Raw genomic sequence first — 57,671 nt, 5'->3', positions numbered from 1 at the left:
AGACCTGGACCGCCCCCAGCTACTCCGACGGCCGCCTCTACCTGCGCAACCACCATGAGCTGGTCGCCCTCGACCTGCGTCGCCTCGTGGCCGTCGATCCCTCTACTCCCAAGCCCCGCGCCCTGGCGATCGAAAAGCGGCCCCGGTCCGAGGAGCCTGCCGAGCTCGATCTCCCGGCCCTTCTCGACCGCCTGGTGGAGGCCTTGGGCGGCGCCGAGCGACTGCGCATCGTGAAGTCCTTGAGCCTCGCCGGACGCTATGCCTTCAACAGCGAGATCGGAAGCTTCGAGATCGTGCACCAGCGGCCGGATATTCTGCGCCGCATGGTGACCCTCGGCGGTGAAACGACTCTCGAGACCTACGATGGCGAGATCGCCCGAACCGGAGGGGCGCCGCTGGGGGCCGAGCGCGCCGCCCTGCTAGCGGCCGATGCGGTCTTTCTTCCGGCACCGGCGGCAGCACACCTCGCTGGCTGGCCGATCGCGTCTCGCGGGCGAGTGGAAGCTGCCGAGGGCGAGCTCATCGAGGTCGAGGTCACCCTGCCCGGCGGTACTCGCGAGCGCTGGCGCCTCGATCCGGAAACCGCCCTGCCGCGCCAGCGCTCGTCACATACCTGGGCCTACGACCGTGCCTGGGACCTGGTGACCCGCTACTCCGACTACCGCCGGGTTGCGGGGCTGCGGCTTCCCCATCGCATCGAAGAGGAGTTTTCTTCTCTCTATCGGCTGTTCGAGGTGGAGACCGTCACCGTCATCAACAAGAAGGCGCCGCAATGAACGCCGTCGGCGAAATCCTCGCTTCCACCGTCGTGGTGTCGGACCTCGAGCATTCCGCTCGGGTCTACGGCGAGTGGCTGGGTCTCGAAGTCGGTGAGATCGGGACCATCGAGAGCGATCTGGCCGTCGCCTGGAGGGCGCCGGCAACAGCGGGCCGGCGCTGCGTCGACCTGTGGCCCTCGAGCGGTCGTCCGGTGCCGATTCGCCTGGTCGAGGTCCCCGAGTCGGCCGCCCAGTACCGCACCCTGCGCAGCTACGGCTGGGCCGCCCTCGAGATCACGGTGCAAGACGCCGACGCCCTCGCCGCCCATCTCGCCGACAGCCCCTTCCGAGTCTTGGGGCCGCCCAAAGAGCTCGCCTTGACCGACCGTTTCTACCCCTTCCAGGTGGCCGGTCCCGATGGCGAAGTGCTCTACCTCAACGAAGTGCGCGGCGATCTCGAAGACTTCGATCTACCGCGCGCCGCCTCACCCGTCGATCATCTCTTCATCGCTGTCCTGGCGAGCCCGAACCTCGAAGAGTCCCTCGCCTTCTACCGCCGCCTCGGCTTCGCCACCGGCGACGCGGTTCCCATCGCCTACACGATGATCAATCAGGCCTTCGGCTTCCCGGCCGATCGCACCCATGAGCTGGCGATGGTTCATCACGGTCGGCGCGTCAATGTCGAGGTCGATCAGTACCCGGCCGAAACCGAGCCGCGGCCCACCCCCCAAGGCCTCCTTCCCGGCGGCATCGCCTGTATCTCCCTCGCTGTCGAGTCTCTCGGTTCCCTGCCCGTCGTCCCTGCAGGCCCCATTCTTCAACGTCCTGAACCGCCGTTTGGCGGGCGCCGTTCGCTGGTTTTGCAAGGAGCCGCGGGTGAAATGGTCGAGCTGGTGGAGGTCCGGGGCGGCAGAGAAGCCGTTGGTGCAACGGCGCGGCACGAAGCCGAAACGCCCGCATGATCCTCTGTCAGCCTACGCGTCGGCCCGTTCCGGGCGGAGGCACAACTCGCCTTCGGCTCAAACAGATGCCTCCGCTGATCCTCCACGAGCCGAGTCTCGGACTGAAGAGATCTTTGCCTGCAGGCTCAGGCTTCGTGCCGCGCCGTCACACCAACGGTCGGACCGCTTCCTTTGCCCTCAACGGAGCTCGAGCATGTTTCTCTAACCTCAAAATGCTCATCTTCGGGGCCGATCTCAGAAACGTGTTCAAGAGCGCGGTTCGGATTCCCCAACTGCTGGATATGTGGGGAAACGGTAGCGGTGGTTTCGGGGTCTCGCGGCGCATCCTGGGCTTCGCGGACAGGGGCCCTGAGAGTCCGAGCCTCAGGCCTGCGGAGGCATCCGTCGTTCTCTACCTCCGGAAGCCGATCCAGGAAAGGGATGGACGGTAGCCGTGGCTTCGGGGTCTCGCGGTGTCGCCTGGGCTTCGCGGGCAAGGGCCCTGAGAGTCCGAGCCTCAGGCCTGTGGAGGAAAAGCGGAGGCATCTGTTTGAGCGAAGCGAGTTATGCCTCCGCCCGGAACAGGCCGACCGGGAGTCCGAGACTGGTTCACGCGGAGCCTCCGCGAAGCCGCGAGACCCCGAAGCCACGGCGGATGAATCGCTCTCGGCACCTCAGCGAATCCACGAGCCTTCCAACCTCTCCCAGCCGCAGGATCCATAGATGATCCTGCATGTTAAGTTCTCGACCGCAGACCGGGCCAACCTCAACCGGCTTTGGAGGATCTCCCGCATGCTTCGAGAACGCACCGCCTTGCCCTTCCTCACCCTAGTCCTACTGCTGGCGCCCGCGGCCCAAGCCGCCGACGTCACCGAATTCGTCCTCATCGACGCCACCAACGACCAGGCCATCGCCGCCTTCGACCCTCTCGAAGACGGTGCCACCCTCGACCTGATTCTGCTACCCACCGACCAGCTCAACATCGAAGCCCGGGTCGACGGCGCGGTCGGCAGCGTGGTGTTCTCCCTCACCGGGGTCGCGGGCGAGAACCGCACCGAGAACGTCGCCCCCTATGCCCTCTTCGGCGATTCGGGCGGCGATTTCAACGCCTGGACCGCGATCCCCGGGGATTTTCGCCTGACGGCGCAGAGCTTCTCGCAGAGCAATGGCGCCGGAACCGCGGGAGTCGAGCGGGTGATCGACTTCTCGATCATCGATGGTCCGTTGCCTCCGGACGGTGACGGCTCCGTCGAGGTCTTCGGCGGCGAGGCGGGCGCACCGACCGCCATGCGCCGCTGGCACCGCGTCACCCTCTCCCTCGCCGGCCCCGGCGCCAGCGAAACCTCGAGCCCGAACCCGTTCCTCGACTACCGCCTGCAGGTCGAGCTCACCGCACCGGACGGCCGCCTGTTCAACGTACCCGGCTACTTCGCGGGCGATGGCGTCGGCGGCGCTGTCGGCAACCGCTGGCTGGCCCACCTGGCGCCGGACATGGTCGGAACCTGGCTCTATGAGGTCTCGCTGCGACAGGGGGCGGAAGTGGCGGTCGATCTCGCCGACACCGCCGGCGCGGCGGTGATGCCCTACGACGGCACCTCCGGTAGCTTCACGGTCAGCGAGTCGACCGCCGTCGCGCCGGACCTCAAGGCTCCGAATCGCGGCCTGATCAAGAATCGCGGTCACCACTACCTGACCGATTCCCAGGGCAGGGTGTGGCTCAAAGGCGGCCCCAACATTCCCGAGAACCTGCTCGGCTACACCGGCTTCGACAACACGCCCAGCGCCGGTCACGACTTCGATGCCCACCTCGGCGACTGGCGGCCCGGAGATCCGGACTGGAACGGCGGCGCCGGTCGTGCCCTGATCGGTGCCCTCAACTACATCGCCGACCGCGGCGCCAACGTCGTCTACTTCCTGCCGATGAATCTCTTCGGCGACGCCAACGACACCTTTCCCACCATCTCCGGAGCCGCCAAGACACGCTACGACCTGTCGAAGCTGGCGCAGTGGGAGATCGCCTTCGGCCATGCTCAGAGCCGCGGCATCTTCCTCCACTTCGTGCTCGCCGAGACCGAGAGCGGCAACGAGAACTACCACGACGGCGGCGACTTGGGTCCGGAGCGTAAGCTCTACTACCGCATGCTGAACGCCCGCTTCGGTCACCACAACGGCCTGGAGTGGAACCTTGGTGAGGAAAACGACTACGGCACCGCCAAGCGCGAGGAGTTCGCCGCCTACCTCAAGGCCATCGACCCTTACGATCATCCGGTGACCACCCACACCCACGGCAACCAGTACGAAGGTTTCTACGCGCCGCTGCTGGGCAACGGCGACTTCGACCTGACCTCCTTCCAGGGCAACACCTCGCGGCGCGCCATGTTCGATCTCGCCGCCGACTGGCGTCAGCGCTCGGCCGCCGCCGGGGCGCCCTGGATGGTGAGCTTCGACGAGCCGCAGAAGATCGAGAACGACGTCACCGACCAGGCCGCCGGCTACCCGCATGGCCGTCGCGACAAGCTCTGGCCGCTTTTTCTCGGCGGTGGCGGCGGCTTCGAGTGGTACGTGCAGCAGGACGGCGGCGGGCACAGCTTCGATCAGGCGATCGACGACTTCGCGGCCCTCGACGCGGCGCTCACCTGGACCGGCCACCTGCTGGCTTTCCTGGGTGATCTGCCCTTGCTGCAGATGACCCCGGACCGCTCGCTGGTGTCGTCGAGCGCTTCCGGCGAGGCCTATGCCCTCGCCCTCGAAGGCGAGGTCTACGCCCTCTACCACGATCGCGCCGGCGGTCCCCTGTCCCTCGATCTCACCGCGGTCTCGGCCTCCGACACCTTCACCGTGCGCTGGTTCGATCCACGCCTCGGCGGCGCCCTTCAGATCGGCTCCGTCGCCGAGGTGACCGGTGGCGCGGTGGTCGACCTGGGCAGCGCGCCACACACCGCGGCGAATGACTGGGCCTGCCTGGTGACTCGCAGCGACGATCTGCCCTTCGCCGATGGCTTCGAGTCCGGCGACACCACCGCTTGGGACGCCACCGTCGGAGGCGGCCCATGAGACGACATCCGGCGCCTAGCAGGCTGCATAAAATGTCGTCGGCAGCCTGCTCCCGGGCCCGAGAGGGCCCGGCGGCGGCTCAGCCGCCGCGACGGAAGAGGAGGCCCAAGAACCCCGCTTCTTGGGCCGGAGAGGGGCGCTCAGCCCGGGACGCGCAGTCAGGGGCGCGCAGCCCCTCTCGAAACAAATGACTAGCAGCGCTGGAAAAGTTCAGGTTCGAGGACTTCCGGCCCGCGTGGGACCCCGAGCCCAGCGGGCGAGGCGGCGCCGAGGGCGCCGAGGACGGGGGTGAAGGCGCGCGACATGCGCGAAGCCGGGCCGCGTAGGCCTGAGGGGGGCGCCTTTTAGCCCCCCTGGCCGGGCGCCCCTGAAATAAACAGCAGGTGCTGAATAAGCCGCCACGCGGCTTTTTCAGCAACCTGCTCGCAGGCGCGAGGACCGACCATTACCGATTTCGACCTGCTGATCGTTGGTGCCGGCACCGCCGGCATGCCCTGCGCCCTGGCGGCGGCTGGCGCCGGTGGCCGGGTGCTGCTGGTGGAAAAAACCGACGTCGTCGGCGGAACGCTGCACCTCTCGGCCGGTCATCTGGCGGCGGCGGGGACTCAGCGTCAGCGTCAGCACGGCATCGAAGACCACCCCGATCTTCACTTCGCCGAGGTGATGCGGATCAGCCGCGGCCGGGCCCGCCGCGATCTGGTGCGGCGTGCCGTCGACCTCGCGCCAGAAACCCTCGACTGGCTCGACGACCACGGCTTCGACTTCGCCGACGACTGCCCGCGCATCGTCCACGGCCACGAGCCCTACGACGTCGCCCGCACCGTCTACGGAAACGACGAGGCGCGCTCCATCCTGGCGGTGTTGGCGCCGCTGCTCGAGCTCGAGGAGCGGCGTGGTGGTGTCGAGGTGCGGTTGGCGACGGAGGTCGAAGAGCTGCTCACCGATGCGGCGGGGGCGGTGGTGGGCGCTCGCCTGCGTGGGCCCGGTGGCGCTGCGGAGGTGCGCGCCGCGGCCACCGTGCTCACCTGCGGCGGCTTCGGCGCCTCGCCGCAGCGCTTCGCCGAGCTCCACCGGCGACCCCTGGTCTCGGCAGCGCGGCTCTCGTCGACTGGCGACGCCTTGGTCCTCACCGCCGGGCTCGACGCCGCCGTCACCGGTGAGGATTGCTACATCCCGACCTTCGGCGGCCTGCCCGCGATCGACGATCCGGGCCGCGTGCAGTGGCACGACCGGCCGCGGCTGGTGGCCTCCGAGCGGCCGCCGTGGGAAATCTATGTCGGCCGTTCCGGCGAGCGCTTCGTGGCCGAAGACGAACCCTCGATCCACGCCAAGGAATCGGCCCTGGCGGCGCTGCCGGACCTCACCTTCTTCCAGGTCTTCGACGAGATCGGTATCGCAAGCTCGCCGGAGATCGTCGCCGGCTGGACCGCCGGGGATCTGCGCCGGGCGGCCGCCGAGCGCCCCGGCGTCTTTGTCGGCGATACGTGGCAAGCGCTCGCCGCCCGGGCCGGCATCGACGCCGCCGGCCTGGTGGCCGCCGTCGAGTCCTACAACCGCGCCGTCGCGACTGGCGACGACCCGACCTTCGGCCGCCGGCACCTGCCGGCCGCTCTCATAAAGCCGCCCTTCTACGCGCTGCAAAACCACGGCATCACCTTGATCACCTTCGCCGGCCTCGACGTCGACGAGGGTCTCGCCGTTCGGCGCGCCGGCGGCGGTGTCATCCCGGGTCTCTATGCCGCCGGCGAAGCCCTCGGGGCGGCCGCCACCTGCGGCAAGGCCTTCTGTGGTGGCATGATGTTGACGCCGGCCCTGAGCTTCGGCCGCTGGCTCGGCGAGCGCCTGGTTCGCCGCCCCTGACCTGTTCCGAGCGTCGGGTCGCAAGTGCCTGCCTGCGAAGGGCATCGGCAGTAGATGATCTAATGTTATAACTATGCTACATTTGTGGGATCGGGGACTGATTTGATGACCGAAGAAACACAGCCGAAGGGGCCCCTCGCGGGGTTGCGAGTGATCGACGCGGCGACGCTGTTCGCCGGTCCCCTCGCCGCCACCCTGCTCGCCGACTTCGGGGCCGACGTCATCAAGCTCGAGCATCCCAAAGGTGATCCGGTGCGCCTCCACGGTCACCGCAAGGACGGCGTCAACCTGTGGTGGAAGATGATCGGTCGCAACAAGCGCACCGCGACCCTCAATCTCAGCCAGGCGCGCGGCCAGGAGTTGATGCGCCGGTTGGTGACCAGCGCCGACGTCTTGATCGAGAACTTTCGGCCCGGCACCCTCGAGCGCTGGGGCCTGGCGCCGGAGACGCTGCACCAGCTCAATCCGCGGCTGGTGATCGTGCGGGTCACCGGCTTCGGCCAGATCGGGCCTTACCGCAACCGGCCCGGATTCGGCACTCTGGCGGAGGCGATGAGCGGCTTCGCCGCGATCACCGGCGAGCCGGACGGCCCGCCGACCCTGCCGCCCTTTGGCCTCGCCGATGGCATCACTGCACTGGCCACCGCCTCGGCCACCATGTTCGCTCTCCACGGCCGCGGTCCCGAGGGGGGCGGCCAGGTGATCGACATGGCGATCATCGAGCCCATCTTGACCATCCTCGGTCCTCAGCCCACCTGGTTCGATCAGCTCGGCGTGGTGCAGGAGCGGCGCGGCAATCGCTCGGTCAACAACGCGCCGCGCAACACCTACCGCACCGCCGACGGCCACTGGGTGGCGATCTCGACCTCGGCTCAGAACGTCGCCGAGCGGGTGATGCGCCTGGTGGGACATCCGGAGGTCATCGCCGAGCCCTGGTTCGCTTCCGGTGCCGAGCGGGCGAAGCACGCCGAGGCGCTCGATGCGATGGTCGGTGGCTGGATCGCCGAGCGGCCGCGGGACGAGGTGGTGCGCGCCTTCGAAGAGGCGCAGGCGGCGGTGGCGCCGATCTACGACATCCGCGACATCTACCAGGATCCCCAGTTCCAGGCCCTCGACACCATCACCACCGTCGAGGACGACGAGCTCGGCCCGCTGCGCATGCAAAACGTGCTGGCGCGCTTCTCGGCGACGCCGGGGAGCATCCGCTGGGCCGGCCGCGCCATCGGGGCCGACAACGCCGAGGTCTACGGCGAGCTCGGATTGGGGGCGGAGGAGCTCGCCGACCTCGCTGCCGGGGGTGTGCTGTGAGCGCCGCCGGTGCCGGATTGTCGGCGCGCTCCTACCTGTTCGCGCCGGGCAATGACGAGCGCTTGCTCGGCAAGGTCTTCGATGCCGGTGCCGACGCCGTCGTGCTCGATCTCGAAGACGCTGTGCCGGTGGCCCAGAAAGCGCGCGCGCGCGACTTGGTGGTGGCGGCTCTCGCCACTCGCGACACGACCGCCGGACCGCAGGTGTGGGTGCGCATCAACGGACTCGACAGCGAGCTGTGGCGCCACGATGTCGCGGCCCTTGCGGAGCTGCCCTTGACCGGATTGCGAGTCCCCAAGGCCGAAGATCCGCAGGCGGTGGCCGGGCTGGCGGCGACTCTCGGCGAAAGCTCGGCTGTGCGCCTGACCCTCACCATCGAAAGCGCCCGCGGTGTGCTGGCGGCCGGCGAGCTGGCGGCGGTGGAGCGGGTCGACCGCTTCGCCTTCGGGGCGGCGGACTATGTCGCCGACGTGGGCGCCGACGGCGCCGATCCGCGCGCCACCCTGTGGGCCCGCTCGCGGCTCGTCGCCGTCTCCGCGGCTCACCGCCTGCTGCCGCCGATCGCGCCGGCCTACACCGCCCTCGCCGACGAGGCCGGCCTCGAGGCCACCACCCGCGAGGCCAAGGCACTGGGCTTCTTCGGTCGCTCCTGCCTCCACCCGCGCCAGCTCGCCACGGTGCACCGGGTGTTCACACCGACGGCGGAGGAGATCGCCGCCGCGCGCCAGGTGGTGGCGGCCCTCGAGGCGGCCCGGGCCGCCGGTCGCGCCGTGGCGGTGGACGCGAGCGGCCGCTTCCTCGATCCGGCGGTGGTGCGTCGCGCCGAGCGGGTTTTGGCTCTCGCCGAGGCCTTCGCCGCGGAGCCGATTCCGCAGGGGTTGGTGCGATGAAGCTCTGGCAACGGCTGGCGGCGGCGCGGGTGATCGACCTCGCCCAACCCCTCGAGGCGACCATGCCGGTGTCGCCCAACCATCCCGGCTTCAAGCTCGCCTTGATGCGGCGCCACGGTGACGCGGTGCGCGCCGACGGCGGCTCCGCCGCCAACGAGATGATGCTCTTGGGCGGCCACAGCGGCACCCACATCGACGCTCTCTGTCACGTCTCCCACGACGGCCGCCTCTACGGCGATGAAGATGCCCAGGCGGCGCAGCAGGGCGGCCGCTTCCGGGTCCACGGCGTCGAGACCATCGCGCCCTGCTTCTGCCGTGGCGTCATGCTCGATCTGGCCGGCCTCCTCGGTGTGCCGGTGGTCAGCCCCAGCGCGCCGATCACCGCCGATCACCTCGCCGCCGCGGCCGAACGACAGGGGGTCGAGGTACGCGCCGGCGATGCGGTGCTGCTGCACACCGGCTGGACCGCCCACTGGGGGGACGCCAAGACCTTTCTCGGTGCCGAGGGCGGGGCGCCGGGTCCCGATCCATCGGCGGCCCGCTGGCTGGTGGAGCGCCGGATTCGTCTCAGCGGTGCCGAGACGGTGGCCTACGAGCACATCCCGCCGGGGCGCGGCCACGCTCTCTTGCCGGTGCACCGCATCTTTCTGGTCGAGGCCGGCATCCACATCCTCGAGATGATGAATCTCGCCGAGCTCGCCGCCGACGGCATCAGCGAGTTCACCTTCGTGCTGACGCCCCTCAAGGTGGTCGGTGCCACCGGCGTTCCGGTGCGTCCCCTGGCCCTGGTCGAGGAGGCCTCGTGAGCAGCCCGACTCTCGCTCAGCAGCTTGCCGAGATGGTCGCCGGTGTCTCCGCCGAAGCGCTGCCGGCGGCGGTCGAAAGCAGCCTGCGGGAGCGCATTCTCGACACCGTCGGGCTGTGCCTGGCGGCGCGGCCGCTGCCCACCAGTCCGATGGCCCACGCCGTCGCTCAGCAGTGGGGTGGCTCTCCGGAGGCCCGCCTGATCGGCTGGCCGGAGCGCCTGCCGCCGGCGGCCGCCGCCTTCGTTAACGGCGTTCTGGCCCATTCCCTCGATTTCGATGACACCCACCTGCCCTCGGTGCTCCATCCGAGCGCCGCTCTGGTGCCGGCGGGGCTGGCCGTCGGCGAGGCGGTGGGGGCGACTTTGCCGGAGCTTCTGGCGGCCCTCGCCGGTGGCTACGAGGTCGACATCCGCACCGGCATGGCGGCCTACGATCGCGAGCTCGGCAACTCGGTGTTCTTCGAGCGCGGCTGGCACGCCACCTCGATCTGCGGTGCCCTTGGGGCCGCCGCCGTCGCGGCGCGCCTCTTCGGCCTCGGCGCCGACGGCATCGCCCACGCCCTCGGCATTGCCTGCTCGATGGGGGCCGGCATCATCGAGGCCAATCGCGCCGGCGGTTCCGTCAAGCGTTTGCACTGCGGCTGGGCGGCCCATGCCGGGGTGGTGGCGGCGCAGTGTGCCCGCGCCGGCGTCACCGGTCCGCCGACCGCCCTCGAAGGGCGCTTTGGCTTCTACCAGGCCTACTGCGGCGGCGCCCTGGTCGCCGACGAGATCACCGCCGGTCTGGGCCGCGACTGGTCGATTCCGGGGATCTTCTACAAGCCCTATCCGGCGAATCACTTCACCCACGCCGGCATCGACGCCGCTCGCTCCCTGCGCGGCGAGATCGACCCGGCGGCGATCGAGCGCATCGATCTCGGAGTGGCCAGCCCGACCTTGCGCACCATCGGCGAGCCGCGGCACGAGAAATTGCGCCCGCAGTCCGGCTACCACGGCCAGTTCAGCGGTCCCTTCACGGTCGCCGCGGCGCTCCTGGGGGGCGGCGGCCTCGGCCTGTGGCTCGACGACTTCAGCGACGACAAAGTGCGCGATCGGCGCTACCTCGAGATCGCCGACAAGGTGCATTGCTATGCCAACGCCGAGTGCGACGCCATCTTCCCGAACCAGTTCCCGGCGGTGCTGACGGTGACCACCGCCGACGGCCAGGTGATCGAGCGCAAGGTGCTCGCCAACCGCGGCGGCCCCGACAATCCGTTGAGCATCGATGAGCTCAAGACCAAGTTTTTCGCCAACGCCGGTCGCCTCCTCGACGAGGCGACGGCGCAAACCCTGGCGGCGTCGATCCTCGATCCGTCGCCGCGTCCGGTGGGAGAGCTGCTGGCTCCCCTCGACGACGCCGTTTTCCGGGAGATCGCTGCCGAGGCGCCTCCCACACCGTCCGCGATCCACTCCTGAACAGCTTTTTCGCAACCCTGCCCTTGGAGGAGGACCGATGTCCAAACGACCGAACGTCAAAACCCGGACCGAGAAGAAGGTGGTCCGGGAGACCGAACGAAAGCGCAAGGCGCGCAACGCCGAGATGAAAAAGGCGAGCAAGGCGGTCAAGGTCGGGAAGGTACCCGAGCCTTACATCCTGAGCTTCAGCCGCGGCCCCGTCGAAGGTGACCTGCCGCGCGGCGTGGCGCAGTGGATCGAGGAAGAGGCGGCGGATCAGAGCAAACACTACAAGCGCATCTATCGCGAGGTGGAGAAGCTGGCGCCGCTGCGCGACGAGTGGGTCAAGGAGTTCCTCGCCCGCATCAGCGGTCCGCGTGGGTTCTCGGTCCACGCCGGCACCCGCCGCACCATTCCGAAGCGTGAGCTGCCCAAAAAGCCCCGGCGCCCGTGGCGGGTCGTCTGGTAGAGGAGGTGATGAAGATGGGTCGTCCCCACATCGAGCCGTTGGTCGATCGCGACGTGACGTCGAAGCCGCTGCGCCTGCCCGGTTGGAAGCGCGGCATCACCTACCGCACCCTGAGCATGGACCCGATCAACGGCTCCTGCACCCAGGTGGTCGAGTTCGAAGGCGGCTTCAAGCAGCCGGGCGGATTCTCGAACAGCGAGTTCGAGCTCTTCATCCTCGACGGCAGCCTGACCATTGGCGGCAAGCAATACACCAAGGACCACTACTTCTTCGTTCCTCCGGGCTACCGCATGGATGCCATTTCGACCAAGGAAGGCTGCAAGGCGATCTGGTTCTTCAACGACCACTACCCGGACTGGGTGGCGGCCTCGGCGCATCGCGATCGCAAGGTCAAGAAGAGCGAGTTCATCAGCACCGCGTCGAACGACGAGATCCGCTGGATCGTGCCCATGATGGTGCCCCAGACGGAGCCCGGGGTGTTCATCAAGATCCTGCGCATGGAGGAGATCACCGGCGCCTTCACCGGCCTTTACATCATGGTGCCGGGCTTCTGGCAGGACAACATTTCGTACCACGACTGTATGGAGGAGTCGTACCACATCTGGGGCGAGTCCTGGATGATGCAGTTCGGCTACCTGCCGACCGGTGGCTACTTCTACCGGCCGCCCTACATCAGCCATGGTCCCTTCCAGTGCGAGTACGGCACCTACGCCATCTTCCGCACCGACTCCTGGCTGGTGAATCACTTCCATTTCAACCCCTGGACCAACGTCGAGGAGAACCGCGAGCGGGTGCTCAACAAGGTCAAGGCGCGGCAGCCGCTGCTCGCCGACTGGAGCTACCTCAACCCGAACGAGTTCGTGCCGTGAGGGAGCGCGGTGATGAAGCGCATCGCGCGGGGCGCGCTGACGGCGGCACTGCTGCTGTCGGGCGCCCTCGCCACGGCGGTCGCCGGCTCCATCGAAGCGGGCAGCTCCGAAGGCAGGGCGATGGCCGCTGACCCCAATCGGCCGCCGGGTCCGCCGGCGATGGAGCCCTGGGAGCGCGAGCTCTGGGAGCGCCACATCGGCACCTGGAAGAGCTCCTACACCATTCGCGACGCCGAGGGAAACATCGTCGACCAGCACGAGGCGATCAACGACATCGCCCTCGACTGGGAGCAGAACCTCTACTCGCAGCGCAACATCTACACCCGTGGCGAGGAAACCGAGGTGCGGCGCTACACCGCCCACTGGGAGGGCTCCGAGATGGTGATTCGGGGCAAGGTGCTCGAGGGTCGGGCGCGGGCCTACGACCAGAACACCATCATCCTGTGGTTCAGCAAGCCGTCCCTCGGCGAGGAGACCTACGAGACCATCATTCTCGGCCGGGAGCCCCATCGCGGCCGCTCCATGCAGCACTGGGAGAACGGTGTCTTGGTGCGCACGACGAGCGTCTTCGGCGAAGTCAAGACTTCAGACCTGCCGGCGATCGACGCCGCCGGCCACGACCTGCCGGCGCCAGCAGAGTAGGGCTCGGGAGAGTAGACGTTGAGTCCAGCGACGCCTCCCCTGCCGCTGCTCGCCGAGCGTTCGGTGCCGGACTTCGAGGGCCCCCACGGCTTTCTCGACGGCGAGCCGGAGGATGGTCGGGGGGCGCCCTTCGAAACCGTCTTCCCGGTCACCGGCGAAGTCCTGGCGACGCTGCCGTCGGCGAATCCCGAGGACGTCGACCGCGCCGTCATCTCGGCGCGGCGCTGTTTCCGCCTGGGAAGCTGGCGCCGCCTCGACGGTGAGCGGCGCGCCGAGGTCTTCGAGCGTCTCGCCGAGATCCTGCTGGCGCGTCAGGACGAGCTGGTCCAGCAGATCTTGTTCGACAATGGCAAGACCGCCGGCGAAGCGCGCATCGACGTGCTGGCGGCGGTCGGTGGCTGCCAGCGAGCCGCGGCGCGCTGCCGTCAAGAGGCCGAGCGGCGGCTGCCGGCGGAGCGCGGCGTCGACAAGCTGGTCTGGCGCGAGCCGGTCGGCGTCGTCGCCGGCTTGACCCCCTACAACGCGCCGCTGATGTTCGCCTCCCTGAAGGCGCTGCCGGCCCTGGCGATGGGCAACTCGGTGGTGCTCAAGGTCTCCGAGAGGGCTCCTCTGGTGGCGCGCGAGCTCTGCCGCGCCGCCAGCGAGGCGGGGTTGCAGCCCGGTGCCCTCAACCTGGTCCACGGCGGCGTCGAAACCGCCGCGGCGCTGAGCGCTCACTCGGACGTCGACCTGATCAGCATCACCGGCGGCACCACCGCCGGCACCGCCGTCATGCAGGCGGCGGCGCCGACGATCAAGAACCTGCTCCTCGAGCTGGGCGGCAAATCAGCCCACATCATCCTCGCCGACGCCGACCTCGATCAGGCCGTCGCCGCCGCCGTCGCGGGCATCTTCCGCAACGCCGGCCAGCGCTGCTTCTCGGGCTCCCGTCTGCTGGTCGACCGGCGCATCGCCGACGAAGTCGAAGCCCGCGTCATCGCCGCTGCGGAAGCGCTGGTCGTCGGTGATCCCTTCGACCCGGCCACCCAGGTCGGGCCGATGATCGACCAACGCGCCGTCCAGGCGGCCGAGCAATTCGTCGCCCGCGCCGTCGCCGACGGCGTCCACCTCGCCACCGGCGGCACCCCGGTCCCCGAGCTCGGCGGCGGCAGCTTCTTCCGCCCCACCGTCCTCACCGGCGCCCACGCTCGCTCCTACGCCGCCCAGGAAGAGCTCTTCGGCCCCGTCCTCACGGTGTTGCGCGTCGACGGCGTCGACCAGGCCATCGCCGTCGCCAACGACAGTCCCTACGGCCTGGCCGGCGGCGTCTGGACCGGCGACGAGCCCACCGCCTTGCGCATCGCCCGAGAAGTTCGCTGCGGCTACTTCTGGATCAACACCTACGGCGCCATCTTCGGCGACGTCCCCTTCGGCGGCTACGGCCGCTCCGGCCTCGGCCGCGAAGCCGGCGAGGAAGGCTTCGACGCCTACAGCGAGCAAAAAACCGTCCTCATCGACCGCCAAGGCGGCGCCTCCGCCCCCATGTTCTAGACCGTGGCCGTCCTCCCCCAACCCCCCCAATGGCGCCCTGACTCCGCTGCGAATTCACCACTCGCACTCCCCCTCACCCGTCGCCTTCGGTACCGCGGTCCGGGTGGAGCCCTCTCTCGCCCTAACCTACCGCCACCAAACCGCGCCTTCGAGACCTTCGGTCCGGCCGAGGCTCTGCCTGTCCAAGAGCGGAGCCTGAGCTCGCGGGCAAGCTGTTGGGAGTCCGAGCCCAGGCCCGTAGAGGAAAAGCGGAGGCATCGTGTCTGCCTCTCCACGCTCAGACCTACCCCCACCAATAGCGCCTTCGAGACCTTCGGTCCGGCCGAGGCTCTGTCTGTCCAAGAGCGGAGCCTGAGCCCGCGGGCAAGTACTTGGAAGTCCGAGCTCAGGCCCGCGGAGGAAAAGCGGAGGCATTTGTTTGAGCGCAGCGAGTTATGCCTCCGCCTGGAGCGGGCCGTCCCGGAGTCTGAGGCGCTCCACGCGGGCGCGTTGGCGGAGCGTTGGTCAGGCAGAGCCTCGGCTCTCACCGACAACCGCAATCGCGAATTTCAAAGTCCGAGCCAGTAGAACCCAAGGAGAACCCGACCCATGCGAAAACCAACCTGGCTCCTGGCAACACTCCTCCTGATCCTCGCGACCGGTGTCGCCACCGCAGCTCAAGAAGAAAACCCTTACGAAGGCGCCACCTTCAAACGTGTCACCCTCGTCGTCGCCGACCTAGACCGCGCCCTCACCATCTACCGCGACATCCTGGGCTTCCACCTCGACGGCGTCTCCGAAAGCGGTCCTGACTCCTACTCCTACCCGGTCTTCAAAATCGACCGCGACGCCAAAATCCGCTTCGCCACCCTGAGCGCCGGAACCGAGCAAGTGCGCACCCTCGCCCTCACCGAAGTGCGCGGCATGGAGCTGCCCGAAGCGGGGCGCCCGCTGATGAGCGCCGCCGTCATTCGCAGCCGCAATCTCGAGCGCGACTTCGAGCGCCTCGAAGCCCTCGGTCTCGAAACCACCGCGCCCAAATTCGTCACCGGCCAAGAATTCTCCTTCTGGGAACGCGCCTTCATCGACTACGACGGCCACCTCGTCGTGCTCTACGAGATCGTCGAGTCCGAGAAAAATCCGGCCGCATCGCCGCCCGACGCCCTCGCTCCCAAAACCTCCGCCGTCGATGCCCTCGCCGGCCCCCTGGCCATCGCCACCTACCTCACCCACGACCTCGACACCTTCCTCGAGTTCTACCGCGACGGTCTCGGCCTCAGCATGCGCGGCCCCCTCGACCTCGAGCCTTCGGTGCGCCGTCGGCAGGCCACCCTGTGGGGCTTGCCGGACGACCTCGGCTGGGACCTCTACCTGCTCGAGCGGCCCGGGGCGCCGGGCACCGTGCGCCTTCGACTGATTCACGTCGACCGCCCGACGCCGCTCGTCCACACCACCTACGATGCCCGCGAGCCCGGTCCCTTCTCCACCGGTTACCCCACCCTCGATCTACCCACCTGGGACGCCGAGCTGCGCCAAGCCGGCCACGACGCCATGAACCCGATGTCCGAGTACACCGTGCCGCGGCCCGACGGCACCAAGTACCGCATCCAGGAGACCATCTTCAAAGCGCCCGACTTCATGCACGCGGTGGGCATCTCGCGCCTCGACGGCATGAGCCAGCTCGGCCCCGTCGACAGCGCCACCGGGCGCGGCGGACCGGTCTACTCGGCGCAGAGCATTCGCGACTCCGACGCCGTGCTGGCCTTCTACACCGACGTCCTCGGCATGGAACTGCGCAGCGATCGCGAGTGGCGCAGCCACGGCTCCAAAGGCGCCCTGGCGGTGCCCGACGGCACCGTCTTCCGCTTCTCCATCGTCTACGCCATGGGGGCGCGCGATGGGCACCTGCTGTTCATCGATTTCCGCGACGGCGCCCTGCCCGACAGCGGCGTCGCGCCGCGGCCGCCGAACCAGGGCATGGTGGCCTGGAGCTTTCCGACTCAGGACCTCGACGAAATCCTGCGCCGTGCCCACGCCGCCGGCACCGAGATCGTCGCCGGTCCGGTGCAGTACGAAAGCCCCGAGCTCGGTACCCACCGCGCCGTCACCCTGCTCGCCCCCAATGGCTTCCTGATCGAGATCTTCGAGCCGGCCGCCGAAGCGGACACGTTGAGCGCCACCGACATCGTCGAGCGCGCCATCCTCGCCGCCGGCGGCGAGGCCTGGCGCCGGCCGCAGACCCTGCGCCTCGCCGGCCAGGCGGTTTTCAGCGAGCAGGGTGACCCTCGCGCCTCGCGCTTCGCCGACCGCTACCGGATGTGGCGCGTCTTTCCGGATCGCTCCGGCGACGCCCACACCGCCAACGGCAAAGTGCGCCTCGAAGCCTGGGCCGGCGACGACGCCATCTTCCAGACCGCCTACGACGGCCAGCGCACCTACGACGCCAACGGCCCCGTCGACGAAGACCAGGCCCGCCGCGACTGGTCCTCCGCCTTCGGCTTCGGCATCCTGCGCTTCGCCCTCGACCAAGGCTTCACCGTCGATCGCCTCCTCGACGACCAGATCGAAGGCCACCCCTGCCACTTCGTGCGCGTCACCGACCCCGCCGGTTCCGCAACCCGCTTCGCCATCGACCGCCACGACTACAGCGTCCGCTGGGTCGGCTTCGACACCCCCAAAGGCTGGCACCACCGCATCTACTCCGACTTCCGCTGGCACCGTAACCCCCACTTCCGCCAACCCACCCGCGTCCGGCTCTACTACAACGGCACCAAAACCGCTGACATCCACTGGCAAGAATTCGCCGTCAACCAGCAAATCGACGACAAGGTGTTCGTCCTGCCTTAGCTCCTCCCACCTGCTTTCCTCCCTCCGGCGAACCGCCGAAGCGGCCGGAACCCTGCTCTTCGAGTCCCTATCGCCCGATCGCGGCCCCCGGTCTCTCAAGCCATTCCCTCGGGCCTTGGGCGCTGAATCTCAGACCTTCCTCGGTTATTCGTTGATGAAAGCTCTTCTCGGGTCGAGCGGATCAGTTCCGACCCTTCACTCAGAGCTCCGTCGAGAGAGTCGGAGTGGGATCCCGTCGCGAACCTAGCCCGTCGTGATCTTCTCCACCAAGCCGCTCTATCTTGCCCCAAGGCGTCTCTCTGAGACCACCTACGGGACGTTATCGTCTCCTATTTTCATTGTTCACTCCACCGCGGTCTCGAGACTCACCGATCAGCGACAGGCCCGAAGCGCACAGACGGTGAGGTCGAGTCCGGCTTCGCGAAAGCGCGTAGCCTGAGCCCGCGGGCACTTGCATTCAAAGTCCGACCCCAGGCCCGCAGAGGAAAAGCGGAGGCATCTGTTTGAGCGCAGCGAGTTATGCCTCCGCCCGGCGCGGGCCGTTTCGGAGTCCGAGTAGACCCACGCGGGCGCGTCGGCGGAGCGCCTTCGCGAAGCCGGACTCGACCGTCCTCCCCAACTTGTCAGCCATCGAATCGTTCCAGGCGGGCACGCCGGCGGAGCGCCTTCGCGAAGCCGGACTCGACCGTCCTCCGCCACTTCGTCAGCCATCACGTCACCCCACGCGGACGACACGCCGCATCGCCTTCGCGAAGCGAGACTCGACCGTGTCCTCCCCCACCTCGGCCCGCCATCACGTCCTTCCACGCAGGAGACACACCGCAGCGTCCCGAAAGCAGGCCACCCAGCCGTCCGAAAACCCCTTCCTTGACACGCTTTTGTGACTTCCCGTACAGTATATGTACTATTGGTATGACAAATGGACATTTCCCCGAGCTCCGCTCTGCCGCGACGACCGATCTCCTGCGAGAGAACGGCGTCGTTTCGTGGTGCCCGCGGGGAATGAGGGAAGCGTTGGGGTAGCCGGGCGCGAACGAACACACGTCCCCGTCGGGGGGAAGGGAGTAGCCTGAAATGCTGAGGCCGCAAGTCATTCGATGGGCATGGATCCTCGGCGTCGTCGTCGCCATGCTGGCGCCGACCACGCTGTCGGCGGAGACCCTCCGAGGTCAGGTCAAAGATCCCTCCGGCGCCGTCTTGCCGGGCGTCACCATCACCGCCGTCAACACCGCCAGCGGCCGCAGTCAGACCACCGTCACCGACGACCAAGGCAACTACGAGTTTAGCGATCTGGCTCCCGCTGCCTATCGCGTCAGCACCCAGCTCGACGGCTTCGCTGACTCCGCCGAGACGGTCAACGTCTCCCAGGCCGAAGTCACCGCCGACTTCCAACTCGCCCTCGGTGCCCTGGTCGACGAGCTCACCGTCACCGCCGCCCGTGGCGAGCGCTCCATCGTCGAGATCCCGCAGGCGGTCACTGTGGTCAGCTCCGCCGACATCGAAGATCGCCGCCCGCAGTCCGTCCAGGAAGCCTACGAGCGGGTGCCCAACATGCAGTCCATCGAGCAGAACCAGGCGCGCTCTCGGCCCACCTACCGCGGCCAGTCGTCCTCCCGGCTGCTCCTCCTGCTCGACGGCGAGCGCATCAACAACTCGCGCATCGACGCCAACGCCACCGGCCTGTCGCCGGGCATGATCGACGTCACCCAGCTCGCCGCCATCGAGGTGGTGGGCGGCGCCGGCTCCAGCCTCTACGGCACCGACGCCCACGCCGGCACCATCAACCTGATCACCAAGGCCCCGTCGCGCCCCTCGAGCGGCGCCACCTGGGACGCCATCCTCGACCTCGGCTACAACGACAACGGCGGCTTCAACCGGCAGTTCGGCAGCCTGAGCTACGGCACCGAGGCCTGGGGTTTGCAGGCCAGCGCTTCGGTCTTCGATCAGGACGACTACGAGATCGGCGGCGACGCCATCACCACCGAAGAAGTGCTGGCCCTGGGCGAGGTCTCCAACCTCCTCGCCGGCAACGCCAACACCTACGCCATCTGGTCCCTTGGGGAAAACGGCGAGATCCGCAACGGTCAGGGCGAGGGCACCAACGGCCGCCTCGACTTCTGGCGCTACTTCAACGGCACCCACTCGCTTCGCGCCACCTACCTGCTGAGCGAGCACGAGGATCTCGGCTTCGCCTTCAGCGGTCCGCCCTTCAGCAACAACCGCACCAGCAACAACTTCCGCGACTTCACCAAGCTCACCCTGCGCTACGAGGGCTCTGAGATCGCCGATTGGCTACCGCGGGTGGCGGTGCGCGTCTACCAGCAGGAGTTCGAGCGGCCGCAGAACGACCGGCGCTTCAACATCGACGAGGGCTCGTCCTTCGTCACCAACCCGGATCGCAGCCTGTCCTTCACCGGCAATCCGTCCACCTTCAACTCCGGCGGTACCTTCTCGACCACCCTCAACAGCATCACCAGCACCGGCGCCGAGGTCCAGCTCAATCTGGCGGCCTCCGAGAACGCCCTCATCACCACCGGCATCCAGTACCTCAAGGACGAGTCCGAGGACACCTTCACCCGCGACGCCTTCAACGGTGCCGGCACGGTGACCTCGACGGTCGTCGGCGCCACCACCCCGGACACCGACTACGAGAACCTCGCCGCCTTCGCCCAGCTCGAGTGGCAGCCCCACGAGGTGGTGCGCGTTGCGGCCGGCGTGCGCTGGGACGACTGGGAGTCCACCGCCCAGGCGACGGACGGCTATCCGCTGCCGGGGGGCAGCGAGCTCGGCTTCCTGGGTATCGCCTCCGGCGAGCTCGCCAACCGTCTCGAGAGCGACTTCGGCTTCAACCTCGACGGCGTCGCCGATTTCGTGCAGGCGATTCGCGACGGCCAGGACTTTTCGACCTCGAACGACGTCGTCACCGGCAATGTCGGTCTCACCTTCTTCCTGCCGGCGGGAATCTCCCCCTACGTGCGCTGGGGCGAGAGCTACCGCGAGCCGGAGGTCACGGTGCGCTACCTGGTGCGCAACTTCGGCTCCGGCTTCTTCGGCGTGCAGAGCGTGCCCAACCCGTTCCTCGAGCCTGAGGAGGGCACCAGCATCGACCTCGGCGTGAAGGTCGATCAGGGCAATTGGCGCGGCTCCCTCGCCTGGTTCCGGAACGAGATCGACAACTACATCGACGGCATCGTCACTCCGACCCTGTTCTTCACCCCCGATCCGGCCAACGGCGTGTTCAGCCCGGTGGGCCTGTTCTTCCAGCGGGTCAACGCCACCGAGGTCGAGTTCGAGGGCACCGAGGCCTACTTCGAAGGCTCCTTCCCGGTGGGCAACCGCGGCAGCCTGACGCCCTACGTCTCCCTCTCCTGGCTCGAAGGACAGAACAAGAACCCGACGCCGGCCGAGATCCAGACCATCGAGCAGTTCTACAACCGCTCGGATCTGCCGATCGATCTCGAGGGGACGCCGGACGACGCTCCCTTCGGCTCGGTGGTGCCGTTCCAGGGCACCTTCGCCCTGCGCTACACCAACGCCACCGGCAAGTGGTTCTCCGAGTACGAATTCCGTTTCGCCGACGACATCACCCGGGTGCGTCCGGAGTCGGTGGCCACCGGCAACATCACCCAGTTCGGCATCTTGAAGTCCCTCGACGGCTTCGAGAAGCACTCCTTGCGCGGCGGCTATACGATCGATGCCGGCGGCAATCCGCTCAAGCTCACTCTGGGGATCGAGAACTTGACCGACGACCTCTACTTCCTGCCCTTCCAGATCGCGCCGGCACCGGGCCGGTCCTTCGTGCTCGGGCTGAACTACAAGTTCGGGAGTCGGTAGAGGCGAATTGACAACGGCCCGGAGGCGTAGGTTTTCGGGCTCGTGCACCGTGCCGCAGCCGGGCTGCTCCACGGGACTCCGACTGCAGGCTGCTCGATCGAATCGGGCAGCCTGCAACTTCGTTGCGGCGCATTGCCCTGCGAAACAACAGCCTTGCGAAAGAATGGTCGCGATGACGTGAAGGGCAAGCTTTCGAGGTCTCTCACCGCTCGATCATTGATCACACAGAAACCGCTCGATCACAGAATCCAAGAGACCCACCATGACGGAACCGAGCCACGACCTGCTGATCAAGAACGTCCGCCTGGTGCGGCCCGGCGTCGACGACCCGCTGGCTACCGACATCGCCGTCTCCGATGGTCGCTTCAGCGCCATCGCGCCGGAGCTGGCGGTGGAGGATGCCCGGCGAGTGATCGATGGCGGTGGACAGCTCGCCTTCCCGGGCCTGGTCGATGCCCACATGCACGTTGGCATCTACCAGGAGCTCTCCGCCGATGCTCGCAGCGAAAGCCGCGCCGCCGCCATGGGCGGGGTGACCTCGAGCCTCAACTACATGCGCACCGGCCAGTACTACCTCAACCGCGGCGGCCCCTACCGCGAGTTCTTTCCCGAGGTGCTCGAGCGCAGCGACGGCAACTTCCACGTCGACTACGCCTACCATCTGGCACCCATGTCCGGGCAGCACATCGACGAGCTACCGGTGATGTTCGAAGAGCTCGGCGTCTGTTCCTACAAGATCTTCATGTTCTACGGCAGCTACGGCCTCCACGGCCGCTCCGACTCGCAGAACGAGTTCTTGATGATCGGCGAGGACGAAAAGTACGACATCGCCCATTTCGAGTTCGTCATGCGCGGCATTCGCAAGCTGATGGAAGAGCGCCCCGAGCACGCCGAGAGCATCTCCCTGTCGCTGCACTGCGAGCTCGCCGAGATCATGAGCGCCTACACCAAATTGGTGGAGCGCGAGGGCAAGCTCGAGGGCCTGGCAGCCTACAGCGCCGCTCGGCCGCCGCACTCGGAAGGGTTGGCGATCTGGATCGCCTCCTACCTGGCGTACGAGACCGATTGCCTCAACATCAACCTGCTTCACCTGTCGTCGCGCAAGGCGATCGAGGCGGCGCGCATGATGCAGACCGTCTTCCCGCACATCCACTTCCGCCGCGAGGCCACCGTCGGCCACCTGCTGCTCGACATCGACGCCCCCTGCGGCCCCCACGCCAAGGTCAACCCGCCGATTCGACCGCGCGAAGACGTCGAGTTCCTCTGGCAGGCGGTGCTCGACGGCGACATCGACTGGATCGTCAGCGATCACGCCTGCTGCTCGGCGGAAAGGAAGGTCAGCGGCGAGAACCCGGGCGACATCTTCCTCGCCAAGTCCGGCTTCGGAGGTACCGAGTACTTGCTCTCCGGAGTCCACACCGAGGGCCGCAAGCGCGGCCTCTCCTACGGCCGCATGGCCGAGCTCACCTCCCAGACCCCGGCGCGTCGCTTCGGCCTCCACCGCAAGGGCGACGTCGCTGTCGGCTTCGACGCCGATCTGGTGCTGTTCGATCCGGACGAGACCTTCGTCGTGCGCGCCGCGGAATCCGAGTCCACCCAGGGCTACACCCCCTTCGAAGGCATGGAGCTCACCGGCCGGGTGAAGACCACTCTGCTGCGGGGTGAGGTGGTCTGGGACCAGGGCGAAGTGGTCGGCCCGGCCAGAGGCGAGTATCTGCACCGACCGACGAAGGGGTAGGGCGGTGGAGCTGCTTCGGAGGCTGGTCGCGGTTCTTTTCGTCCTCGGGCTGGCGATCGTGGCGGGCGCCGAAGAGGCCTCAGCCGTCGAGCCGCCCGACACCGGCATCAGCGGCGTCTACGAGGTCATGGTCGGTGCCGAGGACGCCGCCATCTACGAACGCTACTTCGCCGAGTTCGGCTTTCGGGTAGTGGCCCGCGGCAAGCTCAGCGCCGACGAAGCCGAAGCCCTCTACGGCGTGCCGTCCGCGCTCAAATCGGTGCGCATGCAGAACGGCGACATCGCCAGCCACGGCCTGGTGCGCATCCTGGAGTGGGCCGAGCCGCTGGGCCCCGGGGTCGGCTATGCACCGCCGGAAACCCTCGGCATGCGCATGGCCGTGATGCGCACGACCGACATCTTTCGCCTCGTCGACACCTACCGCGCTGCCCGCAAGGCGGGCGAGCGCTGGCTGCCCATCGAGCCCGTCTACGACGACCTCTACAGCCTCACCGAAGGCGACCCGAGCTTCTTCAACCGCCCCGTCGGCGTGCGCGAAACCGCCGTCTACGGCGAGCTCTTCCACCACGTCTTCTTCCAGCGCTATGGCTACCAGATCCCCGGCTACGGCACCATCGGCGACCACTCGCCCCTCGCCACCAGTGAGTTCACCCACCACGACTTCATCGTCGACGGCGAAGACCTCGGCGAAATGACCAACTATTACCGCGACGCCCTCGGCTTCCGCGACGAAGGCGGGGTCGTCCTCGACGGCGACTGGCAAGACGGCCCCCAGCGCGTCTTCGACATGGCCCCCGGCACCAGCCACTGGTACCGCGGCTTCGTCTCCCCCAACAACATCTGCGGCAAGCTCAAATTCTTCCTACCCACCGGCCCAAAGCCCGACCGCACCGCCCGCCAGCGTCCTGGCGAGTTGGGCATCACCCTGCACTCCCTCTACACCCCGAAGCTCGAGAAAGTGCGGCACCTGCTGATCGACCAGGGCATCCAGCCAGGAGAGATCCGCAACAACGAATTCGGCGAGCGCGGCTTCGTCTTCATCGGCCCCGATGGCGCGGCGTGGCAGATCCTCGACAAAACCGACCCGGAGCCCGGCCCGGTCACCGAGTTCGAGTTGGTCAAGACCGGGGGGTAGAGTAATGCCCGCGGCTCCGCGGTGCCTTCAGCTCTTCGGCAGAGCCTCGACCAGAAGCCTCGCCTGCGCGATTCTCCTTGTAGGCCTCGCCTGCACCGACCAGACCGACTCACCCCCAACAGCCCGGCCGACCATCGCAGTCGTCCACGGCTCAGAAGCCACCGAACCCCTCGGCACCAACCTCGCGCGTCACGCCGGCATCTGGGAAGGCGAATACCTCCACCTCGACGCGACGGCCAGGAGCTCGAGAGTCATCTCCGCAACTTGTCTCTATGATTTCTTTGTGAGGTATCTACTGGCTAAAGCCATCTAAGAGCAAGGACCTCGGGAGTTTGAACGCCAAGAAACTGCCCTAGTTCCATAACTAAGTCAGAGATCTTTGCAACTCTTCCCTTGAATTCATCCATTTCACGCTTCTTGGGAAAGCCCTCGATCTTGAAGTTGTAAGCAACTAGGTCCTCATGAAAACTATCTAATCCTTCTACCTGTTCGGCAGTCCACCTTGTGAGCTTCGCGCCAGTTGCCGCGTTGCGCGAAAGATGTGACTTTGCCAGCTCCGCCTGGATTGTCGTTCTCCTCAGTTGGGCCGCCAACATCGAGGTGGTAGGAACTCGGCTAGAAATCAAAGTCTTCAAGCGCTCGCGCTGAATCAGAAAGCGGCCGTACTCCTGTTGCGCGACCTCTCTCTCGCTTAGTGCCTTAATGCTTTTCGATAGACCTGGAAAAGCCGCCCCGAATCGAGATAGAGATTCTATGAGGTCCTCCTTTGGGCTGTCACTCACCTGTACCTGGCTCTCTGGAAATCTCTCAATGGAGGCCTGCTCCTTCCAGCTCGATAAGAGACTGCGGCCAATTTCTTCAAAGTCGTCACCGCCAAGTTTTCCTTCCGTAAGTGCCCTGGTCAATGCAACCCGCGCTCGCGCCACGGGTTCTTCGTAGGTCACTAGATAGCCGTTTGACCCGAAGAAGATTCTGTAGATCTCCTGAAGCTCAAGGCAGACTGTAAGCAACTCAGCCGCAGAATCCGTGACTTCCTGTTCATACTTCTTGTTGCCTGACCGATCTGCGGCAACACTTGCACCACTGAGGGCCCGCGGCAATGCGGCATAGGCCAGCCAAAGACCTAAGAATTGCTCAGACTCTGCCGAGTCCTTCCAGAGACCCTGCCCAGAAAGCCGGCTGAATAAGAGTTGCTTTGAGTCAGTCTTTGCTATCATTGATAGTATCGAAACAAACTCACCGACTCTGGCTCGGAAGTTCGCAGGACCTTCTCCGACGAATCTGGCGCCTAACTGTGATGCGCAAAACCAAAGGTATTCAAAATCTACTACTACCGATTCAAGGTATGCAAGTCCGTGCTCAGAGATGACTACATCCTGTGAAAGGTGTTGTTTTCTATTGCGGAGGTCCTTATTCCTGCTGAACCAGACTAGGAGTCGATCTTTGTTGTGGAGCGCGTTTAGGGACTGAAGACCAACTTCCACGGGAACACCATAGAGCGCCAGGCTCGCTAGTACCTCTCCAACGCGAACTCGCAGGCGCCGCTGAAGAAGCAACAGGATTCTGACTCTCGCTAGCGTTGGCCATCCAGGGTGAGTCGAGAACGACGAAGGGCGAAACAGGTTCACCAACCTACTTTCGGTAGGACCTTCTCCTGGGTCACCGAGGATCGCGCTGATTGAGTGCGAATAGCCTATCTGTAGGGCGACCTCTTTTCTTATTCTGAGGCCACGGGAGAACAGGTAGTCTAGGACTTGGCCATCTTGGTAGATGTGGTAGAAGAAGCGAGAAGCGGTTGCTGTAGCATACCTACCGGAGGTACCTACGATTGCGCCAATGGTTCTTCCTAGGTGGCCGAGGGGTTTTCCGCCCACGGAAATTGATGTAAGGAAGTCGTGATTCGGATGAACTTGTGGTCTGCACTCGGCAAGGGTCACCGGTTGTCCTAGCGAGTCGAAATTGCCTGCTGCTAACATCAGGGAGTACAGATAGGCTGTCACTAGTAGTACGTCTATTTCTTCTTTTGAAGGCCTCTTTGTGAATAGGGGGATCAGCTCCTCTCTGGGAACTAGGAGTAGTTTTTCACTGATTCTCTGAAGCATCATCTCGAAGCAATTTGGTCCGTAGTGAAACATGTAATTCGGATTGTTGACAAATCCTTCGAGGCCGAGAGAGCTCGGTCTGACTGGCATGATAAATCTGCACTTTGAGGTGAGTGCCGCTAGTCTCTGCACCCTGGCGGCGACTTGTTCTATATGCTCAGTTGGAAGTTCATCGATGTTGTCGACAACGATCAGGTTGCAGGGGTTTTCAGCTGAGCATTGTGATATGTAAAACCCCACTACGGTGGATGCTAAAGAGTAGCTCGTCTCCGGGTCAGAAGTGATCGCATTTAGTCTGCTCGCAAATGAAGTGGTCCCTTTGCGAAATCTTGTGACCAGCTCGTCGATCAGTGTTGCTGTGGGTCTTTGTTGCAGCAGGGGGTCATCCAATAAGCAGTCAGGGTGTTCTAGGTCTAGTGGGTACGATCCGGGACGTTCGTTGTCCGCCCAAGCCGCGATGTCGTTGGCGAGAAGAAGTCGTCGGATGACTTTCATGGCTCTGGGATTATCTTCGATAGCCTTCTGCGATTCCGGCGAATCTTTGATCCAAGTATTGAGAAGTGCGCCGTAAATCTTGAATCGAATTGCGCGCGCGATCTCTTGGACGGCGTTTCTGGCTGGGGTTGAAGCCAGTTGAGCCATCAGGTCGATATTTATCGGCTCCCGATCGCAGGGTTCGCAACTGCATGGATTCTGATCTTGGAGTTGCTTTCGGCGTTCAATGATTGATGCGCGGAGCTTCCTTACAGCAGTGCTCTTCCCGGATCCGAGACCGCCTACTACGACGTGGAAATTCACCGGGAAATCAAGCTGGACTCTCTCAAGGAGAGCCTCCTCATAGTCAAGTCCCATTGCCTTGTGATCGAATATTTCGAGTCTTGGTCTCTCTCGCCTTTGGTAAAACCGAAACCTTTGAGTTCCTGGTAGATAGTCGCTGTCCAGATTCTCCAGGCGATCGGCAAAGATCGTTCCTTTGAGAAAGTTTGCCACATTGGGAAAGTATCTAAATGACTCCAAGGTCATCCCTCCGATCGTTTATCGGTCTAGTTGAATTAACCGCATTATTCCGAACACATGCACTTTTTTCGCAGTGACTGGCATACTTCGTGGAGGCGCTATGATTAGCATGTGCAGAGATTATAACCTAGTGGTGAGCGGCGGAGCTGGCAGTCGGCCAGATCGCAGAGAACGGGCCTCGGCGCACCATGGAGAACGAGAAATCGTAGCTCTTTACCTCGCCTGCAACAGGTAGATAGGTAGAGGCGCCACCCTCTGACCAAGCCGCATCAAAATCAGCGACTTGAGGGTGGTTCCATGACTGCCGGAAAGAGGTGCCACCCTTCTACCCAAGTGGCTTTGAATCAGTTGCTTGAGTATGGTGCTGTGACTACTACGCCGCTTGACAGGGTTGCCGCCCTCTTAATTGAGTCGCACCGCCAGTGTCGCCTCGGTGGTCACCTGCGCGGTGGACATCGATGGCTGCGTCCTTAACGGGGTTCAGGACGAACGCTGCCGTCAACCGCACTTCATTTGCGAGGACTGCGGCCTCATCACATGCCTGCTGGCGCAGCTCACTGCGTCGATGTCGATAGGTGGCCCGCGGGCTAGGTTGATCCGGAAAGCGATGGTCCAGCTGAGCAGGCAGTGTCCTGTGCGTCCCCAGCGCGGCCGGCTGGGCTCTCGACGAGCGGGATCTTAGGCAAGCGGATCCTGTTTGTGTCCTGAGACTCGACCGGCGCCTCTGATGCTCAAGAGGGGAGTTGCCTTGGCGTCTGAGATCCTCCTCAGAGCCGGACTTGCACCGCTTCTGCGTCCACGGCTGGGCGCCGTTCGGTGCGGAAGGGACATCATCCGTAGGTGGCTCTTCGCCAGACCCATTCGAGCGGTCCCTGCCCGCGCCGCGCGAGCCACCAGACGCACGCCTGTCTTTGGACGATGAGGATGGCCGTGGCAACGAGGGGGAGCAGTGCGACAGGGGTTTTGCTGGCCAAGCCGAGCCCCCACCCTGTAAATATGAAGAGCTGAATCACCGACTGGCCGATGTAAACGGTGAGCGCCATCCGACCCAGGGGGACGAACCACTCGAGCAGCCGTCGTCCGGAGCCCGTCCTCCATGCGAGCACGGCGAGGGCGAGGTACGACAGCGCCAAAGGAGTCGTTCCGAGGGCATAGGCCGCGGTCTGGAGCAGTCCTTCAGGTGACAACATGAAGCCGGATTGCGCGTGCCGGAGCTTGATCACGGCATAGACGAGGCTCGCCGGGAGTCCGATCGCAGCACCGACGGCGGCGGTGATCCTGAGTGATCGCCCGAGGGATGCAAGGCGAGGCAGCAGGGAGACTCCGAGCCAAGCTCCAATGAGGAAAAGACCCATTACGTGAGCGGGGCGTCCACCCTGGAGATAGGTTCCCGGTCGCGCCACTGCATAGCCAACATTCCACGCCACATAGCCGCGCGGGTCTGCTGCGAAAAGCTCCAGTGAAGATCTGCCGCGCTCGCCGTCCAATCTTTCCTGGACTCGAGCCCCCAGTTCCGCGAACGGCGGTCTCGGGTCGAGTCGACCCTCGGTGGAGTAGACGAGCACGTGCGTCGCCAGAGGCGTCAATAGAAAGAGGATGATTACCGCGAGCCGAACGCGGCCGTGCCCTCGGGACAACGTTGGGAGAAGGAGACCCATCACTCCGTAGAGCGTGAGGATGTCGCCGGCCCAGATCGCGTACAAGTGGACGAGCCCGATCACGATCAAGACAGCCATTCGTCTGCGGAAAAAGCGTCCGAACTGCGATCGACACTGCCCTCGCGCCTCGGCTCTTTGCAACTGAATTGCAAATCCAACTCCTAAGAGGATCGAGAAGACCGAGTAGAACTTTCCCTCGATCAGCCAGTCCATCCCAAAGATGACGGTCTCGCCTAGAGTGCCGCCGACCATGGCCAGCCGGGTCTCGGCGCTCATCCAGTACACACCGAAGAAGGACACGAGGTTGGCCACGAGAATCCCGCCGAGAGCGACGCCCCGGATGGCGTCGAGAACGCTCAGCCGCTCACCGGCTGGAACTGGTGCCAGGCCAGAGTCGGCGGCCAGGGTGCTTGGTGGACTCATCGAAACTCGGGACGGATTCGGGCCGTCGGAATTGACCCGAGCATTGCCGGTGAAACGCTGCTGCAAGTGCAGCTAATGAGAACTCATTATCATTTATTCGGCGATGGGGTGTCAACTCGACTTCGGAGCCGGTCTCCGCAGGCTGATGGTCGTCCGCCACCGGCCTGGGACTGATTCAGCCGTGGTTAGGGACACCAGGTTTGGATCTGGCAGCTATGGGAGGGTGGGGAGTTGCTGAGGGTGGTGGGGTGGAGGAGGACGTCGGCCCAGCGCCGGGCACGCAACGCTTCTAGGACTTATCTTTTCTGGTGGTGCGAAATTGCGCTGGCCGATGAGTTGCGCTGAGAGAACCGGGCCGTGATGAGGGAGGCACTGGCAGCTGCCTGACGCGATTCAACGCTTCAAGGGCGCCTCTTGTCCTGAGCTGCCAGTGCATTGCGGGTTCGGGTCTCTAGAACGATGCTCCGTCGGAGCAGCAATCACAGGAGCATCGTCCGCCCACGGTTACCGAGCTGAGGATTCCGGTCTCTCCCTCAACACACGAATCGGCGCAGTGATCTTTCGCGGTCTGGGAAGTGCAGTAGGCGTACGAGACGGCGGTCCAGCTCTCGGAACAGCCCTCGGCCACAGGGCCGTCGAGAAAGGGGGACCAAATTTCTCCCTTGCCGTGGTCCGTGGTGGAGCTCCCGGCGCTTGCTGGCAAGATCGCGACGAAAGCCAGAATTACGAGGCAAGTCAGGGAAAGGGTCAGGAATGCGGAACGCTTGCTCATAGAAGTCTCCTTTCAAATGGAGCCCTCCGCGGTCCGCACGTCTTGGCAGCCTTGCTGGCGGCACCGAAGCCCGTGCGTCGGACCTCGGGCTCCAAGTCACGGATGGTCTCTCTTTTCCGGGAGACCAGATTTCGATCCTTCTGAGCGTCACGCGCTGTTTCGGGCTTGATCGGATCAAGCCTGGCAAAGAGATCCAGGCCATCGGTGCGGCGGGCTGACGATCGGCTGGCTTGGTCGAAGTAGCTGCCTTCTTCGGAATGGGTGATGACGGAGAGGCGACCAGGATGAGCAACAGCGAGCTTCGCTACCACATCTGCCCTTCCTCGAGGTCTCTGAAGAGCTTGTCCGCCGAGTCAGCCACCTCTTTTGGAAGGTATAACGCCCGATAGCCCTGGTCGATGGTCACAAACTCGACGAAGCGCCCCCCGAGCCTTGGCTCGATCTGCTCCTTGATGAAGGTCAGAAAGCCGCTCTCGACCCAGTCAGCGCTCTGTTCCCATTCGCTCGAAAGGGTTTCTTCTCCGATGACAACACTGATGCCGGCTCGCTTGTTCTTGGTGTCCAGGAACGATTTTATGTCGAACCTTCTGATTCGAAGCTCGTCCCGAAAGACTTTCCAAAATTCGATGAAGAGCTCGCCGTAGGAGGAGTCGTCTTCGATGCACTCCATGTCGTAGAAGACCGTCTTCTTGGCCATGTAGCCATTCAGTACTTTCCATAGCTGTCCAATTCTCTCAGGGCTCTTGATGATTCCGAGCTTCTTGAGGGACTCGTAGAGCGATTCGATCTCAGAGTTTTCCACGTCGACTCCTGGGCCGTCGATGATGAGGCAGAATTTGCGAGCCGGGAGTGTAGCAAAGGACAGGCCGCAGAGCTCTCTTCCTCGCCATTTGTAGGATGCTGGTCGAGGTATGCGTTGGTCTTCTCCCCCGTGCTGGAGGTAGAGGAGTTGTGGGGCTCGACCCGTTCTATGCCGGCGGTGGCTCGGCGAGCTTTGCCGCCATTTCCTCGAGGAGCTCGATCAGCTCCGACGGCGCTGTAGTTGGTCGTGACAGGCCGTCCCCCAGGTCGACCGATGAGTCCGAGGTGACCCGCAGCTTTCGAAAGGGCAGGTCGAGAAGGTCGAGAGGAGGGTACTCCTCCGCCTGGTTCTCCGGGCCTGGTTGTCCTGTGCCGACGATGAAGGCATTGCCGTCATCGCCGAACCAGGATTTGCGCTTGGCTTTCGACGCGAAGTAGAGAGAGGTGCCGGTGAACACCCAGCCCCGGAACTTCTTCGGACCCGGTTCGCGCCAAGGGCTCAACCGGCCGGGCCTCTCGAGGATTGCGAGGATCGCAGCCTCGGCCTCGATCTCGAAGCGGGTGCGGACACGCTCCGAGATATCCGATCCGGGCGGTGGCCGCAGAGCGACACGAAGCCCGCTCTCGAGGTCTTGCTGGTGCCGCTCGACCGACTCCGAGACGATTCCGGCAACTCGTTCTGGGGCGACGGGTACCCAGTCAATACGCGACGTATTGATCGAGTCGGCCACGCACGGGTCATCCGACGCTGCCAACTCTCGACTCTGTCGCGCTTCTTCTTTGAGATCACAGCAAAGGGAGGCTGTTTTGTAAAGGTTGAGCGGCTTTCCGACAAAGGCTCCCAGGAAAGAGCCGAGTCTGATGTGGAGAATCGCCGTGAAGGGCCGCCACCATTTCGTCTTGGTCGCCGTGCGAACTGGGTGGACACCTTTGAAGTACTTGGCTACGTCTTCGGTGAGGAGCTCACATTCGCTCGACCACGGTTCCATCGAACGAGCAAATTGGATCAGTTCTTCATTGCACTGCTCATAGCCCTCCTGGCCGGAAGCTCGTTCCAGCCGCCAGCAGAGATCGTGCTCCCGGCAAGCCCGATCGAGATCATCTCGCCAGGGCAGCGAGAAATCCCGCAGAGGGGGCGGTCCGGCGAATGCCAATCCCCCGGCAAGTCGACTCGCGCACTCACCGGAGGCGTGATCCTCCTGGTTCAGGCAATGCTGGTACTCATCGAGGTGGTAGGAGTAGCCCTGCCACCATGGCTCGTCGAGTTCTCGAATGCGGTTCGAGACTAGATGGCTGTCCTGGCGTAGCCGAAGTAGGGACTCTGCAAATTGCTCGTCGCAGGTGTGCGGACATCGGGTGTGGTCCTGTGGATAATCTGCGGCCTCTGAGCCTTTCCAGCAAGCAAAGTGTGCTCGCAGCGTACGATCGTATCGTTTGCTCCACCGCTCGGCCTGGGGATCCTCTTTGAGGATGGGAGGGTGACCCGGTCCGCAGTAGTTGCCATGGATCTTGATCCCCGAGCAACCATTCAGGGCGAGTGCAATCACTAGCGACAAGGCGCTGAGTCGCCATGCCGATTCGAACTCACTCGCATCCGATGGTGTTGCCGAACCCTCGGCTTGCACTGGTCGCATCGCGAACATCGTTATAGGAAGGAATAGCGCGACCGTGGAAGAAGACGGATCATGAGCAGCATGCGAAGGGACATCAAGAACTTATCATGCTTGCAGGGTTGGGCTTCTCGCGGTCGCTGAGTCACCTGGCTGTCGTGGCTCCGCCGCCAGACCCCGCAGTCTGACCCGGCCGTAGAACCCTCGCTCTTGCCGTACGTATCGATGTCAGATGCAGAGATCGTTCTAGTCGATGTTTAGGGCATCAGAGGTGGTTCGGAAGCGGGTCGCCTCGGGAGGATTCATCATGTCAATTCGTTCGTCGTTCGCTCGCAGGCCTGGAATCTCGCGCCTCGGTACCCCGTCTCGAAATCTGGTCTTCGCCGCTGTCCTCCTGTCGATCCTCGCGCCCGAGGCTCTGGCCCAGGCGGACTCGGCGGGCGGTGGGAACCAGGTCCATACCTTGGCCGATTCCTTGGCCGGTGCGGTGGGCGGTGTGGCGGTGGATCGCGCCGGCTTCATCTACTCGGCGGACTTTCTCGACAAGGTCTGGCGGATCTCTCCCTCTGGCGAGGCCGAGGTCTTCGCCGAAGGGCTGTACGGCGCGTCCGGTAATGCCATCGATGCTAGGGGACGGCTGCTGCAGTCGAACTTCTATGGCGACACCATCAGCCGAATCGACCGCCTCGGCAACCACGAGGTGATCGCGGAGGGTCTCGGCGGGCCGGTGGGTTTGGCCTTGGATCCCGAGGGGAATCTCTTCGTCTGTAACTGCCGAACCAACTCCATCGGCAAGGTGACTTCGCAGGGAGAGGTCAGCACCTTTGCCGAGAGCGAGCTCTTCAGTTGTCCCAACGGCATCACCCGGGGGGCGCAGGGTGACCTCTTCGTGGTCAACTTCAGCAACGGCAAGATGTTGAAGGTGAGCCCGGAAGGGCAAGTGTCGGACTTCGCCACCATCCCCGGTGGCGGCAATGGTCACGTGGCGATGGCGCGAGGTTCTCTCTACGCCACCAGCTTCCGGGGCCATCGCGTCTATCGCGTGTCGAACGATGGCGAGGTGACGCTGGTGGCCGGCACCGGCGTGATGGGCGAGAAGGATGGTACCGCCAAGGAAGCGCTGTTCTCCTGGCCTAACGGGATTGCCGCGGGCCCGCTGGGAGATCGCCTCTACGTCAACGACTTCATTAACCGAGCACCACCCGGCGTCGCTGTTCCTCCCTCTCCTCGCTTCTCTCTGCGTCAGGTGAAACTGGCCTCGTTGAGTGATCTGCTGACCCAAGCGGAGGCGAGCGGTGGCATCGAGCAGGTGGTGGAGATCCACCGTGCCTGGAAGGCCGATCCGGCAACCGCGGGACTGTTCACGGAGATGGAGATCAACCGGCTGGGGTACTCCTGGATGGGAGCCGGGAAGTTGGCGCTGGCAATCCGTCTCTTCGAGCTCAACGTCGAGTCCTACCCGCAGAGCTTCAATGTCTATGACAGCCTCGCGGAGGCCTACATGAACGCCGGGAAAAAGAAGCTCGCGATCGAGAACTACGAGAAGTCCCTCGAGCTCAACGATGCCAACACCAATGCCCGCGACAAGCTTGAGGAACTGCGGGGCGACTAGAATTCGGTAGAAGGCTCTAGGGTTGGAGCTGGTCCGGACCGCGGCCTAGTGGCTGATAAATCTTTCCGGTTGCCCGATATCCGTCGACGTGACTATGAGCGTCGAGAATCAAATTTCCATCCGAGAGGTGCCCTGAGTAGTCGATGCTGCCCTTCGTTGTAATTATGGAGAAATTGATCGTTTCGTCGGTAATTCGGTAATAACCCTTTCTTCCGGACTTGCGATCAAATCGGTCGGACTTCTGGCGCCAGAAATCGTGGATGTCTCCCATGTCCAACAGGCTCATGCCGACCACCGTACCGTCATCGTAGAACCTCAAGACCTCATAGAGCGGCGGCTCGCTCTCTTCATGAAAGAAATAGTAGGCATCTCCTGCTTCGGAGAACGGAGAGTCTTGCAGCTGGTCGAAAGTGAGCTTGTTGAGAGAGTAGAATCCGGCGATCGCGAGTACCAAGCAACCAAAGGCGCTGCACCCGCGAAGGCCGGGGCCTCCATTCGAGCCGCCACCACGTTCTGGAGGGCTCCGGTATGGCCTCTCGGGAAGGTCCCGGTACGTCTGGTGTAGCTCACCGCGTTCTACTTGATCTCTGTAGTCGGCCATGTTTGCTCTCCGCTCAGGCGGCCAGGGTTGGGGCGTTGCGGCACTCCGTCTGAAACAGTGGCTAGAGCGGCTCCGGGAGCCCGCAGTCTCTCCCGAGCTCGCCACTGGCCCCAGTCACCAGGAACAGGCTGGGCACGAGTGGCCGCCTGCAAAATTCGATGCATGCCATCATGATACTTCTCGGGAGTGCCGCAGCTCTGAGAGAGCAGGGCGTGTCGCGAGCCACGAGCGAGCGGCCGCTTGTGCCGCCTGTTGGGACGCCGAAGAATCTAGATGGTTGATTCTGCGTAACTTGGATAATCGGCTGGCACTTCTGGAATGCGGCGTCGAGTTTTGAGGGCCACAGGACTACTTTGGAGGGGATCGATGGGAAACAGACTGATGGTTCTGATTCTGATGGTGGCGGTGGTCGTCCTGACGGCCTGCGGCGGTGGAGATGGCGAGCCCGACGGACCTTCCCAAGAGCTTCTGCTCGAGGTGGCGAGCGAGATCAACAAGGGGGGCCCGATGATGGTCGATCGCGAGACCGAGTTGGTGAACGTCGGGGCGGAGCCGTCCGCCATTGTCTACAACTATCGGCTCGTCAACCTGACCGCCGCAGACATCACCGCCGAGGAGATCCAGGCGCTCAAGCCGACGGTGGTCAACAGCGCCTGCAGCCAGCCGAAAACGCGTCAGGATTTTCTCGACCAAGGCATCGCCATGAAGTATTCCTACAGTGCCAAGGACATGGTGTTCCTGACGGAGTTCACGGTGGAGCCTTCTGATTGTTCCGCCTAGGGCTCCCTCGAACCCGATCAGTTCCGGTGAGGTTCGCAAGTGTTAGGTTCTTGAGATGAGCAAGACTCTGTCCCAGCTTATTCTGGTGTGCGCTCTCGCCCTACTTCTGGCGCCCCTGCTCACGGCGAGCCAGAGCGGTCCATTGCGGCCTGCGACCGAGCTCGAGCTGATTCAGGGAGTCTGGGAAGGTCGTGGGCCCGGTGGCCCCTGCATCGTGACCATTGAGGGCAATACGCTTTCCTATCGTCAGCCTTCGAGTGACTTCTGGTACGAGACCACCTTCACCCTGCCCGAGGGGACCGAGCCGAAGCAGCTCCACGCCACCATCGTCGCGAACGTTCATGACGACGACATCGGGACCGTGGTGGTGACCATCTACAAGCTCGAGGGCGATCAGTTGACGCTGGGTGTCGTGGAGGACTTCTCGGAAGCTCCGACGGATCCGGTCGTGGGTGACTGGGACTGGGTGGCCGACATGTATGACCTCGAGCGGGCTGTTTCTTCCCAGGCCGAGGACCGAAAGGCGACGGTCACTGGGAGTTGAAGGTCTGGCGTGAGGGCGCCGTTGGTGCGGTGTGAGCGAGCCCGATAGAGTCTCAGCGACCAGAGACGGAGAAGCCGAAAGGAGTCTGCATCATGACGATGACTCTCGAACAAGCCCTCACCGAGCTCGAAGCCCTTGGCAACGAGAGGATGCGGGCGCAGAACCTGAGGCATGGCTCAGGCGACAACCAGTACGGCGTGCGCCGTGGCGACGTGCGCAAGCTGGCGAAGCAGATCAAGACCGATCACGAGCTGGCCCTGGAGCTCTGGGACACCGGTAACATCGATGCGCGCTTTCTAGCGATCCTGCTGATCAAGCCGAAGTCCCTTTCCGCCGACGAGGTGGATCGCCTGGTGCGGTCTCTCACCTTCGTGCAGGTGTCGGATTGGCTGATCTCCTACGTTGTCAAGAAGCATCGTGACAAGGAAGCCCTCCGTCAGCAATGGATGACCAGCGATGACCCGATGGCCGGGCGCGCCGGCTGGGCGCTTACCGCCGAGCGGATCGCGAAGAGCCCGGACGGGCTCGACCTCCCGGCGCTGCTCGATCGCCTCGAGTCCGAGATGGGGGACGCCGCGGCGGAAGTGCAGTGGACGATGAACATAGCCCTTGTGGAGATCGGGATCCAACATCCTGAATACCGGGAGCGGGCCCTCGCCATCGGCGAGGCGCTGGGGATCTACAGCGACTACCCGGTCTCGAAGGGCTGCACCTCGCCCTTCGCTCCGATCTGGATCAACGAGATGGTGAGCCGGCAAGGCTGAGGGGCGTGAAAACACGGGTTTGAGTACGCGACACGGTAGAGTTGGAAGGCGATAACGAAGCCGCTTCGCTTCTCGAAGGAGCTGAAATGTCCGACCGTGCTTTGACGATTCCTTACTCCGACGACCTTCTGCTGTCCCTCAAAGAGACGCCGGAAGAGTTCGAGGCAGAGGCGCGCTTGCTCCTGGCGGTCAAGCTCTACGAGCTAGGGCGGTTGACGACGGGGCGAGCTGCGGAGCTCGCTGGAGTCGGCCGGGCAGAATTCTTGTTCCTGCTCGGGCGATTCGGCCTTTCGCCGATGGGTGTTGACCCTGAAGAGCTCGAGCAAGATCTCGCGAATGCCTGACCCGGTCGGGTCCTTGGTTGTGGTGGTCAACGCCACTCCGATCATCTCGTTAGCGGTTCTGGATCGCCTTGACTTGTTGCGAGACCTTTACGGAGCCGTACTGGTTCCCTCCGCAGTGCATCAGGAGATCTTGCTGGGCGGCGCCGCCAGGGCGGGAGTGTCTCAGCTCGATGCGGCGCCTTGGATCGAAGTCGTCCGCCTCGAGGACCCTCGGCGAGCCGACCTGCTTTCCGATCTCGATCGCGGGGAAGCCGAAGTGATTGCCTTGGCCCAAGAGCGAGATGCCGACTTGGTTGTGATCGACGAGAGACTCGGCAGACGACACGCTCTTCGCCTTGGCCTTTCTCTAACCGGGACTCTCGGAATACTCCTCAAGGCCAAACAGCAGAAACTTCTGCCTAACCTGAGGTCAGAGCTGGATGCCTTGCAAGACGTCGGAATTCACCTCGGCCAAGAGTTGATCACCAGGGTTCTCGAGCTCGCTGACGAGAGCGGCTGAGACGTCTCGAAGGAATTCTCCGCCAGTTCGCCGACCCCCTCACCGCACCCGCGGTCGCACCTGAGTCGCCGCGATCCACGCCAGTGCAATCAGAACCGCCAGCACCGTGAAGGGCACCTGGTAGCCACCGGTGCGGTCGTAGAGCAGGCCGGTGAGCCAGATGCCGAGGCCGCCGCCGATGGCGTCGAGGACGGTGATGGTGCCGAGGATCTTGCCGGAAGCTTTGAGGCCGAAGGTGTTCATGGTGAGGAGCTGGAGGAGGGTGTAGAGGCCGCCCCAGCCGAGGCCGAAGACGAGGACTGCGGGCCACACGAGGTTGGGCTGGAGGGTGGCGAGGAGGACGCTGCCGAGCCACATGACGCCGATGTTGACCAGCAGGACGCGCTTCTGGGGCAGAACGTCGGCGAGGAAGCCCCAGGCGAACTTGCCGACCAGGGCCATCAGGTAGAGGGTGGCCAACGCGCTGGCGGCGGTGGCCGGCTCGAAGCCGAGGTCGCGGAAGTGGAGGAAGAGGTGGGCCTGGGCGCCGAGGATGGAGTAGAAGGTGGTCATGGCGGCGAAGGCCAGGGCCCAGAAGGTGCCGGTGCGCAGGGCCTCGCCGTAGGCCAGCCCGCTGGCCGAGGTGGGGCCGGCGCCGGCCGCCTGCGACGCGCCGAGGGGCTCGAGGCCGATGGTTTCCGGTCGGTCGCGCACCAGCAGGGCGATCACCACCAGCAGGGCGATGGGGAAGGCCGCCTCGATGGCGAAGGCGGTACGCCAGCCATAGGAGCTGATCAGCGCCGTGCCGAGCTTGGGAAAGAGCACGCCGCCGAGACTGGTGCCGACCAGGGCGATACCGATGGCGGTGCCGCGTTTGGCGACGAACCAGTGGGACACCAGCATGACGGTGACGATCAGCCCGCAGGTGGCGAGCACCAAGGCGAACAGGGTGTGGATGACGTACATCTGGCCGATGGACGACACCCGGCCATAGAAGAAGTAGCAGCCGGCGAGCAGCAGGGCGCCGAATAGCATCGGCCGCTTGACGCCAAAGCGGTCGGCGATGGCGCCGGCCAGCGGGCCGAGGAGGCCGGCGATGGCGAAGGTCAGCAGGTCGCGGAACTTGAGCGCCGCTCGGCTCCAGCCGAACTCTTCGAGCAGCGCCTCGTCGAAGACGTTGATGCCGCCGATGATCATGCCGTTGGTCACCATCAGGGCGACCAGCGAGGCGCCGGCGATCACCCAGCCGTAGAAGGGGCGGCTCATGCTCCCCCCTCGCTGCGGTTCTTGAGGGTCCAGTCCTGGGCCGGCCGGCTCTGACCTTGGTCGCGGGTGAGGTGGACGGTGAGGGAGTAGATGTCGCCGCGGTAGTAGGTGTGCACCCGTTCGACGGCGCTCCCGGAGCGGGTCAGCACGACGCGGTCGACGGACAGCAGCGGCGCTCCCACCCGCACGTCGAGAGCCTTGGCGAGGAGGGCGTCGGCGAGGGTGGCGCGCACCGTTTGCTCGGCTTCTTTGAGGTCGAGGCCGAGCTTCTCCTCGAAGAACTGCAGGATCGAGCCGCTCTCCCAGTTGTGGTCTTCGAAGCGGTCGGCGAGGTGCGCCGGCAGTCGATTGACGATGTAGCTGTAGGGCTTGTCCTGGTAGTAGCGCACCCGGGTGCATTGCACCACCTGGGCGCCCTCGCGCAGGCCGAAGGTTTCGCGGTCTTTGCGGGTGGCGGAGACGTGGCGCAGGTCGACCAGCTTGACGGAGGTCGCCAGTCCCATCGAGATCAGGTCGTCGAGGGAACCGTCCATCTGCAGCATTTCGGGCGGTGCGACGTCGGCGTTGACGAAGGTGCCGCGGCCGGCCTCGCGGCGGATCATGCCCTCCTCTTCGAGGGACTTGAGGGCCTGCCGCACGGTGATTCGCGAGACGCCGTAGCCGTTGACCAGGTCGGCCTCCGTGGGGAGCTTCTCGCCCGGTGCGTAGCGGCCGGAGAGGATCTGCTCCCGCAGGATGGTGCCGAGCTGGTAGTAGAGCGGAATCTCGTTGGTGGCGAAGGGGGTGTTCGATTCGTCGCTCATGGCTCTCCTCGGTGCCGCGGCCCGTTGCCGGGCCGGTCGCTTCTCGCTGGTTGAGGAACGATCATCTCAAACCCGTTCCCGAGGCGGTCGCGGTGAGCCTCACCCTTGGCCTTCCCCAACCCAGTCTTCGAGACCGTAGACCCGCACGGCGTTGCTCCACAGGAGCTTCTCGAGGTGCTCGTCGGCGATGCCGAGCTGGTCGATCTCGCGGCGGCCGCGCTCGAAGTCGACCACCGGCCAATCGGTGCCGAAAAGCACCTTGTCGCAGCCGCGGCGCGAGTTGATGAAGCGCACGAAGGAGGGGTCCCAGTAGCGCGGGTAGTGGGCGTCGCAGCCGAGGTAGACGTTGGGGTGCTTCCAGCACACGGAGATCGCCTCCTCCACCCACGGGTAGCCGACGTGAATGCCGATGATGGTGAGCTCGGGGAAGTCGATCGCCACCCGGTCGAGGAGCATGGGTTGGGCGACGGTGGGCAGGAAGGCCTGGGCGGAGTGGCCGATCTGGATCTGGATCGGCACCCCGAGCTCGGCGCACTTGGCGTAGAAGGGGTAGTAGATGCGGTGGTCCGGCGCCTTGCCGAACCAGTGTGGGTAGAGATGGGCGCCGACGAAGCCGTGCTCCCGGACCGCCTTCTCGAGGTGGGCCACCGCCGGCACGATGTGCGACGGATTGATCCCCACCACGCCCTTGAAGCGGTCGGGATGCTGGCGCACCACTTCGGCGATGCGCTCGACCGGCTTCTCGAAGTAGATGTCCGAGCCCTCCCAGCCGCCGGTGGTGGCGACCATCAGGCCCTTTTCGATGCCGGCCCGGTCCATCATCTCGATCTCGCGTTCGAGGGGAATGCCGCGCCCGGTCTCCCCCAGGATCTTGACCTTCTGCCAGAAGGCGTTGAGCTTGGGGGTGTAGTTCTGGGTGAGGTCTTCGGTCCACAGATTGACCACGATGTCGAGGGCTCTCATCCGAGCTTCCTTTCCCGGCCGCGCCAGTAGGGTTCGCGGAGCAGCCGGCGGAGGGGCTTGCCGGCGGGGTTGTAGGGGATCTGGTCGACGAACTCGACCGACTTCGGGCGCTTGAAGCCCGCCAGGTGCTCTCGCGCCCAGGTGATCAGCAGGTCCGCCGAGAGGTTCTCGCCGGGCCGTGGCACCACCAGCGCTTTGACCGCCTCGCCCCACTTTTCGTCGGGCACACCGATGACCGCGCAGTCTGCCACCGCCGGATGGCGGCTCAGGGTCCTTTCGATCTCCGTCGGGTAGACGTTGAGAGCACCGGTGACGATCATGTCGTGCTTGCGGTCCACCAGGTAGAAGTAGCCGTGCTCGTCGCGACGCGCCAGGTCGCCGGTGCGCAGCCAGCCGTCTTGCAGCACGGCGGCGGTGGCTTCCGGGCGGTTCCAGTAACCCACCATGTTGCCGGTGCAGGCGACGGCCACCTCCCCAACCTCGCCGTCGGGAACTTCGACGCCGTCATTGCTCAGCAGTCGCACGCCGACTCCCACCTGGGGGCGGCCGCAGGACAGCAGCAGGTGGCCGGCATCGGGGTCGTCAAGGGCGCGGCGGTGGTCCTCGGGCTCGAGAACGGTGCCGGACAGGCCCGTCTCGGAGGTGGCGAAGGTCTGGCGAAAGGCGCAGCCGAGGGCGCGGTCGGCGTCGCGCAGGGTCGCTTCCCGCATCGGGCTGCCGCCGTAGAGGAGCACCTCGAGGGCGCTCAGGTCGTAGTCGCCGAAGCGCGGGTGGTCGAGCAACATGCGCACCGTGGTGGGCACCAGGTTGGTGAAGGTGATGCGTTGGCTGGCGAGGGTCTCGAGGGCGCCGTCGAGGCTGAAGCGCAGCAGGAAGGTGGGGCTGCCGACGGCCACGGCGCAGGCCAGGCCGGCGAAGCCGGCGGCGGAATAGGGCGGCGAGGGCAGCATCACCCGGTGACGGTGGGCCGAGGCGATGGCGAGAACGTGGACCAGGGTCGCTTGCAGGGCGCTGCCGTGGGAGTACATGACGCCCTTCGGGAAGCCGGTGGTGCCGCTGGTGTAGAGCAGCAGGAGGAGGTCTTCGGGCGCGATCGGGCCGGCGAATGCGGCCTCGTCCTCGGCGCCTTCAGCCAGCAGGCGATCGTAGCCGGCGACCTCTCCACTGCCCTTCCCCAGGCCGCCTACGAAGCGCAGAGTCGGCACCTGGCCGGCGGCGTCCCGACCGCGCTCGAGGAGCTCGTCGCTCACCAGCAGGCCGCGGGCCTCGCAGTCGCGGCCGATGCCGGCGATCTCTTCCGCCGTCAGGCGGGTGTTGACCGGCACTGCCACCAATCCTGCCCCGGCGAGGGCGAAGAGCGCTTCGGACCAGGCGACGGAGCTGTTGCCGAGCAGGAGGACCCGCTCGCCCGGGCGCAGACCGATCTGGCGCAGGCGATCCGCCAGGCGCAGGGCACGGCCGTAGCCCTGGCGCCAGGTGTAGGCGCCCTCGGCGTCGGCCAGGCCCTCGGCGTCGGCAAAGAGCCGAGCGTTGCGGCGCAGCAGGTCGCCGAAGTGCCTGAGGTCTCCGAGCATCGGCTTCTGGGTCACGGGTGTTGCGTCAATCGGGTCGAGTCAAGGCAGACTCTCTCACCTTCTGGACTGACGGTCTTGCGAGTCGACTTCGCTAACCGACTTTGCGCTCGTCGATCAGGGTCAGCTTGGCGAAGTCGCCACCCTCGAAGTGCTGCCAGGTGCGGCTGCGGTGCTGGTCGTCGACCAGGGTGATGATCTCGGCGTAGTCGTCCTGCGGTGCATGGCAGTAGACCCAGCGCAGGATGATGCACTTGTCGTCCGCTTCCACCGCTTCTCCCTTGAGCCGCGGGGTGTCGAACATCAGCTTGCCGTCGACGAACTTGCCGTCGAAGGACTTCTCGTCCACCCGACCGTCATCCCAGGTGTAGAGGTTGGTCTGGTGCCACAGGTCGCCATCGATCTCACAGGTCAGGCGACTCTTGTGCTGGTCGAGGATCTTGCCGGTGCGGCGGTCGACGAGGGTGTAGGTGCCTTCCCACACCCCGACGTGGCGGTCGAAAAGCGGATAGTCGGACATGGCGTCTACTCCTGGTGAAGAGGTTCTCTATAGGCGTCTGCTAGGGTGCCTCGAGGTCCCGAGGCAGGGCCTTTCGGACACGCCATTGGACGTTGATTGGCAGTGGTTAGCATAATGTACGAACAATAGTACAATATCCAGGCCGATCCCTTGATGGGTCGGCTTGAGGTTGGGAGCCTACGCATGACGAATCGACGTCCCCTCGACGGCATCCGGGTCCTCGAAATGGGCCAGCTGATGGCCGGTCCCTTTGCCGGCACTCTGCTCGCCTACTACGGCGCCGAGGTGATCAAGATCGAGCCTCCCGGCAGCGGTGATCCGGTGCGCCGCTGGCGCGTGATGGACCAGGGCACTTCCCTGTGGTGGTACACCCTGGGGCGCAACAAGAAGTGTGTCACCCTCGACCTGCGACAGGAAAAGGGTCGCCAGGTGGCGCGGCGCCTGGCCCGCAAAGTGGACGTCCTGATCGAGAACTTTCGCCCCGGCACGCTGGAAAAGTGGGGACTCGACCCGGCCTCCATCCAGCCCGACAACCCGGGCCTGATCTATGCCCGGGTCTCTGGCTACGGCCAGACCGGCCCGAAGGCCTCGCAACCCGGTTATGCCTCGGTCTGCGAGGGCTTCGGCGGCCTGCGCCACGTCACCGGCTTTGCGGCAGGGCCGCCGGTACGCTCGAATCTCTCCCTGGGGGACTCCCTCACCGGTCTCCACGCTGCGTTCGGGGTGCTCCTCGCCCTGCTCGACCGTGCAAGGAATGGAGAGGCGGCCGGCAAGGGCCAGATGATCGACATCGGCATCTTCGAGTCGGTGTTCAACATGATGGAAGCGGTGGTGCCCGAGTACGACCGCTGCGGTGAGGTGCGCGAGCCCTCGGGCTCGACCATCACCGGCATCGTGCCCACCAACACCTACCCCTGCAAGGACGGCAAGTTCGTGATCATCGGCGGCAATGGCGACTCGATCTACAAGCGCTTGATGAAGGCCGCCGGCCGGCCGGACCTGGCGAACGATCCGCGCTTGGCCTCGAACGACGGCCGGGTGGCGCACCAGGAAGAAGTCGATGGTGCCCTCGCCGCCTGGACCTCGACCCTGCCTTCCGCGGAGGTGTTGGCGATCCTCGAGGAAGCGGTGGTGCCGGCGGGGCCGATCTACAGCGTCGAGGACATGATGGTCGACGAGCAGTACCGGGCGCGCGGCCTGTTCGAAGAGGTCGAGGCCGGCGGCAAGCCGTTGAAGATCCCCGCCATTCTGCCCAAGCTGTCGGCCACGCCCGGCCGCACCGATTGGCCCGGTCCGCCCCTCGGTGCCCACAACCACGAAGTGCTGTCGCAGGTCGCCGGCTACAGCGCCGAAGAGATCGCGCAGCTCGAGGGCGAGGGCGTCCTGTGAACGCCGACTCGGACGACCTGCTGGCCCTCTACCGCCAACGCGGCCTGGGCTCGGCGGTGGGCTTCGGCCGTCGTCCGGCGGTGTTGGTGATCGACTTCATCCGCGGCTTCACGGATCCGCAGTCGCCCCTGGGCGCGGACCTGAAGGCGGAGGTTACCGCCACCGCGCGCTTGCTCGCCGCCGCCCGTGGGCATGAACTGCCGGTGCTCTTCACCACCACCGCCTACGGCCCGGGCCTGCGAGACGCCGGCTTGTTTCCGAAGAAGATCCCGTCCCTCGAGATCTTGCTGCGCGGCTCTCGGTGGGTGGAGGTTGATGAGCGCCTGGAGCGCCGGCCGGAGGAGACCTTGATCGAGAAGAAGTACGCCAGCGCCTTTTTCGGCACCGCCTTGGCCGCCGAGCTCACCGCCGCCGGCGTCGACACCCTGCTGGTGTGCGGGGCGACCACCAGCGGCTGCGTGCGGGCGACGGTGGTCGACGCTCTGCAGCACGGCTTTCGGCCCATCGTGCCGGTTGAGTGTGTGGGCGACCGCGCGCCCCAGCCCCATGCCGCCAATCTGCGCGACATCGAGGGCAAGTATGGCGACCTGGTGAGCGTCGAAGAGGCCATCACGGCCCTCGATCGCCTGGTGGCCGGGGGTGGATCATGACCCTGCCGAAAGCGGTCGAGCTGATCGAGGTCGGTCCGCGGGACGGCTTTCAGGCGGAGGAGACTTTCCTGCCGACGGAGCTCAAGGTCGTGACCTTGAAAGGCCTGGCGTCGGCCGGCCTGAAGACCATCGAGGTGACCTCTTTCGTGCACCCGAAGGTGATTCCGCAGATGGTCGATGCGGCGCAGGTGATGGCTGCCGCTCGCGAGCTGCCGGGGGTGCATCGTCTCGCCCTGGTTCCCAACCTCAAAGGAGCCGAGCGCGCCCTCGAAGCCGGCGCGCAGGGGCTGCGCCTGGTGGTCTGCGTCACCGAGACCTACAACCGGCGCAACGTCGGCCTGAGCGTGCAGCAATCCCTCGACCTGTTCGGCGAGATCGTGACCCGCGCCCACGCCGCTGGCGCCACCGCCTCGGCGGTGTTGGCGGTGGCCTTCGGCTGCCCATTCGAGGGTGAGGTGCCCATCGAGCGGGTGGTCGAGCTGGCGCGCCGCTTCCTCGACCTCGGCAGTGACCAGCTCGGCCTGGCCGACTCCGCGGGCCTCGGCAACCCAGTGCAGACGCGGGCGCTGCTGCGCGCGGTGCGTCCCGAGATCGGCGACACCTCGCTGTGGCTCCACCTGCACGACACCCGCGGCATGGCGTTGGCCAACACCTTGGTGGCGCTGGAGGAAGGGGTGACCCGTTTCGACACCTCCCTCGGTGGCCTCGGCGGCTGCCCGATCATGCGCGGCGCCACCGGCAATCTCGCCACCGAGGATCTCGCCTACGCCTGTCGCGAGATGGGAATCGAGACCGGCATCGATCTCGATCCCTTGCGCCAGACCTCGCGACGCATTCAGTCGTTCCTCGGCCGGCCCCTCGCCAGCCGGGTGCTGCAGGCGGGCACCGCCGAGGAGGTGGTGGCGCGGCATCGATCGGAAGATGGCAAGGAGGCTTCATGATGACGATCTCGAGCTCGATTTTCGGCGGTGCTCCCTTGGGATTGGCGACGCTTCTCGCCCTCGCCGGCCTGTTGCTGCCGCCGCTGGTCGCCGCCGACGAGGGCGGTGATGAGGGGCCGGTTCTGCTGGTGATCCAGGGGCGTCTGCAGGCCGGTGCCGAGGGCATCTACCAGCAGTATCTGGCCGGCACTCAGCCTTTGATGGCGGAGTACGGGGCGACCATCCTGATGGTGGGCTCGGGTCTCGACAGCGAGCACGCCGGCGAGGCTTGGCCGATCAACGCCGTGCTGGAATTCCCGAACCGGGCGGCGGCGGAGGGCTTCCTGGGCGACCCGCGCTATCTGGAGCTCAAGAAGGAGTATCGCGACCGCGCCTACGAGACCCTGAATCTGACGTTGGTGGCGGGCCGGGCGCCGATCGTGCGTACGCCGAAGCAGGTCGCCGAGGAAGCCTTCGAGCACTTCCGGCACGGCTTGGCGACCGGCGAGTGGCAGGGTTTTCTGGCTCGCCTGTCGGACGATTTCACTTTCCGTTTTCCCTTCGGACGGTGGCAGGGCACTCATCAGGGCCGCGACAAGGCGGCGGAGTTTTTCCCCTACGTTTCGGAGACCTTCGCGGGCGGCTTGATCATCGAGTCGGTGGAGGCGGTGACCGCCGAGGAGAACCGCGTGGTGTTCGAGTTTCACGATCGCGGCAAGCTGCGCGGGCAGCCTTATGAGAATCGGGTGGCGATCGCTCTGGAGGTTTGTGGCGAGCAGGTTTGTGGGTATCGCGAGTACTTCGGGTTGGTGGGGCCGCCGCCTTCGGGGGATTGAGTCGGGGACGGGGGCGCGCGCGGAAGAGATCGCGTGGCTCTCGGCTTCGCCGGTGGCCCGCGGGGGTCTGGTCGGACTGCGGGTCGGCCGGCATAACTCGCTTCGCTCAGACAGATGCCTCCACTGATCCTCCACAGGCCTGGGGTCGGACTTTGAGGAGATTTTCCCGCGGGCTCAGGCTTCGCTCGTGAGCCCCACGATCTCTTCTCGGACCGCTCTTTGTCGGCAGTTAGTTGGGTTCGCGCGGAAGAGATCGCGTGTCTCTCGGCTTCGCCGGTCACCCGCGTGGGTCATATTGGACTGCGGGTCGGCCTGTTGCGGGTGGAGTCATAACTCGCTTCGCTCAGACAGATGCCTCCACTGATCCTCCACAGGCCTGGGGTCGGACTTTGAGGGATTTTGCTCGCGGGCTCAGGCTTCGCTCGTGAGCCTCGCGATCTCTTTTCGGACCGTGGGATATCGGCTGCTCGTGGGGAACTCGGCGCAATCTGGGCGATACCAGCAAAGGTGGGGTAGGGAGGGTCGCAAGTCGTGGCATGATCGCCGGGATTTTCAATTCAGTGGACTCTCTGGGATGAAGATGAAGAAGTTTCTGCTCGCGGTCTTGGCTTTGTCGGCGTTGGTGTTGACTCTGACGATGGTGCTGGGGGGCCAGGTGGCCGGGTACGTTTTTGGCGCGCTGGCGGTGCTTTTTCCAGTGCCTTTGATGGCGCTGGGGGCTTTGCGGCGGGGACGGCTGGGGCGGTCGGCCTGGGGGTTGATGGCGCTGGCTCTGCTGCTCGGCGCGGGATTTGCCGGGATGGCGGTGTTGGCGGGGCACCTTGCGGAGGCTCCCTGGGTGGCCGGCTTGCCGCTGGCGACGGTTTGGTTTCTGGTGTCGGTTTGGCTGGCGCCGCTGGTGCTGGTTTCGCTGGTCTATGCGCTGACCTTCGATGAGCACGGCGTGGACGATGCAACGCTCGAGCGTCTGCGCGCGCTGCGTCGCCGGGAGAGCTGAGGGCGATGCCGATTCTCGATCGTCCGGTGATTCTGTGGACCGCGCTCGCCTACCTGGTGCTGGTGGTGGTGATCGGGGTTTGGGCGGTGCGGCGAACGCGCGATGCGCGAGATTTCTTCATTGCCGGCCAGTCCCTCGGCCTGTGGGTGACCGGTTTCGCCACCATGTCGGCGGCGTTTTCGGGCTTTGTCTTCCTCGGTGGTCCGGGGCTGACCTACCGGATGGGCATTTCGTCGCTGTTCATCGCTGCGCCGGTGGGCTTTACGGCCGGTTTGCTCTGTTGGGTGGTCGCCAAGCGACTGCGCCTGCTCGCCGAGGTGCGCGAGGTGTTCACGGTGCCGGACGCGCTGCTGGCGCGCTACGACAGCCGCTGGGCTTCGGGGCTGGCGGCGTTGGCGGTTGTGCTGGGGACGGTGGCCTACCTCGGGGCGCAGCTGCAGGCCCTGGGGGTGCTGATCGAGGCGATTTTCGGTACCCGCGAGATGTTCGGTGAGTGGAGCCTCGCCATCGCGATGGCGATCGGTCTGGTGGTGGTGCTCTTCTACGCCATTGCCGGCGGCATGGTGGCGGGGGTGTACACCGATCTCTTCCAGGGCATCTTGATGGCCTTGGCGGCGGTCGGAGTCTTCTACTACGCCATCAAGAGCGGCGGCGGCTTGGGCGAGATCGGTCGCTCGCTGGTCGAGTCGGAGCGCTTCGGACCGGCCTTTCTCGATCCCCTCGGGGGTATTTCGCTGTTCACCGCCCTGGGTTTCTTCTTCACCTTCGCCGTCGGCAATCTCGGCCAGCCGCACATGCTGCACAAGTTCTACATGCTGCGCGATCCGCGCCAGCTCAAGTGGCTGCCGGCGGTGATCGGTGGCGGCCAGACGATGTGCGTGCTGATCTGGCTCGGCATCGGGTTGGCGGTGCCGGCGCTGGTGGTTTCTGGGCGCTTGGCGCCCCTCGCTAGGCCGGATCAGGCGTCGCCGCAGTTCCTTCTCGGGTTCGCGCCGCCGTTTCTCGCCGGCCTGGTGTTCGCCGGCATCCTGGCGGCGATCATGTCGACCGCCGACTCCTTCGTGAATATCGGCTCGGCGGCGCTGGTGCGCGATCTCCCCAAGGCCCTCGGCTGGAAGCTACCGCGGCAGCTCTTCTGGGGCCGCGTGGCGGTGCTCGCCGTCGCCATCGCGGCGGCCTTCTTCTCCTACGTCTACGGCGATCTCATCGCCCTTCTCGGTACCTTCGCCTTCGGTACCTTCGGCGCCGCCCTGGCGCCGGCCATCGCCATCGGCTTCAACTGGCGTCGCGTTACCCCCACCGCCGCCATCGCCTCCATCGCGGTGGGTACCGCGGTGTCGGTGATCGGGGAGTTCCTGGCGCGTCAGAAGTTCTTCCCGGACCTCCCCTCCCTTCCCCTCCCCAACGGCGTCCTTCCCTCGAGCTTCGCCTTGGCGGCGAGCTTCTTGACCCTCTTCGTGGTCACCCTGGCGACTCGTCCGGTCGAGCCCGCGGAAGATGTGGTCGCGGTGATGGAGAGCTGATGGGGAGAGCGGGAGGCGGCGCCGACGGCTCTTCGCTTCGCTCGGCGCCCTGGGGAGAATGGTCGGACTCCGGGTCGGCCCGTTCTTGAATGCTGAGACCTAGCTCATCACGGATTGGCGGGGAGGACGGGAGGCGGCGCCGTCGGCACTTCGCTTCGCTCGGCGCCCTTGGGTAAGGGGTCGGACTCCGGGTCGGCCCGTTCCGGGCGGAGGCATAACTCGCCTGCGGCTCAAACAGATGCCTCCGCTTGTCCTCCACGGGCCTGAGGTCGGACTCCAACGCTTCTTGCCGCGGGCTTGACGCTCCGCTCCAGGGCCGACGGCGCCGCCTCCCTCTTCTTGGTTGAGGGTGTGGGGTGTTCGCCTTGGAAGAGCAACTCATTGTTCCTGGGTGGCTCCAGATGGCGGGCGGGTTGGGGTCTCCCTTCCTGGATTTCGAGCTCAGCCCGCGGATCTTCTGAGTGATTCGAGCGATGTCCCTGATTGGGCTGCTCCTCTCTCTGGCGGGTTGCTGAAGAACCCAATCGGCAACCTGTGCCCGCGCCCAAGAGGTCGCGGCGGCGAAGCCGTGAGACGGCTTTAGCCCCTGCGTTGGCCGCCGGAAATCGCACTTTCCGGGCGGGCGATCGGTAGTGCTTCGGAGGGTCTCGACGCTGCGCGTGAGCCCGCGGGCACGACCCTGGGAGTCCGACCCCAGGCCCGTGGAGGGAAAGCGGAGGCATTTGTCTGAGCGAAGCGAGTTGTGCCTCCGCCCGGAACGGGCCGGCTCGGAGTCCGAGCTGCCGTTCGCGGGCGTTGAGCGCAGCGTCGAGACCCTCCGCAGCTCGAAAATCTCAAATCCATCCGAGAACGAGTGGCGGGTTTTTCTCCGGCATGCGCAGTTAGGTCCGAGCGGCACCGATTCACGGGGTCGCAGCCAGGACCGGCGGCTCGACTAGGGCCGTCGCTGACAACCGGAGAAAACACCATGTTTGGATATAAGAACTCCCGCACTCGGCCCTTTGCCGGTGCATTCTCGGGCGCGTTTCAGCGCGCCTTTTGGATCACTTTGACCCTCCTGCTGTTCGCCGGCTCCGCGTCGGCCGACTTTCGCGACATCGTGAGCGCCTACGACCGCTATGACCTCGATGGCGACGGTCGCCAGGAGATCGAGAATCTCGACTTCGTCTTCGCCGAAGACGAAGTTCACGACACCGCTCCCAACGCCAAGATCATGGTGGTGTTCGTCGACGAACGGCTGCTGTATTACGTCTCCGGTGCCGAGCACTCCACCCAGGATCTGCGCGACCGCCTGAGCCGCTGGCGTACCGACCTGCGGGCCGAGGGCTACACGCCCAAGTTCTTGAAGGCGCGGGTCTACGACGGTGCCGAGCATCAGGACGGCCTCACCGTCCTCGCCCTGCGCGAAGTGCTGCGGGCCACCGCCAACACCTATCCACTGCTCTCCGGCTCGGTTCTGGTCGGGAGCTTCCCGGATGCCATGGTGGTGCGCTCCATCCTGTGGCGCAAGAACGACGATCGCCTACAGGTCAAGCCCGAGGTGGTGGCGCGACGTAGCGACCTGGTGCTGGCCGATCTCGACGGTCGCTGGGAAGACATCTACATTCAGGAGCCCACGGACATCCCGAGCTTCAACGCCGTCGAGCTGACGGTGGGTGCCTTGAACCCGGACGAGTGGCCGTGCAACGGTTGCGTCGTCGAGAGCCGCGATTTCATCGTCGGCGAGTCGACCTTCGAAGACTTCTTCTGGGTGCAGGACGATCGCTACCGCTACACCGTCAGCGGCCCGATAGGTGCCGAGGTCATGACGATCACCATGGACGAGGTGGCGGCCGGGCCGGAGCTGGCGTTTGCAGATCAGTATCGGGTCAATCAGATGGCGGTGGCGAACATCGCCGTGTCGCGGATCAACCCGCGCCAAATCGCGGTCATTCCGGATCCCGACTTTCGGGACATCCACGGCAACGGCTGGCTCGATGCCCAGGGAAAGCCCCAGTCGGTGCAGACCTCCGAGTCGCCCGAGTGGGTGCGAGACGCCAGCCTCGAGCGTCGCCTGCTGATCGAATACCTCGACCGCAATCACCAGCACCGGGCGGGTGAGAACCCGGCGGCTTTCCGGGTGGCGACCACTAACTTTCCGGAAGACGACTTCGCCCTCTCGAGCTTGACGAGCTTCATGTCGCAGGCGGCGGCGGACTTTCAGCCGCCCTACGAGCGGCGCGAGCCGGAGCTGCCGCTGTTTGCCCACTGGCTTCGCAAGTCGGCGGTTCTCAAGGGCATTCACACCCACGCCAATCGCACCGCGACCTTCGTCGGCAACGACTACAACCTGACGGAGATCGAAGCCCAGGTCGGTCCGGAGATCTGGAACTGGGTCGGCAACGGGCAGATGAAGCAGCCGATGATGTGGGGCATGGGAGACCAGGCCGATCAGCGCCTCTACTACTCGATGTGGCGCAACAACGTCCTCGCCAACACCGGCGGCACCTTCTACCTCCACAACGGATGCGACGTGGCCTCGCCGGCTGGGGCCGAAACGCTGCCCTTCCAGGATGCCGACTATGGCTACCACCTGAGCGCCGAGAACTTCATCTTCTACCTCAATGGGTTGGCGATGATCGCGCGCTCGAAGGACTTCAACGATCGTCCGGAAGGCTTCACCGCCGCCCTCGATGACTCCCCCACCACCCCTTGGGGGGCCGGCTGGCTGCGGCAGTTCGAGGTCGCCTCCCAGGATGGTGGCCTCGCCGGGGTCGATATCCAGCGCAAGCGCAGCTACAACTGGGTCTTGCTGGGTGATTGGACCCTCGCCTTGCGTCCCACCGAAACGGACGAAGCGGTCGTGGCCTACGACGGTTTGGCCTTCAGCGGCCCCTCGGCGAAGCTCGAGATCGGTCGTCACGAGTCGCAGGACTTCCCCTTCACGCCCTCGAACGTCGACTCGGTGGTGGTGCCTGACAACCTCGAGCTGCGCATGTTCCACGGCGAGAACGGCGTCGGTCGCTACGCCACCGTGCGGGGTGACATGGCCGATGTCGATGACCTCTCCTTCAACGATTGGCTCAACTCGGCGGTGGTGCGGCCGCGCCAGGACATTGGCGTCACTCTGTACTCCAGCACCGGATACTCGGGGGCGCGGGCTTTTCTGCCGCCGGGTCACTACACCTACACCCAGATCGCCAACTCCTTCGGCATCAACCCGCGAACGGTGTCTTCGATGAAGCTCGATGGGGTCGAGGTGTTCATCTATGACCGGCAGGCCTGGTGGAACAACTGGCGCGGCTTCTCGTCGTCGGTCTACAACCTGGCGACGGTCGGCTGGAACGACCGCATGGAGTCGATCGTGATCTATCCGCGAGACGAGGGGGCGGTGGCCTACGAGCACAACTATGGCGGCCGTCACGTCATCCTCGAGCCGGGGGCCTACGACCAGGAGGATCTCGAAGAGCTCGGTTTCACCGGCGGCTGGGGGATCTCGTCGATCTACGTCGGCCCGAAGATCAAGCTTCGCGCCTACGCCCAGACCGGCTTCCGGGGAACGCCGCTGGTGCTCGACGGCGTGGGCCGCGGCAACCTCCAGGAGATCGGCTGGAACGACGTCATCCGCTCGGTGGTGGTCGAAATGCGCTGACCGACAGGTTCACGTTCTGGGTCCCGATCCCGTCCTGTTTCGACATGGCGGGTCATCTCGCCCCTCCGGTTCCCCAAGGCCGGAGGGGTGTTTTTTGTCGTCAGGCCTCTTCGACGAAGGATTCCCAGAGCTCGAAGCGCACGCCGGCCGGGTCCCAGCCGGCGACTCTTCTCGCCCCCGGTTGGATGCCAGAGGCGACGCGCGTCGGGGTGCGGAGTTGGCAGGTGGAGAGCGCTGCCATCGCGGTCTCCAGATTCTCCACCTCGAAGGTGGCGGCATGGAGACCGGCGGCGAGCCCTTCCCCAGCCGGCCAGCTCCCGGTGTCCTCGGGAAACTCGATCAGCTCGAGGCGCGCCGGCGATGCGGCCCGGTTGCCCAGCAGGGCGAAACGCACCGGCACCTGCGGCCGTGGCAGGTCGAGCATGGTGGAGAGGATCGGACCCTCGATGCGGGCGTCGTTGAGCACCTGGAGGCCGGCGAGGTCGTGCCAGGTGGCGAGGGCGCGATCGACCGAGGGCAGCGTGAAGACGACGCTGTGGACCTCCGAGTGCTGGCGATCCGGGGAAGCATCCAGCGCGCTCGGCCGGCGGCGGTTGGCTTGCAGAAAGACCAGCCGCAGGCCGTCCCGCCAGCGGCTTTCGGCCTCGCGCACCATCAGCTCACCGAGGTCGTAGTCGACGATGGTTCCGGGAGTGGCGCCGAGAGATTTCGCCAGGGACAGGCTGCGCTCGATGTCGCGAGTGTAGAGATCGAGGGCCAGGGGGCGGTGGTCGAAGGCGCCGGCAGCCCGCGGAGGCCGCGGCGTGGCGACCAGCCGAATGCCGCCGCCGGCGCTGCCGGGAACCGCGAAGTCGCGCTCCCGGAGGGGGGTCTCGAGGTCGTAGAGGGCTTGCGCTGAGGAGGCGTCGAGCTCGCCTCGCGCGACTTCGTCAAAGCCGAGGCCGGCGAAGATCTCCCCCGTTCGAGGAAGATCCGAACAGCCGATCACCGCCCGGACCAGGGTGCCGAGGGGGCTGGTCATCGTTCTCGGGTCGGGGCCCTTCGAGGAGCGACGACCTCAGTGTCCGTCGTGGCCGCCGTCTTCCCCTTGGGCTTCGCGCTGGTCGTCGATGTGCTTCTTGAAGTAGGTCCAGCTCGTTTCGTTCGGGCGCTGGTCGTCGAGCGGCGGCGGCTCGTCGTATCCCGGGTAGTTACGCTGGATCTCGTCCTTGAACTGCTTCGGCAGCTCGTCGTAGCTGCCCAGCCGGACGCCGGCCCCGGTGTACATCATCTGGCCGGCGCGATCACCCATCCGCATCCAGGGCAGCCACTTCGACATGCGGGACCAGCCGACGAACGCACCGTCCATGCCGCCGATCTGGTCATCGAGGAGCTGGTCGGCGTCGAAGAACCAGCTGAACATCTCGATCGCCTGGTAGGTGCCGCCGATGTACTCCTGGTATTCGCCACCCAATGGGTTGGTGTAGAACAGCGGCACCTGGAAGGCGAGCCAGCCGCGGCCGTTCTTGATCTCGGCGTCGAAGGTGAACGGTCCGCGCGGGCCGCGAGCGAACAGCGGGGCGCGGGAGTTCACCGGATCATTGGCGATGTGGACCACCTCGAGCTCCTCCCCGGTCCAGGGGTTCTCCCAGGTGCGCATGATCTCCCCACTGCTGGGATCGAGGTAGATCAGCAGCTCCCGGGACACCATGCGGTAGCCCGGCCCTCTCTCGGGGTCGTGCATGCCCTTGCAGGCGCGAACGTTCATTCCCATGTAGTCGAACAGCTTGCGGTCGCGCTCCCCGGGAACCCGGCTGTAGGTCGATCCGGTCCACCAGTACACCGCCGGTTTGCCATCCTCCCAGTTGCACTGCAGCTTATGCATCGCCTTCACGGCGTCCTCCGGATTCGACAGGTCGAGCTGTCCCGCGGTGGCGGCAGTGACCGACCCGATCAAGGCCAGGACGAGGGCGATGGCGAGGGCGAATCGGGACATGGCGAGTCTCCAGGCGGAATTGGCTGGTGAGGCGGGACTTGAATTGTATTGACTTTAGCACAATTGCATCGTGCGACCGCGTCGAGAGGAGGTGCCTTGCACTTTGGGACGTGAGGTTCCATAATGGATGCGAAATGGAGGAAATGTGGCGACGCTGACTCTGAAAAACGTCCCGGAAGACCTGGTGAGCCGGCTGAAGCAGGAGGCCAGGCAGAATCGGCGGAGCCTCAATCAGGAAACGCTGATGCGTCTGGAGCGCAGCTTGCTGTCGACCCCGCGCCGCCTCGATCAGAAGATCGCGGCCCTCGAACAGCTCCACCAGAAGCTCTCGAGCCTGCCTCCGGTCCGCGACGCTCTGATCGAGAAGGCGAAAAGTGAGGGCCGTTCGTGATCGTGGTGGACACCAACGTCCTGGTCTACGCGGTGCGACCCGGCGAGCAAACGGATCTTGCTTTGCAGGCTCTGCGACGAGATCCCGATTGGTTGGCGCCGGAGTTCTGGCGCCTCGAGATGCTCAACGTCCTGTCGCTCTTCGTTCGGGTCGAGGGCATGGAGCGATCCGCGGCCGGCGAAGCCTTTGCGGCCGCCGAGAGCCTGGTCGAGGACCTCCCGATGTCGTCCTCCGCCGATGAGGTACTTCGTCTGACTCACCAGGCGACAATCTCGGCCTATGATGCCGAGTTCGTCCTCGCCGCCGAACGCCTCGCTCTGCCGCTGGTCTCGGCGGATCGCCAATTGGCTCGCCGGGTGCCGCGAACGGTGGTCAGTCTGGAGCGGTTCGCGACCGGCTAGCAGGCTGCTGAAAAAGTCGCGCTTCGCGACTTTTCCAACGCTGCTAGCTGTTTGTTTCAGGGGGCTGAGCGCCCCCTCGCCCGAAAAAGTGCGATTTTTCGGGCTCACCCCGTCTCACGGCTCCGCCGCCGGGCCCTCTCGGGCCCGGAAGCAGGTTCCCGATGAGAATTCAGCAACCTGCTAGGCCGAGGCTCCTCATTTTCCGATTTTGAAGCTTGTGAAGAGCTCTTCCAGCTCTTCCCTGGTCGGGGACCGCTCGGTGCTGATCCTCGGGAGTGCCTGCAGGGCGGAGCGAATCACCGCTGGTGGCGCCTTCTTGAGCTCTTGGAGGGCGTCTTCGAGGGCGTCCCGGTCGCCGGCACCGGCGGCGAGGAGGACTCGCTCGGCGAGCAAGGCCGGTCCGCGGGGGCGCGGCGAGAGCAGCGGCTCGAGGAGACCGAGACCCTGGCGGTGATGGTCCGCCTCGGAGCTGTGCCGCCGCCAGCGAAGGCGCAGGATGGTGGCTGCGCCATGGAGTGGATGGTCGACCGTGACGGCGGCGAGCCGGTCGTCGAGGGCGGCGATCCGCTCGGGACTTCGTAGGGCGAGCTGGCGCCAGCCTTCGAGCACCGCTGTGAAGGCGTCGTCGCAGGAGGTGGCTTGCGCGACCAGCTCCGGCCGGTTGCCTCGGATGGCGGCCTGGCGTTCGAGCACGAGGAGCGCCGCCAGCCGTTCTCGCTCGGTGGTCTCGGCGGGACTGCACGGGCCGACCGCCGGGCCGAGGAGAGCCCCCCGTCCGCGCGGCCGGCGGCCTTCGATCAGGTCGACGAGGCCGGTGGCGATGCGGCGGGCCGCAGGATCGGCGATTTCGGTGACCAGTCGCCGCGCCCGCTGAATCTGGCGGCGCCCCAGCAGCCGACGGATCAGGACGACGGCGTCGCCGCTTTTCATCGCGGGTCGCAGTGGATCGTAGTCGCCGAAAAGCTCCTCGACACTCGGTGGGCGCTCTGCCGCCAGCACCGTTGGCGAGCGGATCTGCAGCCGGTTGCGGCGATCCGTCGTCAAGGCGGCGCCGGCGGCGAAGGCGCGACTGTCGTCGGCGTCGAGGCGACGCGCCAGGTCGAGGTCTTGCGGCTGCAGCACGCCGAGCCGACGCCACAGGTCGCGGGCCGCCGCGAAACCGTCCGCCCCTAGCCCGAGGGGTCGGCGACCGGCGAGGAACAGCAGCGCCCCGCCGTTGCCCGGCGTGTAGACCTCGACGAAGGGAAAGACCGCGTTCAGGCTGGCGACCAGCGAGCGCAGGAGAGGCTCGTCGACGAACTTGAGGCCGATCCACTGCACGAAGACGCCATCGTCCGCCAGCCGGCGGTCGACCAGCTCGAAGAACTCGCGGGTGTAGAGATGGGAGGCGGCGGCGGTCCACGGGTGCGATGGCTGGGAGACCACCGCGTCGTAGCGACCGGTGGCGAGTTCGAGCGCGCTGCGGGCATCGTCTTGGTAAAGGCGCAGGCGTGGGTCGGCTAGTGGATCGCTCGCCCGCTCGTTGGCGATGACGCGGTTGGCGGCGACCACCGCCGGCTCGAGTTCGACGACGTCGAGGCGTTCGATGGTGGGCGCGACGGAGGTGACGGTGAGGCCGCCGCCAAGGCCGACGATCAGCATCGAGCGCGCATCCGGTCGAGCTGCCACCGGTAGAAGCGACAGCCATTGGGCGACCGCCAGGCGACCGGGAAGGCCGCCGGGCGCCTGGATCAGGGACTCGGGCAGCCCATTGGTGGTCAGGCGATGGCCGCGGCCGTCGCGGTACAGCAACACCGTCGAGCTGCGACCGACGGCGTAGTAGGCCACCTCGCCCTCGGCGACTCGGCCGCTGATCGGCGCCGTGCGCAGGGTGCGCCAGGGGGCGGCCGGCGGCAGCAGGGCAAGGGCGGCGCCGGCGGCGAGGAGGAGGCTCCAGCCACGGCGCCGGTGGGTGGCCTGGGCGCTGACGGCGGCCAGCGCCAGGCTGCCGGCGATCAGCGCTGTCGCCATCCCGGCGAAGCGCCAGGCCGGCAGCAGGAAGAATCCCACCGCCACCGCGCCGGCGATGGCGCCGACGGTGTTCCAGGCATAGATCTGGGCACTGGCGGTGCCGGCCTCGCCGGCTCCTGCGGCTCGCAGGCGGACGGCGCAGGGAAAGGCGGCGCCCATGGTGTGTGTGTGTGTGTGGTGTGTGTGTGTGTGTGGTGTGTGTGTGTGGTGTGTGTGTGTGTGTGGT

At 65.5% G+C, this 57,671-nt stretch carries 44 protein-coding genes (1 of these 44 running past the window's edge); 31 read left to right on the top strand and 13 right to left on the bottom strand.

What is annotated here, in order from left to right; genetic code table 11:
* The 16 genes from AAF604_06370 to AAF604_06295 all read left to right on the top strand — a co-directional run.
* On the top strand, positions 1 to 776 hold the 3' end of the coding sequence (locus AAF604_06370; protein ID MEM7049264.1) for a PQQ-binding-like beta-propeller repeat protein. The gene continues 1,021 nt to the left of window position 1, outside the view; the window shows 776 of its 1,797 coding nt (coding positions 1,022–1,797); the start codon falls outside the window, past its left edge; it ends in the stop codon at positions 774 to 776.
* Complete coding sequence (locus AAF604_06365) at positions 773 to 1,720, top strand: hypothetical protein (GenBank protein MEM7049263.1); 948 nt, start codon at positions 773 to 775, stop codon at positions 1,718 to 1,720. Before AAF604_06370 ends, AAF604_06365 begins: the two co-directional genes overlap by 4 nt.
* A 771-nt stretch (positions 1,721 to 2,491) precedes the next feature.
* Positions 2,492 to 4,753, top strand: coding sequence for a DUF5060 domain-containing protein (locus tag AAF604_06360; protein ID MEM7049262.1), 2,262 nt, complete (start codon positions 2,492 to 2,494; stop codon positions 4,751 to 4,753).
* 390 nt (positions 4,754 to 5,143) lie between these two features.
* A complete protein-coding gene (locus tag AAF604_06355; protein ID MEM7049261.1) occupies positions 5,144 to 6,613 on the top strand; it encodes an FAD-dependent oxidoreductase in 1,470 nt (489 codons plus the stop codon).
* A gap of 105 nt (positions 6,614 to 6,718) precedes the next feature.
* Positions 6,719 to 7,921 carry a CoA transferase gene (locus tag AAF604_06350; protein MEM7049260.1) on the top strand — a complete coding sequence of 401 codons (1,203 nt, stop codon included), beginning with the start codon at positions 6,719 to 6,721 and terminating at the stop codon, positions 7,919 to 7,921.
* Complete coding sequence (locus tag AAF604_06345) at positions 7,918 to 8,811, top strand: CoA ester lyase (protein ID MEM7049259.1); 894 nt, start codon at positions 7,918 to 7,920, stop codon at positions 8,809 to 8,811. Before AAF604_06350 ends, AAF604_06345 begins: the two co-directional genes overlap by 4 nt.
* A complete protein-coding gene (locus tag AAF604_06340) occupies positions 8,808 to 9,617 on the top strand; it encodes a cyclase family protein (protein MEM7049258.1) in 810 nt (269 codons plus the stop codon). Before AAF604_06345 ends, AAF604_06340 begins: the two co-directional genes overlap by 4 nt.
* Positions 9,614 to 11,071, top strand: coding sequence for an MmgE/PrpD family protein (locus AAF604_06335; GenBank protein ID MEM7049257.1), 1,458 nt, complete (start codon positions 9,614 to 9,616; stop codon positions 11,069 to 11,071). Before AAF604_06340 ends, AAF604_06335 begins: the two co-directional genes overlap by 4 nt.
* A gap of 37 nt (positions 11,072 to 11,108) precedes the next feature.
* The gene (locus tag AAF604_06330) at positions 11,109 to 11,519 is read left to right on the top strand and encodes a hypothetical protein (GenBank protein MEM7049256.1); all 411 of its coding nucleotides are present in this window, start codon (positions 11,109 to 11,111) and stop codon (positions 11,517 to 11,519) included.
* A gap of 14 nt (positions 11,520 to 11,533) precedes the next feature.
* The gene (locus tag AAF604_06325; GenBank protein MEM7049255.1) at positions 11,534 to 12,388 is read left to right on the top strand and encodes a DUF4437 domain-containing protein; all 855 of its coding nucleotides are present in this window, start codon (positions 11,534 to 11,536) and stop codon (positions 12,386 to 12,388) included.
* A gap of 12 nt (positions 12,389 to 12,400) precedes the next feature.
* Positions 12,401 to 13,030, top strand: a complete 630-nt coding sequence (locus AAF604_06320) for a hypothetical protein (GenBank protein ID MEM7049254.1) — start codon at positions 12,401 to 12,403, stop codon at positions 13,028 to 13,030.
* An 18-nt stretch (positions 13,031 to 13,048) separates the two neighbouring features.
* A complete protein-coding gene (locus tag AAF604_06315; protein ID MEM7049253.1) occupies positions 13,049 to 14,560 on the top strand; it encodes an aldehyde dehydrogenase family protein in 1,512 nt (503 codons plus the stop codon).
* Between the two features lie 588 nt (positions 14,561 to 15,148).
* Positions 15,149 to 17,386 (top strand): VOC family protein, encoded by a 2,238-nt coding sequence (locus AAF604_06310; protein MEM7049252.1) that lies wholly within the window; start codon positions 15,149 to 15,151, stop codon positions 17,384 to 17,386.
* Between the two features lie 1,074 nt (positions 17,387 to 18,460).
* A complete protein-coding gene (locus AAF604_06305; protein MEM7049251.1) occupies positions 18,461 to 21,220 on the top strand; it encodes a TonB-dependent receptor in 2,760 nt (919 codons plus the stop codon).
* 262 nt (positions 21,221 to 21,482) lie between these two features.
* On the top strand, positions 21,483 to 22,958 hold the full coding sequence (locus AAF604_06300; GenBank protein MEM7049250.1) for a dihydroorotase family protein: 1,476 nt from the start codon (positions 21,483 to 21,485) through the stop codon (positions 22,956 to 22,958).
* Positions 22,959 to 22,962: 4 nt separating this feature from the next.
* Positions 22,963 to 24,093, top strand: coding sequence for a hypothetical protein (locus tag AAF604_06295; GenBank protein MEM7049249.1), 1,131 nt, complete (start codon positions 22,963 to 22,965; stop codon positions 24,091 to 24,093).
* A 299-nt stretch (positions 24,094 to 24,392) separates the two neighbouring features.
* Here the strand turns inward: AAF604_06295 and AAF604_06290 are convergent, their stop codons facing one another.
* The 4 genes from AAF604_06290 to AAF604_06275 all read right to left on the bottom strand — a co-directional run bounded on the left by AAF604_06290 (position 24,393) and on the right by AAF604_06275 (position 32,500).
* Positions 24,393 to 27,218, bottom strand: a complete 2,826-nt coding sequence (locus AAF604_06290; GenBank protein MEM7049248.1) for a hypothetical protein — start codon at positions 27,216 to 27,218, stop codon at positions 24,393 to 24,395.
* 824 nt (positions 27,219 to 28,042) lie between these two features.
* Positions 28,043 to 29,359: a DUF418 domain-containing protein gene (locus tag AAF604_06285; GenBank protein MEM7049247.1), complete on the bottom strand. Its 1,317-nt coding sequence runs from the start codon at positions 29,357 to 29,359 to the stop codon at positions 28,043 to 28,045.
* Between the two features lie 1,010 nt (positions 29,360 to 30,369).
* Entirely contained in the window at positions 30,370 to 30,867 is a 498-nt protein-coding gene (locus AAF604_06280) for a hypothetical protein (protein MEM7049246.1), read from the bottom strand.
* A gap of 166 nt (positions 30,868 to 31,033) precedes the next feature.
* Positions 31,034 to 32,500, bottom strand: a complete 1,467-nt coding sequence (locus tag AAF604_06275; protein ID MEM7049245.1) for a hypothetical protein — start codon at positions 32,498 to 32,500, stop codon at positions 31,034 to 31,036.
* 283 nt (positions 32,501 to 32,783) lie between these two features.
* Here AAF604_06275 and AAF604_06270 point away from each other — a divergent pair, with 283 nt between their 5' ends.
* A complete protein-coding gene (locus AAF604_06270) occupies positions 32,784 to 34,088 on the top strand; it encodes a hypothetical protein (protein MEM7049244.1) in 1,305 nt (434 codons plus the stop codon).
* A gap of 16 nt (positions 34,089 to 34,104) precedes the next feature.
* On the opposite strand, the gene AAF604_06265 is transcribed toward AAF604_06270, so the two are convergent.
* On the bottom strand, positions 34,105 to 34,689 hold the full coding sequence (locus tag AAF604_06265) for a hypothetical protein (GenBank protein MEM7049243.1): 585 nt from the start codon (positions 34,687 to 34,689) through the stop codon (positions 34,105 to 34,107).
* 366 nt (positions 34,690 to 35,055) lie between these two features.
* Here AAF604_06265 and AAF604_06260 point away from each other — a divergent pair, with 366 nt between their 5' ends.
* The 5 genes from AAF604_06260 (at position 35,056) to AAF604_06240 (ending at position 37,620) form a co-directional block, all read left to right on the top strand.
* The gene (locus AAF604_06260) at positions 35,056 to 35,469 is read left to right on the top strand and encodes a hypothetical protein (protein MEM7049242.1); all 414 of its coding nucleotides are present in this window, start codon (positions 35,056 to 35,058) and stop codon (positions 35,467 to 35,469) included.
* Between the two features lie 55 nt (positions 35,470 to 35,524).
* Positions 35,525 to 36,013 (top strand): hypothetical protein, encoded by a 489-nt coding sequence (locus tag AAF604_06255; GenBank protein MEM7049241.1) that lies wholly within the window; start codon positions 35,525 to 35,527, stop codon positions 36,011 to 36,013.
* A 92-nt stretch (positions 36,014 to 36,105) separates the two neighbouring features.
* Positions 36,106 to 36,777 (top strand): DNA alkylation repair protein, encoded by a 672-nt coding sequence (locus AAF604_06250; protein ID MEM7049240.1) that lies wholly within the window; start codon positions 36,106 to 36,108, stop codon positions 36,775 to 36,777.
* Positions 36,778 to 36,863: 86 nt separating this feature from the next.
* Positions 36,864 to 37,121, top strand: a complete 258-nt coding sequence (locus tag AAF604_06245) for a UPF0175 family protein (protein MEM7049239.1) — start codon at positions 36,864 to 36,866, stop codon at positions 37,119 to 37,121.
* A complete protein-coding gene (locus tag AAF604_06240; protein MEM7049238.1) occupies positions 37,114 to 37,620 on the top strand; it encodes a DUF3368 domain-containing protein in 507 nt (168 codons plus the stop codon). Before AAF604_06245 ends, AAF604_06240 begins: the two co-directional genes overlap by 8 nt.
* Positions 37,621 to 37,659: 39 nt before the next feature.
* Here the strand turns inward: AAF604_06240 and AAF604_06235 are convergent, their stop codons facing one another.
* The 5 genes from AAF604_06235 to AAF604_06215 all read right to left on the bottom strand — a co-directional run bounded on the left by AAF604_06235 (position 37,660) and on the right by AAF604_06215 (position 42,722).
* Positions 37,660 to 38,865 (bottom strand): MFS transporter, encoded by a 1,206-nt coding sequence (locus AAF604_06235; protein ID MEM7049237.1) that lies wholly within the window; start codon positions 38,863 to 38,865, stop codon positions 37,660 to 37,662.
* The gene (locus AAF604_06230; GenBank protein MEM7049236.1) at positions 38,862 to 39,668 is read right to left on the bottom strand and encodes a GntR family transcriptional regulator; all 807 of its coding nucleotides are present in this window, start codon (positions 39,666 to 39,668) and stop codon (positions 38,862 to 38,864) included. Before AAF604_06230 ends, AAF604_06235 begins: the two co-directional genes overlap by 4 nt.
* A 99-nt stretch (positions 39,669 to 39,767) precedes the next feature.
* On the bottom strand, positions 39,768 to 40,631 hold the full coding sequence (locus tag AAF604_06225; GenBank protein ID MEM7049235.1) for an amidohydrolase family protein: 864 nt from the start codon (positions 40,629 to 40,631) through the stop codon (positions 39,768 to 39,770).
* Positions 40,628 to 42,220: an AMP-binding protein gene (locus AAF604_06220; GenBank protein MEM7049234.1), complete on the bottom strand. Its 1,593-nt coding sequence runs from the start codon at positions 42,218 to 42,220 to the stop codon at positions 40,628 to 40,630. Before AAF604_06220 ends, AAF604_06225 begins: the two co-directional genes overlap by 4 nt.
* 76 nt (positions 42,221 to 42,296) lie before the next feature.
* On the bottom strand, positions 42,297 to 42,722 hold the full coding sequence (locus tag AAF604_06215) for a DUF3598 family protein (GenBank protein ID MEM7049233.1): 426 nt from the start codon (positions 42,720 to 42,722) through the stop codon (positions 42,297 to 42,299).
* A gap of 183 nt (positions 42,723 to 42,905) precedes the next feature.
* On the opposite strand from AAF604_06215, the gene AAF604_06210 reads away from it, so the two are divergent.
* The 7 genes from AAF604_06210 (at position 42,906) to AAF604_06180 (ending at position 52,668) form a co-directional block, all read left to right on the top strand.
* A complete protein-coding gene (locus AAF604_06210; protein MEM7049232.1) occupies positions 42,906 to 44,111 on the top strand; it encodes a CaiB/BaiF CoA-transferase family protein in 1,206 nt (401 codons plus the stop codon).
* Entirely contained in the window at positions 44,108 to 44,761 is a 654-nt protein-coding gene (locus tag AAF604_06205) for an isochorismatase family protein (protein MEM7049231.1), read from the top strand. Before AAF604_06210 ends, AAF604_06205 begins: the two co-directional genes overlap by 4 nt.
* The gene (locus AAF604_06200; GenBank protein ID MEM7049230.1) at positions 44,758 to 45,702 is read left to right on the top strand and encodes a hydroxymethylglutaryl-CoA lyase; all 945 of its coding nucleotides are present in this window, start codon (positions 44,758 to 44,760) and stop codon (positions 45,700 to 45,702) included. The genes AAF604_06205 and AAF604_06200 overlap by 4 nt, the downstream gene beginning before the upstream one ends.
* Entirely contained in the window at positions 45,699 to 46,517 is an 819-nt protein-coding gene (locus AAF604_06195) for a nuclear transport factor 2 family protein (GenBank protein MEM7049229.1), read from the top strand. The genes AAF604_06200 and AAF604_06195 overlap by 4 nt, the downstream gene beginning before the upstream one ends.
* A 580-nt stretch (positions 46,518 to 47,097) precedes the next feature.
* Entirely contained in the window at positions 47,098 to 47,514 is a 417-nt protein-coding gene (locus AAF604_06190) for a hypothetical protein (GenBank protein ID MEM7049228.1), read from the top strand.
* A 5-nt stretch (positions 47,515 to 47,519) separates the two neighbouring features.
* Positions 47,520 to 49,037, top strand: coding sequence for a hypothetical protein (locus tag AAF604_06185; protein MEM7049227.1), 1,518 nt, complete (start codon positions 47,520 to 47,522; stop codon positions 49,035 to 49,037).
* 967 nt (positions 49,038 to 50,004) lie between these two features.
* On the top strand, positions 50,005 to 52,668 hold the full coding sequence (locus AAF604_06180) for a hypothetical protein (protein MEM7049226.1): 2,664 nt from the start codon (positions 50,005 to 50,007) through the stop codon (positions 52,666 to 52,668).
* 100 nt (positions 52,669 to 52,768) lie between these two features.
* On the opposite strand, the gene AAF604_06175 is transcribed toward AAF604_06180, so the two are convergent.
* Positions 52,769 to 53,689, bottom strand: coding sequence for a VOC family protein (locus tag AAF604_06175; GenBank protein ID MEM7049225.1), 921 nt, complete (start codon positions 53,687 to 53,689; stop codon positions 52,769 to 52,771).
* Between the two features lie 36 nt (positions 53,690 to 53,725).
* Positions 53,726 to 54,643 (bottom strand): DUF1838 family protein, encoded by a 918-nt coding sequence (locus AAF604_06170; GenBank protein MEM7049224.1) that lies wholly within the window; start codon positions 54,641 to 54,643, stop codon positions 53,726 to 53,728.
* A 145-nt stretch (positions 54,644 to 54,788) separates the two neighbouring features.
* Here AAF604_06170 and AAF604_06165 point away from each other — a divergent pair, with 145 nt between their 5' ends.
* Entirely contained in the window at positions 54,789 to 55,034 is a 246-nt protein-coding gene (locus tag AAF604_06165) for an Arc family DNA-binding protein (GenBank protein MEM7049223.1), read from the top strand.
* Positions 55,031 to 55,435 (top strand): type II toxin-antitoxin system VapC family toxin, encoded by a 405-nt coding sequence (locus tag AAF604_06160; GenBank protein MEM7049222.1) that lies wholly within the window; start codon positions 55,031 to 55,033, stop codon positions 55,433 to 55,435. Before AAF604_06165 ends, AAF604_06160 begins: the two co-directional genes overlap by 4 nt.
* Before the next feature lie 195 nt (positions 55,436 to 55,630).
* Here the strand turns inward: AAF604_06160 and AAF604_06155 are convergent, their stop codons facing one another.
* Entirely contained in the window at positions 55,631 to 57,604 is a 1,974-nt protein-coding gene (locus AAF604_06155) for a fused MFS/spermidine synthase (protein ID MEM7049221.1), read from the bottom strand.
* Positions 57,605 to 57,671 lie beyond the last annotated feature (67 nt).

The sequence above is a fragment of the Acidobacteriota bacterium genome, assembly GCA_039028635.1.
Classification (GTDB): domain Bacteria; phylum Acidobacteriota; class Thermoanaerobaculia; order Multivoradales; family JBCCEF01; genus JBCCEF01.
The sequence above is the reverse complement of the archived record's forward strand: the minus strand, read 5'-3'. Positions and strand labels throughout refer to the sequence as shown.

Bases quoted from the DNA above. Each gene is read 5' to 3' on its own strand.
- AAF604_06350 (MEM7049260.1), top strand. From the start codon at position 6,719: ATGACCGAAGAAACACAGCCGAAGGGGCCCCTCGCGGGGTTGCGAGTG.
- AAF604_06185 (MEM7049227.1), top strand. From the start codon at position 47,520: ATGCCGATTCTCGATCGTCCGGTGATTCTGTGGACCGCGCTCGCCTAC.
- AAF604_06255 (MEM7049241.1), top strand. From the start codon at position 35,525: ATGAGCAAGACTCTGTCCCAGCTTATTCTGGTGTGCGCTCTCGCCCTA.
- AAF604_06325 (MEM7049255.1), top strand. From the start codon at position 11,534: ATGGGTCGTCCCCACATCGAGCCGTTGGTCGATCGCGACGTGACGTCG.
- AAF604_06310 (MEM7049252.1), top strand. From the start codon at position 15,149: ATGCGAAAACCAACCTGGCTCCTGGCAACACTCCTCCTGATCCTCGCG.
- AAF604_06300 (MEM7049250.1), top strand. From the start codon at position 21,483: ATGACGGAACCGAGCCACGACCTGCTGATCAAGAACGTCCGCCTGGTG.
- AAF604_06260 (MEM7049242.1), top strand. From the start codon at position 35,056: ATGGGAAACAGACTGATGGTTCTGATTCTGATGGTGGCGGTGGTCGTC.
- AAF604_06175 (MEM7049225.1), bottom strand. From the start codon at position 53,689: ATGACCAGCCCCCTCGGCACCCTGGTCCGGGCGGTGATCGGCTGTTCG.
- AAF604_06225 (MEM7049235.1), bottom strand. From the start codon at position 40,631: ATGAGAGCCCTCGACATCGTGGTCAATCTGTGGACCGAAGACCTCACC.
- AAF604_06265 (MEM7049243.1), bottom strand. From the start codon at position 34,689: ATGGCCGACTACAGAGATCAAGTAGAACGCGGTGAGCTACACCAGACG.
- AAF604_06365 (MEM7049263.1), top strand. From the start codon at position 773: ATGAACGCCGTCGGCGAAATCCTCGCTTCCACCGTCGTGGTGTCGGAC.
- AAF604_06180 (MEM7049226.1), top strand. From the start codon at position 50,005: ATGTTTGGATATAAGAACTCCCGCACTCGGCCCTTTGCCGGTGCATTC.
- AAF604_06340 (MEM7049258.1), top strand. From the start codon at position 8,808: ATGAAGCTCTGGCAACGGCTGGCGGCGGCGCGGGTGATCGACCTCGCC.
- AAF604_06215 (MEM7049233.1), bottom strand. From the start codon at position 42,722: ATGTCCGACTATCCGCTTTTCGACCGCCACGTCGGGGTGTGGGAAGGC.
- AAF604_06320 (MEM7049254.1), top strand. From the start codon at position 12,401: ATGAAGCGCATCGCGCGGGGCGCGCTGACGGCGGCACTGCTGCTGTCG.
- AAF604_06190 (MEM7049228.1), top strand. From the start codon at position 47,098: ATGAAGAAGTTTCTGCTCGCGGTCTTGGCTTTGTCGGCGTTGGTGTTG.
- AAF604_06360 (MEM7049262.1), top strand. From the start codon at position 2,492: ATGCTTCGAGAACGCACCGCCTTGCCCTTCCTCACCCTAGTCCTACTG.
- AAF604_06290 (MEM7049248.1), bottom strand. From the start codon at position 27,218: ATGACCTTGGAGTCATTTAGATACTTTCCCAATGTGGCAAACTTTCTC.
- AAF604_06210 (MEM7049232.1), top strand. From the start codon at position 42,906: ATGACGAATCGACGTCCCCTCGACGGCATCCGGGTCCTCGAAATGGGC.
- AAF604_06245 (MEM7049239.1), top strand. From the start codon at position 36,864: ATGTCCGACCGTGCTTTGACGATTCCTTACTCCGACGACCTTCTGCTG.
- AAF604_06305 (MEM7049251.1), top strand. From the start codon at position 18,461: ATGCTGAGGCCGCAAGTCATTCGATGGGCATGGATCCTCGGCGTCGTC.
- AAF604_06235 (MEM7049237.1), bottom strand. From the start codon at position 38,865: ATGAGCCGCCCCTTCTACGGCTGGGTGATCGCCGGCGCCTCGCTGGTC.
- AAF604_06250 (MEM7049240.1), top strand. From the start codon at position 36,106: ATGACGATGACTCTCGAACAAGCCCTCACCGAGCTCGAAGCCCTTGGC.
- AAF604_06270 (MEM7049244.1), top strand. From the start codon at position 32,784: ATGTCAATTCGTTCGTCGTTCGCTCGCAGGCCTGGAATCTCGCGCCTC.
- AAF604_06155 (MEM7049221.1), bottom strand. From the start codon at position 57,604: ATGGGCGCCGCCTTTCCCTGCGCCGTCCGCCTGCGAGCCGCAGGAGCC.
- AAF604_06230 (MEM7049236.1), bottom strand. From the start codon at position 39,668: ATGAGCGACGAATCGAACACCCCCTTCGCCACCAACGAGATTCCGCTC.
- AAF604_06195 (MEM7049229.1), top strand. From the start codon at position 45,699: ATGATGACGATCTCGAGCTCGATTTTCGGCGGTGCTCCCTTGGGATTG.
- AAF604_06200 (MEM7049230.1), top strand. From the start codon at position 44,758: ATGACCCTGCCGAAAGCGGTCGAGCTGATCGAGGTCGGTCCGCGGGAC.
- AAF604_06240 (MEM7049238.1), top strand. From the start codon at position 37,114: ATGCCTGACCCGGTCGGGTCCTTGGTTGTGGTGGTCAACGCCACTCCG.
- AAF604_06170 (MEM7049224.1), bottom strand. From the start codon at position 54,643: ATGTCCCGATTCGCCCTCGCCATCGCCCTCGTCCTGGCCTTGATCGGG.
- AAF604_06330 (MEM7049256.1), top strand. From the start codon at position 11,109: ATGTCCAAACGACCGAACGTCAAAACCCGGACCGAGAAGAAGGTGGTC.
- AAF604_06275 (MEM7049245.1), bottom strand. From the start codon at position 32,500: ATGCGACCAGTGCAAGCCGAGGGTTCGGCAACACCATCGGATGCGAGT.